Origin of the sequence: Streptomyces sp. NPDC094032, from assembly GCF_040303965.1 — a bacterium.
In the GTDB taxonomy this organism is placed as follows: Bacteria; Actinomycetota; Actinomycetes; order Streptomycetales; family Streptomycetaceae; genus Streptomyces.
The window spans coordinates 56063-112273 of record NZ_JBEOUE010000012.1 but is presented as its reverse complement, the minus strand read 5'-3'; the positions used below and the strand labels follow the sequence as shown (position 1 = coordinate 112273).

The following is a 56211-nucleotide window of genomic DNA, read 5'->3' as shown; positions in this document are numbered from 1 at the left end:
GCGCCGAGGCCGCCGCCCAGGACCGCGAGGGCGGCAACGGCGGCGATCAGCCCCCGCCGGCGCCGCTTCGACGACGCGGGCGCGGCGGGCGATCCGGTGGGTCCGGCGGGTCCGGTGGGTCCTGCGGGTCCCGTCGGTCCCGTGGGGGCGACCGTCGGCGCGAAGTGCAGTCCCGGCGGCCCCGAAGTGACGACAGGCGCCGTCGCCGCCGGGAGCTCCAGGAGCGGGCCGCCCGAGGCGACGAGCTGGGCGAGCTCGGTCCCGTACTCGCCGATGTGCTCGCGGACGGGCACCGGCCACGGCGGCGCCTGCCGTTCGCCGCCGAGGAGTTCGACGAGGGCCTCAGGCGTGGGCCGGGCGGCCGGGTCCGCCGACAGGCACGCGGCGACGACCTCCCGCAGCTCCTCCGGCAGCCGCTCCAGGTCGGCCTCGGCCTGCGAGACGCGGTAGAGGACGGCCGCGACGGGCCCGTCGCCGAAGGGGTCCTCGCCGGTCGCCGCGTAACAGAGCAGCGAGCCGAGGCAGAAGACGTCCGACGCGGCGGTCACCTTCCGCGCCCCGGCCACATGCTCGGGCGACATGAAGGCGGGGGTGCCGACCATGAGGCCGGTCGCGGTCATGGTGGTGGCGCCCTGCGCGCGGGCGATGCCGAAGTCGATCAGGCGCGGGCCGTCGACGGCGAGCATGACGTTGCCCGGCTTGAGGTCGCGGTGCAGCACCCCGGCCGCGTGCAGGTCGGCGAGGGCCCGCGCGACGCGCGCGCCGAGGGCCCGGACGGCGGGGACCGGCAGCGGTCCTGAGCGGCGTACGGCCTGGGAGAGGCTGGGGCCCGCGACGTACGCGGTGGCCAGCCAGGGCAGCTCGGCGTCGGCGTCGCCGCCGACGGGCGCGGCGGCGTGCGCGCTGCGGACCAGACCGGCGACCTTCACCTCGCGGCGGAAGCGGTCCCGGAAGGCGGGGTCGCCCGCGAAGTCGCGCCGTACGGTCTTGACGGCGAAGAACTCGCCGGAGGTGTCGAGCCGGGCCAGAAAGACCTCGCCCATGCCGCCGGCGCCGAGCCGGGCGAGCACCTCGTACGGTCCGATCCGCCGCGGCGACCCCTCGCGCAACGCTCCCAGCACGTTCCCCCACCCCCGTCTTGCCGGTCGACGGCCTGATCATTGCATGAGCATGACGAAGGGCCGGCCCCTTCCGGGGGACCGGCCCTTCACTGGCTCAAGCGGCGACTCAGCCGCTGTACGGCTTGGCGCTGAGGATCTTCACCGTGGCCTTCTTGCCGTTCGGCAGCTCGTACTCCGCGTCGTCGCCGGCCTTCTTGCCGTTGACGCCGATGCCGAGCGGGGACTGCGGCGAGTACGTCTCGATGTCGTCGCTCGCGTACTCGCGGGAGGCGAGCAGGAACGTCATCGTGTCGTCCTCGTCGCCGTCGAAGGCGATCGTCACGACCATGCCCGGCTCGACGATGCCGTCGTCCGCGGGGGCCTCGCCGACCTTGGCGTTCTGCAGGAGCTGCGTGAGCTGCCGGACCCGGAGCTCCTGCTTGCCCTGCTCCTCCTTGGCCGCGTGGTACCCGCCGTTCTCGCGCAGGTCGCCCTCCTCGCGCGCCGCGGCGATCTTGGTCGCGATCTCGGTACGCGCGGGACCAGACAGGTACTCAAGCTCGTCCTTGAGCTTGTTGTACGCCTCCTGGGTGAGCCAGGTGACGTTCTCGCTGGTCTGGGTCACAGGTGCTCCTCGTAGGTACTGGGAATACAAAGCATCGCCCTACACGGAAAGGATGCGCCTTCCCGGGCGGGCGAAACCACGAGCCTAACAATGAGTGGCGAAAAGCGGGAGGACATAAACCACGGCGTTCGCGTCACCCCAGGTCACCGTGGTGACCCGGCCGAGCTCGTCCCGGGCTCCCTACCCACTGCTACCGCGCCGTACACCCCAGAAGCTCGGCGCTGGTCGCCTTGGCGGTCGTACGGATCGAGTAGACGTCGTCGATGCGGCTGCCGGCCTGGTCGACGGGGACGTCCTTGCGGCCGACCTCGGCGCCGTCCTCGGAGCGGGAGCGCATCGTGCAGACGCCCGTCACGTCGGCGTCCTTGCGGATCTCCAGGTGGACCTGGACCTCGCTGTCGCTCACCACGTCGAACTTGATGATCTCGGCGCTGATCTTCGTCCCGCCGACGTAGTGCCAGCCGAACCAGCCGATCATGGCCAGGAACAGGGTGCCCAGCACGGCGCCGGCGATCTTGAGCTTCCGGTCGGCGCGCTCGTCCGCGGAGCGGCCGTAGCGCCCCTCGGGGAGCTGCTCTCGCACCGCGCTCATGATCGTTCCTTTCGCCGCCGGGATCCCCGGCGGGGGTGCCGGAATTTTCCCACCCCCGATTCCGTCACTATAGAGACCTCCCTAGGCGACGAATGACTGAGGATCGAGTCTTGACTACGCAGCTGCGACTGATGGCCGTTCACGCCCACCCCGACGACGAGTCGAGCAAGGGCGCGGCGACGATGGCCAAGTATGTGTCCGAGGGGGTGGAGGTCCTCGTGGTGACCTGCACGGGCGGCGAGCGCGGCTCGATCCTCAACCCGAAGCTCCAGGGCGACCCCTATATCGAGGCGAACATCGACGAGGTCCGCCGCAAGGAGATGGACGAGGCCCGCGAGATCCTCGGCGTCGACCAGGACTGGCTGGGATTCGTCGACTCGGGCCTGCCCGAGGGCGACCCGCTGCCGCCGCTGCCGGAGGGCTGCTTCGCCCTCGCGGACGTGGACCAGGCGGCCGGCGAGCTGGTCCGCCGGATCCGCGGCTTCCGTCCGCAGGTCATCACGACCTACGACGAGAACGGCGGCTACCCGCACCCCGACCACATCATGACCCACAAGATCACGATGGTGGCCTTCGAGGGCGCGAGCGACACCGCGAAGTACCCCGAGGCCGAGTTCGGCGCGCCCCACCAGCCGCAGAAGCTCTACTACAACCAGGGCTTCAACCGCCCGCGCACCGAGGCGCTGCACAACGCGCTCCTGGAGCGCGGCCTGGAGTCGCCGTACGGGGACTGGCTGAAGCGCTGGGACGAGTTCGGCGGCAAGCCGCGCAACCTCACCACCCACGTCCCCTGCGCCGACTTCTTCGAGACCCGCGACAAGGCGCTCATCGCCCACCGCACCCAGATCGACCCCGACGGCGGCTGGTTCCGCGTCCCGATGGAGATCCAGAAGGAGGTCTGGCCGACCGAGGAGTACGAGCTCAGCAAGTCCCTCGTCGCCACTTCCATCCCCGAGCAAGATCTCTTCGCGGGCATCCGCGAGAATGCCTAGCATGAGCGCACACCTGGCAATGACCCAGCTTGTCCCCTTCGCCGCCGAAGAACTGGACAAGAACAAGGTGACCCCCGGCGTCCTCGGGTTCGTCGTCTTCGCCGTCCTGGCGCTGGCCGTCTGGGGCCTGATGAAGTCGATGAACCGCCACATGCACAAGATCGACTTCACCGAATCCCCGGACCCGGCCACGGCGGGCACCGCCGCCCCGTCCACGGGCCCGGCGGACAAGTAACCGCACACCCTCGTACGGGCCCCGGCGTGGCCGGGGCCCGTACGGGTGCTGCCCGGGGCCACCGCTACGGGGTGCCTACGGGGCGTCCACCTCCACCGTCACCCCCATCACCTCCCGCGCATGCCGCCCCGGCACCATGCCCAGGTCCCAGGCCTGCCAGCCCGCGTCGCGCAGGGTGCCGCGCTCCAGGATCAGGGTGTAGGCCTCGGCGCAGTCGTCCAGGCGGGGGTCGCGGCTCGGGTGGCGGGTCGTGGTCAGGGCCGCCAGCTCCTCGCGGGCCGCGTCCGGGTCGGGGAGCAGGGTGCAGCGCAGGAAGCGGGCCCAGTCGGTGCCGCGGTGGTCGCCGTACGCGGCGAAGAGGCGGGCCGCCTCCGCGCACAGCTCCAGGGCCTGCGCCGGGCGGTCGTTGCCGGCGTCCACGATCGCCAGCTCCAGGCAGGTCCAGGCCTCGCCGTGGGCCACCCCGATGCGGTGGAAGTCCGCGCGGGCGTCCATCAGGAGCTGGCGGGCGAAGCCGGAGTTGCGGAGGTTGCCGGTCTGGGCGGCCCGCTGGTCGCGGGTGACCCGGCCCGAATGGTGGCGGGCGCATGCCAAGCCGTAGACGTCCCGCATCCGCGAGAACATCGTCCGCGCCCGCTCCAGCTCCCGTACCGCCTGGTCCCGGTCGCCCCGCTCCTCCAGGGCGTGCCCCAGGTAGTAGAGGGTCCACGCCTCGCCCCGCGCGTCCTCCTGCTCCCGGTGCCGCGCCAGCGCCTGCCGCAGCCCGTCCACCGCGGGCCCCACATCGCCGTCGACCAGCCGGGCCCTGGCCAGCTGGGTCAGCGCCCACGCCTGCCCGCGCCCGTCGTGGGTGCGCCCGTACCGGTCGAGGGCCAGCCGCAGTTCGTCCTCCGCCCGCGCCACCTCGCCGGTCCGCAGGAACACCTGGCCGAGCTGGAAGTGTGCCCAGGCCTCGCCGTGCAGGGACTCGTTCTCCTTGTGCAGCGCCAGTGCCCGGTCCAGCAGCGTCAGGGCCTCCGCCAGGTTCGCCCGGTCGCGCTCCACCGCCGCCAGGGCGTGCAGCGTCCAGCCCCGGTCCGCGGCCAGCGACTCCGGCTCCTGGAGGACCAGCGCCTCCCGTAGCCTGGCCGCCGCCTCCGCCAGGTTGCCCTGGTGGTGCAGGGTGATGCCGAGCGAGCACAGCGCCAGCGCCGCCCCCGCGTCCTGGTGCGCCTCCTGATAGAGGGAGACGACCGAGGTGAGGGTCGTACGGGCCTTGTCCAGCTCACCCAGCTGGCGGGCCGCGATGCCGGTACGCCACTGGACCGAGCGGGACAGGCGCCCCTGGCCCACCGCGTCCGAGAGCTCGTTGATCTCGCCGAGCCGGTACAGGTCGCCGCGCAGCAGGCAGTAGTCGCACAGCGCGCCGAGCAGGTCGAGCACCGTCTGCTGGTCCACGCCCTCCGCGTGCCGCAGCGTCGCCGTGATGAAGCTGGACTCCTCGTCCAGCCAGCGCAGCGCCGCGTCCAGCGACCCGAAGCCGTGCCCGTCGAAGCGGTCGGCCCGCGTCGACATCTTCCCGTCGACCATCCGGATCACCGCGTCCGCCAGCTCCGCGTAGTTGCGGATCAACCGCTCCTGCGCCGCCGCGATCTCCGCCTGGTCCTCCTCCTCGACCAGCCGCGCCGCCGCGAACCCGCGCACCGCGTCGTGCAGCCGGTACCGCTCCCCGCGCACATGGTCGAGCAGCCCCGCCGCGGCGAGCTCCCGCAGCAGCCGCGCCCCCTCCGCGCCCGGCGCGCCGAGCAGCGCCCCCGCGGCGGCCGCCCCCAGCGAGGCCCGCCCCGCCAGCGGCAGCCGGCGCAGCAGCCGCCGCCCGTCCTCGTCGAGCCCCGCCGCGTAACCGGCCGCCAGCGCCCGCTCCACCGGACCGGCGTCCGCACCGGCCGCGCCGAGCAGCCCGACGACCGTGTCCGCCGCGCGCCCGTCGAGCAGCGCCCCCGCCGCCCGCAGCGCCAACGGCAGCCCGCCGCACAGCTCCCGCGCCCGCGCCAGGCCCTCCGCGTCGTACGCCTCCCGGGCGCCCTCCGCCGCGCCCAGCAGCTCCTCCGCGCCCGCCTCGTCCAGCGCCGTCACCGGCAGCACGTGCACCGAGGCGGGTACGTCCGCCCCCAGCTCCAGGGGGGTACGGCAGGTCACCAGGACCAGACTGTCCGAGCGCTCCGGCAGCAGCGTCCGCACCTGCGCCGCGTCCACCGCGTCGTCCAGCACCACCGTCACCGGAAGCCCCGTCAGATGCTGGTGGTACAGCTCAGCGAGCCGCCGTACCTGCTGCTCCGCCGACGCCCGCTCCCGGAACAGCAGCTGCTCGCGCGGCGCGCCCAGCCGGTTCAGCAGGTGCAGCAGCGCCTCCCGGGTGGCGAGCGGCTTCTCGCCGCGCGTCGCGCCGCCCCGCAGGTCCACCACGACCGCCCCGCGGAACTGGTCCCGCAACGCGTGCGCCGCCCGCACCGCCAGGGTCGTACGCCCCGAGCCGGGCGCCCCGTGCAGCATCACCACCGTCGGCCGGGTCGTCGTCGCCGCCCGCCCCGCCTGCACCCACCGGGTGATCTGCGCCAGCTCGGCCCGCCGCCCCGCGAACGGCCCCGCCGGGTCCGGCAGATGCCCGAAGGACTGCTCCAGTACGGTACGCCGCCGGGCCGCCGCGCTGCGGTCCGCGCCCCGCAGCCGCTCGACCACCTTCTGCGGGGGCTGCCCGGCGGTGCCGAGCAACACCCGCTGCTGCTCCAGGAAGGGCCGCACACCCCGTACCTCGAAGGCCGTGAGCCACGCAGTCCGCAGCTGCTCAGCCTCTCCGGGCCGGCCGACCTCCCCGCCCTTGCGGTACGCGCCCGTCCTCAGAGCGGTCGCCGCCGAACCCGCCACCGCCACTACGGCGCCCGCGCCGAGCGCCGTACCGGCGCCGGTCCCCAGCGCCAGATCACCACCGACCGCGGCGACCGCGGCGACGGCCGTCACGAGCAAAGGCACCCCGACAGAGCCGGACGCACCCCCCGCATCGGTATCGGCCCGCAGATACGCCGCGTACTCCTCACCCGCTGCCGCCGCCATGGCGTCCAAGGCGGCCCGGCCACGGGCGAGCAGCGCGTCCCGGTCGACCCGGCCCGCGGAGCGCCGTACCTCCTCCGCCACGGCCCGTTCCCACACCCGCTCGGCCTCGCTCCGGTGGCTGTCCCGCATCCGCGTCCCCCTCCGCCCGCCGGAAGCATCCGGCCCGAACAGTCCGAGTGCAAGTGTCCTGCGGGGCACCCGTCGGCGCGAGGGATCGGAGCGAACGGCCAGTGCCCACAAGGGAATCGGGCCGGCCCCCGAACCACCCGAACGACTGCCCGTCGACCTCCCGTCCGATGGCGTTCATCTGCCGAATACCGCGTCCGGGTGACGCCCCGGAACCAATCCCTCCAGAGGCAGTTGATCAGGTCGCTTCGGTCAACGGAGCAGTTCCGGGCCATCGAGCTCAAGAAGGAAGATCTCGTGATCAAGAAGGTTCTTGCCACCGCTGCGGTTGCCGCCTCCGTCGTGGGCATGGGTGCGTCGACGGCCATGGCTGCCGGCAACGACGGCGGCAGCGCCAACATCATCGGCAACCAGTCGAAGCAGTCCATCGGCAGCAACTCCACCGGTGGCTACATGAGCCCGAACTTCGGCCTCGTCAACGGCGGTGTCCTGCACTGCTTCGACGTGCAGAAGATCGAGGCGCAGGTTCCGATCGGTGCCCTCATCGGTGTTCCGATCGCGGTCCAGGACGTCCTGGGCAACCCGATCTCGAACCAGACCTGCACCCAGAACTCCGTGCAGCAGAAGGGCGACGACGCGCTGTCGCACATCCTGGGCGAGGTCCTCTCCCAGAACGGGAACGTCGGCGGCTGACGCCAGCTTCCCGCGTGAAGCGGCCCCGTTCCTCGCATTCGACCTGCGAGGAACGGGGCCGCTTCCCCATATCGCTGCCCCGTCCACCCCCCACCCACCCGTGGCACACGGACGGGGCTCCGCCGTATCCGCCGCCGATGCGCGCGCATACCGACCCCCGTCACCGGTAGCCCTGGTCGGCAGGGACCTTCGAGGCGGCCCGGCGCTGTGATGTCCCGGCTCCTGGCGAAGCCTGGCGCTACTGCTCCGTACGGCGCAGGAACTGCCAGCCCAGTACAGCCAGGGCGAGCGTCTGCCCGAGAGAAGCGAGCACGAGCAGGGGCTGAACGACGGGAGAGCACCAGAACGCTGTCGTGCAGACCATGGGCAGGACCAGGTACGTGAACAGGTCCACCGCGGTCTGAAGCCGCTTGCGCACGGTGCGGCCCGCAACGTTGCGGTGGTAGACCTCCCAGCCGAACACCGCGCCGTGGGCGGAGGTGAGTTCCTCCAGACGCGGCCCCAGCCGGTCGCGGACGTAGCGGCCGATGGCCGAGATCTTCTCGTCGTTGACCAGGTAGGTCCAGCCCAGGATGAGACAGATCGCTGGCACGGAGAGCAGCAGCCGGAACTGTCCGCTCTGGGCGGTGATCGCCACGACCGCAGTGGCTGCGGCGAGCGTGAAGTAGAGCAGGTTGTCGCGGAACCCTATGCGGGTCTTCTGCTCCTCCTTGAGACGGTCGTACTCGGCCAGCAGGATCTTGCTCTCGGTGACGTCATCCGTGGAGGTCACAGGCACTCCTCTGCTCGAGGTCAGGATCAGCCGACGACCTGGAAGGGCGCCAGGCTGTCGCGCTCGTGCCGTTCGATCCAGCTCTTCCCGTCCGCCGCCACCCCCTCCAGGAGGCGGAACGTGTGGGTGGAGCCGGCCGCGCTGAGGTTGATCTCGGAGATTTCCCGGGAACTCTCGGTCGGCGCCAGTTGATGGGCGTCGGCGTCCTTGACACGGATCTTCCTGGCCGGCCCGTTGGCGAGCAGGAGCTCGAGGTCGTAGCCGACATCGACGTTCTCCGTCACCTGCACGGATGCCAGCGCGTCGAACCGGTAGTTGGTCCGCTGCTCGTTCCTGCGCGTTGCGTCGGAGAAGTTGAACTCGGAGCTGATCTCGCGGATGCCGTCCTGGGTGAACAGGAACAGACGGAAGACGTAGTGCGAGTACCGCCACGGGCCGCCTCGGACCCGGCCTCGTTTGTAGGAAGGAGCAGGGGCCACCAGGATGGTGTGGGTGATCAGGTCGCGCCAGGTGAGCCGGTAGTGTCGGAGTGCCTCATCGACGAACGAAGTCTTGTCGCAAGTGAGCCAGGTCTCCATCTCCAGCTCGCTGGGGCGCGTATCTCTCAGGAACGACTGCCAGCGCTGATAGGCGATCTGTCGCGCCGTCAGTTCTGCCTGGTACTCCTGAGCCTCTCGGTCCAGTCGGTGCTCTTCGCGCCGGACCTCCAGCCATCGGGAAGCGGACACGTGCCCGGACCAGGCCGCACCGAGCAAGGCCAGGAAAGCCCACAGAGCCTGCGGTTGGACGGCACTGGACACCGCGGTGCCGAACGCGGCCAGAGCAGCCGCCCAGAGAACAGCCAGGGCCGCGATGGTCAGTGCCTTCGTCCCGCCTGGAGTCCGGTCCTGGCGGTGCTGATCGAACAGAGTGCCGTTGTTGTAGCGATTTCGGGCGTCCTCGGCGAGGTGTCGGATCAGCCAGTCGACTCGCTCCACACCGATCCGGCTCTCCCGGTAGAGCTCCGCGATCTCGGTGGTGAGGTTGCTGCGGATCTGAACGGTGTGGGCGAGCCAGTCGTCCGAGGCGAACCCGTGGGGTCTGCGAACGCTGAAGTAGTGATCGAACGAATGGCGGACACGCTTGGTGAATCCGTCCTCGGTGGAGGCGGGGTCACGCGGGTGCGGGACGCGCGCCCCGGCCGTGCGGCCGGGCCTGGGCGCCCGGCCCCACCACCGCACGCCGAAGCGGGCCGCAGTCAGTCCCGCGCCGAGTGCCACCGGTAACTCCACGACCGCCTGGACCGGATCCGCGAACAGCGCCAGGGCCCAGAGGAGCGCACTGCTGACGACGAACAGGACCGCCCGGACAGAGAGGGCCGCCTTTGCGGCGGCAGCAGTGCTCGGGCGGGGCGGAACGGCCCGCGCCCCGATGGGGGCGGGTGCGAAATAGGCCCAGACCCGCTGGGCCCGGTTGTTGCCGAAGCGCTCCGCCCTGGCCCGTCCGAGGGTCTCGGCCCACAGATCGTCCTTCAGCCCTCCGGTGAGCATGAGGTCGAGGTGGCGGAGGATCGCGTCGTGCTGGCGGATCGGCAGGTCCTGCAGCTGCTTCAACACGGGGCCGGTCTCGCTGCCGGAGGTGCTGAGTACCGCCAACAGGTCGAAGGTGACGCGCAGGGCTTCCTTCCACTCGTCCTCAGCGTAGGACCGCACGAGCCTGGAGGTGTAGCGCAGCCGCTCGACCTCCTCGGCGCTCAGGTCGTGGTGGGTGCGTGCGCTGAGCATGGCGAGTACCCAATGGAAGCGAACCTCCGCACCGTCGTGGCCACGGACGATCGCATCAGTGATCATTTCTCGGGCTCGACTGGGGACGCCGTCCTCCAGGAGCTGTACGCCGACCCGGTACTTCTCCTGAGGCGTGGCGTCCGGGTGGACGAAGTTGATGGTGGAGTCGTGCACGACCTCGGCTTGGATCCCGATGGTGGAGTTGTACGCGGCCGAGCTGTATGAGGCACCGTCGTCGCGGCTCATCCCAGGTCACCGGCCGAAGCGACCATGGGAGCCAGTGCGGCCACCAGTGCGGGGCAATCCGCGACCAGTCCACGCAGCCTCTTGAGCGTCATGACCGTCCGCTTCGACGATTCAGGGGTGCGTTCCCTCGCCGACCGGAGGGCGGAGTCCAGATCGGTCAGGGCCTCCCGGTAGCTGTCCTCGTCGAGGGCGCCCTCGGTGCGGTGCCATCCCAGCTGGTCGCGGAAACCGTTCAGCTCTGTGATCAGGTCCGTCGGGCCGGGTGCCTTCGAGACCCCGTTCATGTGGACACTGCTGCCCGTGACTGAGCCAGCCATGATGCCGACGGTGCTGTTGTGGACGGTGTTGCTGACGCCACGGTCGAACCGGTCAGCCGAACGGACCCTGTCGTCTCGGGGCATTGCGGCCGCCTCCTCCTGCTCGCCCACCAGTTCCACTGCCAACCGGATGGCGAAAGCCGCCGCGTTCGCCGCGGCCCGAGGCTGCCAGTTGCGGTCCTCCGAACTGTTCTTTGTGCCGTCCGCCCGGTCGCTGATACCCCGGACGATGGCCACCGGCGCTCCGCTGAGATGGCCGGCCTGGGCCACGCCGGCCGCCTCCATCTCGATGGCGAGCGCGTCGTTGTAGTGCTGCCGGATCCACTTCGCCTCGGCCGAGATCCTCGAGTTCTGGACGATCTCGCCGGCGGCGATGGCCCCGAAACGCAGATGAGGTCTGTCCTCGTGGCCAGGTGTGGGGTCCGCCCAGTCGTCCAAACGGGCCAGGTGCGAGGCGAGCTGGCTGATGCCGTGCGGCGCTTCCCACACCCGGGGACGGGCTTTGAGCCCGTCGTCCTCGCTGGTCCCGCCGTGGTAGGCGTACACGTGTGACGCCATCACCACGTCTCCCAGCCTGGTGGCGTCCCACAGCGCGCCGGCGACTCCGACGAACAACACGGCCACCGGCGAGAACTCCTGGATCGCGCGTTCTGCGATCACCGCGGCGGCATGGTTCCCCTTGTTCGTCAGGCCGAGTGCGACGCGGCACGATGTGCCCCGTACGGTGCCCACTTCGAACCGGGTACCACGCTCATGGCGATGTAACTCAAGGTCCGTCAGCCTCCGCCGCACGGCCTGATATTCAAGATTGAGGGCGGTGAGAATCACCACCGGGCCTTTCGGCATCTACTCCTCTTCCCCTCTCGTGTTCTCTTCCGTCGCGGATGGCGCGGGTCGGATCAGCGGTGGGAACAGCACGGTGTTCGGACCGGCCCGGTACAGCCGAGCGGGCCGTCCTCCCGTGCTCCTGCGGTCCGTGCCGACGGGGACGATGAATCCCTTCGCGGCTTGGACCTTCCGATAGAAATTGCGGGTGTCGAGTGTGGTGCCCCAGACGGCCTCGTACACCTGCTGCAGCTCCGCGATGGTGAAGCTCTCCCCGCAGAACGCAGCGGCCAGTGCCGAGAATTCAATCTCGGTGCGCGCGCGTTCGATCCCGTCCGTAGCGATTTGACGGTGATCGAAGGCGAGGGTGGTCTCGCCGGACAGGACGGCTTCTGCGGGTATCCACGCGGCATCAGTGGCATCCGTCCCCGCGACAGGGTCGGGCAACCCCGGCGCGATCGCCAGGTGAGCTACGGAGACGACTCGGCCTCGCGGGTCACGGCCCGAGCTGCCGTATACGGCCAGCTGCTCGAGGTGCACCCAGCCGGAGGTCAGGGCGGTTTCCTCACTCAGTTCGCGGTGGGCGGCGTCCAGGATCTCCTCACCATCGTGACTCAGAAATCCTCCAGGCAGCGCGAGCATGCCCCGGAAGGGCTCTTCGCCCCGCTCCACCAAGAGGACATGCAGACGACTCTCCCGCAGCGTCAGGATCACGAGATCGACCGTCAGCAGGACAGAAGGGGGTGACCATGCGTCATCTTGCATGTCGTGCAAGGTACTTCAGTTACTGTCACTTGCACAAGAAGTGGGCGGTTGGGATCGACGCACCGCTCGGTCCCGTGGCTGTGGCGCGCTAGTTGAATCGATGGCGAAGGGGCGGTCGAAACTCGTTCGTGTGGAGCCGACCGCCACGTGACGGCTCACGTGTGCGCGAGGGTTTCACCGGTCGCGCAAGGTGCTGTGAGAGGCTGGGCTGTATGAACCGGTTGGCTGGTACGACCTCGCCTTATCTGCTTCAGCATGCCGACAATCCGGTCGACTGGTGGCCCTGGGGGCGCGAGGCGTTCGAGGAAGCGAAGCGGCGGGATGTGCCGGTTCTGCTGTCGGTCGGTTACTCCGCGTGCCACTGGTGCCACGTCATGGCCCACGAGTCCTTCGAGGACGAAGGGACGGCCGCGCTGGTCAATGGGCGGTTCGTTGCCGTCAAGGTGGATCGGGAGGAGCGGCCCGATGTCGATGCGGTGTACATGGAGGCTGTGCAGGCCGCGACCGGGCAGGGGGGGTGGCCGATGACCGTGTTTCTTACGCCCGATGCCGAGCCCTTCTACTTCGGTACGTACTTTCCGCCTGAGCCCCGGCATGGCATGCCGTCCTTCGGTGAGGTGCTCGACGGGGTGGCGCAGGCGTGGAGTGAGCGGCGGGGGGAGGTTGCCGAGGTCGCGGCGCGGATCGTGAAGGATCTTGCCGGGCGGTCGCTCGCCTATGGGGGCGACGGTGTGCCCGGGGAGGCCGAGCTCGCTCAGGCGCTGCTCGGGCTCGTGCGCGAGTACGACGCGACGTCCGGGGGGTTCGGCGGTGCGCCCAAGTTCCCGCCGTCGATGGTGCTGGAGTTCCTGCTGCGCCACCATGCCCGTACGGGGGCCGAGGGCGCGCTCCAGATGGCCGCCGACACCTGTGAGGCGATGGCCCGCGGCGGGATCTACGACCAGCTCGGGGGCGGGTTCGCGCGGTACTCCGTCGACCGGGCCTGGGTCGTGCCGCACTTCGAGAAGATGCTGTACGACAACGCGCTGCTCTGCCGGGTGTACGCCCACCTCTGGCGGGCCACCGGCAGCGACCTGGCCCGCCGGGTCGCCCTGGAGACCGCCGACTTCATGGTGCGTGAACTGCGCACCCCCGAGGGCGGGTTCGCGTCCGCGCTCGACGCCGATTCCGATGACGGGAGTGGGCGGCATGTCGAGGGGGCTTTCTATGCCTGGACGCCGGCACAGTTCGCCGAGGTGCTTGGTGAGGACGACGGTGCTTATGCCGCGCGGTACTACGGGGTCACCGAGGACGGGACGTTCGAGCACGGGGCCTCCGTGCTTCAGCTTCCGCTGGATGCCGGGGTCGCGGATGCCGAGAGGATCGGGTCGATCAAGGAGCGGTTGCTCGCCGCCCGGGAGGAGCGGGCCCGGCCGGGGCGGGACGACAAGGTCGTCGCCGCCTGGAACGGGCTCGCCATCGCCGCCCTCGCCGAGACCGGCGCCCTGCTCGACCGCCCCGACCTGGTCGAGCGGGCCACCGAGGCCGCCGATCTGCTGGTCCGGCTGCACCTCGACGACGCCGCCCGCCTGACCCGTACCTCCAAGGACGGGCACGCGGGCGCCAACGCCGGGGTCCTGGAGGACTACGCCGACGTCGCCGAGGGCTTCCTCGCGCTCGCCTCCGTCACCGGCGAGGGCGTCTGGCTGGAGTTCGCCGGGTTCCTGCTGGACATCGTCCTCGACCAGTTCACCGCCGAGGGCGGCGCGCTCTACGACACCGCGCACGACGCCGAGCGGCTGATCCGGCGCCCCCAGGACCCCACCGACAACGCCACCCCCTCCGGCTGGACCGCCGCCGCCGGGGCCCTGCTCTCGTACGCGGCGCACACCGGCTCCGAGGCCCACCGCAGCGCCGCCGAGGGCGCCCTCGGCGTGGTCAAGGCGCTCGGCCCGCGCGCGCCCCGCTTCATCGGCTGGGGTCTGGCCGTCGCCGAGGCCCTGCTCGACGGGCCGCGCGAGATCGCCGTGGTCGGCGCCCGTGACGACGAGGCCTTCCGCGCCCTGTGCCGGACCGCCCTGGACGCCACCACCCCCGGCGCGGTCCTCGCCTTCGGCCCGCCCGACAGCGACGAGTTCCCGCTCCTGAAGGACCGTCCGCTGGTGGGCGGGGCCGCCGCCGCGTACGTCTGCCGGCACTTCGCCTGCGACGCGCCGACGACCGACCCCACCGAGCTGGCCCGCGCGCTGGACCGCTGAGCGTCACTTGCAGAGGAGGGTCGAGCCGCCGACCGGCTTGTAGTCGCCGAGACCGTCGGGGACGTCGCTGGTCGGCTTCGGCTTGGCCTTCGGCAGGGGGCGGTCGGTGCGCAGCGCGCCGAACACCTGGGCCGCCTCGTCGTCGTCCCAGGCGAGGGTCGAGCCGACGTCCTCCATGTCCTCGTTGAAACCGGCGACCGGTACCGTCGCGAACTGCGTCTGCGCCGGGGTGACGTTGCGCAGCCGGCCCGCGAGGGCCACCAGCTCGGCCACCGAGATCCCGCGCTCGGCCTTCGCCTTGCCCCGCAGTGTCGAGGCCAGGGCCCGCAGCGCCTTCGGGTCGCGCGTCAGCCCGTCCCGTACGTTCCTGAGCGTGTTGGCCATGAACAGCTGCTGCTTCTGGATGCGCCCGAAGTCCATCCTGCCGTCCGCGCGCCGCGACCGTACGTACTGGAGTGCCGGGCCGCCCCGCAGCGGCGTCGTGCCGGGGCGCAGATCGATCCCCGTCACCGGGTCCTTGAGGCGGGTCTTCGTACAGACGGGGACGCCCTTGTCGAAGTGGTTCACCGTGTCCATGAAGCGGCGGAAGTCGATCTCCAGATAGCGGTGGACGGGGACCCCTGTCATCGCCTCGACGGTGTCGATCGTGAAGCCCGAACCGCCTTCCGTCCAGGCGTGGTTGATCTTCGCGAGGTGGGCTTCGTGCTCCTCGCCCGTACGGCGGTCCAGATGGCCCGCCGGGAACTCGGTGAGCGAGTCGCGCGGCAGGCTCACCACGCTCACCCGGTCGTTCTTCGCGGAGACGTGGACCAGCATGATCACGTCGGTGCAGGCGCACTCGGCGCTGCCGAGCCGGTACCGCTTCCTCTCCTGGGCGGTCACTCCCGCGCGGACGTCGGTCCCCACCACGAGCAGGTTGAGTCCGTACTTCGGGGACGGCAGGTCGGACGGGGCGAGGGCGAGTGAGCCGGACGCGAGCGCGACCAGAGCCGTGGACAAGAGCAGCAGGCGTCCTGGGCGGGGCAATTTCATGGCGAAACGTTAAATCGGACGCGCTCGCACACAGGTACGCGACGCGACATGGACAGGACGAATCACTCTCCTGCGGACGCTGTGTCATGATGCCCGGAACCACGCCGGAAGGAGCGAATATGACGCCCGAACCCGGGAAATGGGAGCGGATGGCCTTCATTCCGAAGAGCCGATATGTGGCCGACCCGCCGCCGGTCGACCGGGAGCCCTTCCCGCTCTACTCCTCGCTGGCCAGGCAGTGGATGCAGGCCGGTCGGGCCGTGCCGGGGGTGCCGGACCGTGAATGGGAACGGCTCGTCCGTACGCCGATCTGGCCGCGTTGAGCGCCGCCTGCTCGGCGTATTCGCCGCCTGTTCGGCGTATTCAGGAGAAGCAGTGGAGTGAATGGCGGAAGTCCGACGATAAGCCGGTTTCCTTTTCGTGGCAGGTTCGTTGGGGAGTGTGCAGCGGAGAACTGTCTTCGCCGTAGGAAAGGATCCAGACGAAATGAAGTGTAAGAAGGCTGCCGCCGTCGTCGCCGGTCTGATCATGGCCCTGGGTGCCGCCACCCCCGCGATGGCCGACGCCGAGGCCGAGGGCGTTGCCATCGGTTCGCCGGGTGTCCTCTCGGGCAACGTCGTCCAGGCGCCGATCCACGTGCCGATCAACGTCTGCGGCAACAGCGTGAACATCATCGGGATCCTGAACCCGACCGCGTTCAACACCTGCATCAACGCCTGACGTTCGCGTCCGGCGCAGGGAGGCCGGCCCCGGGGAGTGTCCACCACGTTCCCCGGGGCCGGCCTCCGTCGTGTCAGCGGGCGGCGGCCACCGCCTCCGCGCCCGAACGCGGCCGGCCCACCCGGCCGCCGCCGGTCCGCAGCCGCTGCCGTACGCCCTTCACGAGCCGTCCGGCCGTGTAGCCCGCGCCGAACACGAAGCGCATCGAGGGCCCGTACGAGGGTGCCGTGAGCAGTCCGGCGAGGAAGAGGCCCGGCCGGGAGGACTCGAACAGCGCCCCCACCTCGGGCGCCCCGCCGAGCCCCACCCGGCGCAGCCCGTCCCGCAGCTCGGGCGCGAGCACGTCCGCCCGGTCCAGGCTCGGCACGAAGCCGGTCGCCGCGATGACATGGTCGGTCTCCACCACCGAGGCGCCGTCCGGCCCGGCCACGTCGAGCCGCAGCCGGTCGTCGGCGGTCACCGTCGCCGCCGTGACCCGCTGTCCAAGCCGTACGTCCCCGACCGCGCCGAACCGCTCGCGCAGCCACCAGGCACCGGCCGGCCCCAGCGCCGAGTCGAAGATCCGCTCGCGGGTGGCGGCGGGCAGCCGACGGAAGATCCCGGGGGTGTCCGCGTACAGCCGGTTCTGCCAGCCGCAGCCGAGGCCCGTGTGCGGGGCGCGCAGCGACTGCCAGGTGCCGCGGTCCAGGGCCGGCGGCACGGTGTTCCAGTTCAGCCGGTCCGAGCGGGCCAGGATGCGCACGGCGGCGCCCTGCTCGGTGAGGATCGCGGCGGTCTCCAGAGCGGCCTGACCGGCGCCGATCACGGTGACGTCCCGGCCGGCGAAGCCGTCGAGCTCGCCGTGGTGGCTGGAGTGGGTGGCGTACCGGCGGGGCAGTCCGCGCAGCGGGCCGGGGACCTCCATGAAGGGGAGCACGCCGACGGCGAGCGCGACCGTGCGGGCCCGGAAGGTCTCGCCGTCCTCCGCCGTCACCTCGAAGCCCTCGCCGCCGGGGCCCGGCGCGACCCGGGAGATCAGCCGCTCGTCGAGCGCGGGCACCGCCTGGCGGGCGAACCAGTCGCCGTACGCGGCGAAGAAGCCGACCGGGAGCGGCACCCCGTGCTCGGCGCGGATGCCCTGGGTCGCCGCGTAGGCGTCGAGCCCGTACGCGCCCTGAGGGTCGGAGAGGTGGGAGGCCCACGGCTCGGACTTCAGGAACATCGCGGTGGGCATGGCGTGCCAGGACTCCATGGGGCGGCCGAAGACGCGCAGCTTCAGCCCGTGCGCCGCCGCGTGGGCGGCCACGGAGAGACCGTAGGGTCCCGCGCCCACAATCACCAGGTCGTACATCGTGTGTTCCGCCTTCGTCGTGCCGGTAGTCGTGCCGGTCGTGCCGGGTGAGTGAGTGAGGTGTGTCTGGGGGAGTCGGTCCGGCCGGTGGCTCATCGTTGGGTCATCTGGTCGGAGCGGCTGCGGGCCGACGGGGGTGACGACAGATCGGCCGCGCGCCGGGGGCGCCCGGCTCGCAGCGCCCGACGGAGCGTCAGCAGGCCCTTGCGCAGGGCGTGGGAGCACCAGGCCCTGACCATCGCGAGGGCCGGGGCGAGGTCGTCGGTGGCGAACCAGGCCGTCTCGAAGCGCTCGCCGGACCGCCGGGCGGCGCCGGGCTCGGCGGCGTAGCGGCGGCGCGGCGAGGTGAGGCAGGACAGGGCCGCGTAGTTCTCCACGACGAAACGGCGTCCGTACGCGGGGGCGTGCGCCGGGACCGCGCGGCCGGTCAGGTCGAGGTGCATCGCGCGCACCACGTCGAGCCCGTCCCGGTCGGCGAAGAGCCGGAACTGGGCGCCGGGGCGCGGGTTGAAGTCCAGCAGGTGGTAGGCGCCGGTCGCCCGGTCGAGCCGGAAGTCCAGGTCGCACACGCCCCGGTAGCCGAGCGCGGCGAGCAGTTCCCTGGCCATCGTGTCGACGGCCGGGTTCGCGCTCCAGCGGCCGACGGCGGTGAGCCCGGCGCCGTCGGGCCAGGAGCGCTCCTTGCGGCCGGTGGCCCCGGTCGAGCAGCCGCCTCTGGAGTCCACGTACCCGTGGAAGAACCAGTCGAGGTCCCGGCCGGGCGGCAGCAGCTCCTGGAGCAGCAGCCTGCTGCCGGCCTGCGGGGTGCGCGCGTACAGCTCGCGCACCTCGGCCAGCGAGCCGACGATCGTGGTGCTGCGCAGCCCGCCGCCGGCCGGGAGCAGCCACGGCCGGCTCCACTTGGCGATCACCGGGAGCCCCAGCGACCAGGCCATGGCGGCGGCCTCGTCGGCGCTGGTGGGCAGTTCGGTACGGGGGTGGGGGAGCGACAGGGCCCGGCAGGTCTCCGCGAGCTGGGCCTTGTCGGCGACCCGCGCGAGCTGTTCCGGCGACTGGTCGGGGAGCAGGTAGCGGGCGGCGAGTTCGGGGCGGCACTCTGCCAGGGACAGGGCCGTGATGTCGTCGAGGGGCACCAGGACCGCGGGCCGCGCCGAGGAGCCGGGCAGCGTGTCCGCGACGCGCAGGAGCAGCCGGGTGAGCTCGGCCGGGGACGGCTCGGCGGGGCGGACGTGGGCGCCGCGGAGGTAGCGGGAGCGGACGACCGGACTGGAGAGCGACTCGACGACCGCGTGGACGGGGATGCCCGCCCTCCCCAGGGACCGCGCGGCGCCGAGCGTGCCGTGATGAAAGGGGTTCGGGTCGAGCCGCACAAGGACCGCGGGGACGCGGCTGTCAAAACTCGGCACGGCATGTCCTTCGTTCTCGGGTGCCCCAACTGGGGGATGAAGAATCCTCTAATGGACTATTGATCAGATCCAAGCCGAGTTCTCGGTCGGCTCATTAGGAATACTTTCGGAGTATCAGATTGACGGACCATCAAGCGGCGCGAGAGAAGAAGGAGCTGCCATGGCAGACCGAAAGCGACGGGCTACGAGAAGATGGCTGGGGGTGTTCACCGCCGGTCTCCTTGCCTCAGGTTCTGTCGTGCTGTCGTCTCCCGCTCACGCCGCCGAATCCGTAACGACCCGGGACCCCCAACCGACTCTGTCCGGTGCGATGGGCGCCTTCCTGGAGTCGGGCCCGCTCGGGGTGGCCCGCATCTCCCGTCTGGAGCGGTGGCTCGGCGGTCATGAGCTCCGGGTCGGCCACACGTACCTCCCCGGCGACGTCTGGTCGAACATCGAGGGCGCGCCCGGCTTCCTGGACGCCTGGGCGGACTGGCGCAACGAGCGCACCGACCGGCTGTTCGTCCTGAACGTGCCGATGCTGGAGCGCAACGAGGCCGGGGTCTCCGACTACGAGGTGCGCCGCCAGCTGCGGTTGGGCGCCGCCGGGTACTACGACCACCACTTCCGGAAGCTGGCCGAGCGGCTGGTCGACCTGGGGGCGCAGGACACCGTCATCGTCCTCGGCTGGGAGATGAACGGCACGACCTACACCAGCCGGTGTGGGCCGGATCCGACCTCGTGGAAGAAGTACTGGACCCGCATCGTCACGTCGATGCGCTCGGTGCCCGGTCAGACCTTCCGCTTCGACTTCAACCCGAGCCGGGGCAGGGACGCCGTTCCCTGGACGGAGTGCTACCCGGGTGACGACGTGGTCGACATCGTCGGGATGGATTCGTACGACCAGCCCGCCGGTTCGAGTTTCGACCAGCATGTCAGCGAGCCCTACGGGCTTCAGGCGCAGGTCGATTTCGCTGCCCAGCACGGAAAGCAGATCTCCTATCCGGAATGGGGTCTGTTCCGGAACGGAGACAACCCCGAGTACATGCGGCGCATGCTGGAATGGATGAAGCAGCACAAGCCGCTGTATCACACGATCACCGATTACTGCCCGCACGGCGTCTGGCAGTGCGACGACAATCCGAAGTCGTCCCGGGTGTTCCGTCAGATGCTGTACGGGGTCGATCCCCAGGTCCCGACGGACCCGGTCGACCCGACGGAGCCGACCGAGCCGACGGAGCCGACCGACCCCACGTATCCGACGGACCCGGTCGACCCGGTCGACCCGACCCAGCCGACGGAGCCCACGGAGCCCACCGAGCCGACGCATCCCACGGACCCGACCGTTCCGACTGTTCCGACCGTTCCAACGGTGCCTGTGCCGAAGCCGGTCCCGACGGTGCCTGTGCCGAAGCCGGATCCGACGGTGCCTGTGCCGAAGCCGGATCCGACGGTGCCGAAGCCGGAGCCCAAGCCGGATCCGACCGTCCCCGTGCCGAAGCCGGATCCGACGGTGCCGGTGCCCAAGCCTGAACCGAAGCCGGAACCCAAGCCCGAGCCCAAGCCCGAGCCGAAGCCTGAGCCGAAGCCTGAGCCGAAGCCCGAGCCCAAGCCTGAGCCGAAGCCCGACCCCAAGCCCAACTGCTGGACCGTAAACCTCGGTTCATGGGTCGAGAGCTGGATCGGCGGCCCGGTCTGCGTCCCCAGGGACTCCTGGAAGGAGTCCTGGAAGGAGACGGTGAAGGACTCCGTGAAGGACTCCGTGAAGGAATCCGTGACCAACTCCGTGATGGACACCGTGAAGGAGTCGACCAGCTGGACCAACGGCCTCGGCGGCGGTCTGAAGGGTGCCCTGAAGGGGGTCTGGCCCTTCTGACCGGCAGGTGACGGGTCCGCGCGGCGGTGGAGGAGCTCATCCTCCGCCGCCGTTCGGGGTCCGGCCGGGCAGCCGGCCCAGCGCGCGCCCCAGCCACTCCCGCTCCCGCGCCTGCCGGGCCGCCCAGCGCCGCCCCGCCGCCGCGCCCGCGCGCAGCCACAGCAGGGGGGCCGAGGCCCGGCCGCCCAGCATGAGCCGCTGGTTGGGGACCGTCTCGGGGCGCCAGTGGTGCTTGTACGGCTCGGTGCCGCGCAGCATGCTCAGCGTCGCCCGGCCGCTCGCGCTGGTCTCGCGCGCCCCGTGCCGCAGCAGCATCGTCGCCACGTCCACCTTGCGGGCCCGCAGCGCGGGATCGGCACCGTACAGGTAACCGCCCGCGAGCCGCCGCGACATGAGGGTGAGGTCGGCGGCCACCACGTCCCCGGCGAGCCGGAACTCGGTGACCATCGCGTCGCCGCACTCGACCATCGGCCGCACCGCCCGCGCCAGGTGCTGGGCGAACCGCTCGCTGGTGTGCTCGGCGGTCACGCCCCGGCCCTGCCACTGGAGTTGATGGAGCCTCAGCAGCCGTTCGAGCGCGGCCGGGACCTCCGGCGCGGTCACGATGTGCTCGTCGATGCCGAGCGCGTCCAGCTTGCGCAGCTTCGCCCGCACCCGCTGGGCCTTGCCCGACGGGATGCGTTCAAGCAGGGCTTCCATCGGTACGGCGGGCAGCTCCAGGCACAGCGAGTCGGTGAGCCGCCGCCGGGGCCCGCGCCACGCGTCGAAGACCCGCTCGGCCGCCGCGCCGGGCCGCACCTCGCGCAGGTCGATCAGCGCACCGCGCGCGGCACCCGCGAGCGCCTCGGCGAGCGCGGGCGCCGCGTCCGGGCAGCCGTCGTCCAGGAGGACGTCGGTGAAGTCGGTGATGGTGCCGCCGAGCTGGGTGAGCACCGGCAGCGGCCCCGCGGCCCGCATCAGCGGAGCCGCCGCGACCAGGGTGCCGTCCGCGCGCCGGACCAGGACCACCCGCAGCGCGCCGGGACGGCCGTACGAGAGCCACCAGGAGTGCAGCCACGAGTGCGACTGGAACGGTGTCGCCGTCGAGCAACGGGTGTACAGCGCCGCCCACTCGGGGCCGAGCCGGCCGAACCCGGCCTCGTCCCGGCAGACCTCGGCGTACCCGGCGTACCCGGCGTCCAGGGATCTGCCGCTCACACCGCCTCCGGTTCCGGCTGCTGCGCCGCCATGGCGGGACCCGGTACGGCGGCGCCCTGCCGCGAGTGGCGCGCCTCGGCCCGCGCGGCCCGCTTCGGCCGGACCAGCAGCACCAGACCGCCGAGCAGGCCGCCCGCACAGGCGCCGACCAGCGCCGACAGGGGGGCCGACGGGGACACCGGGGTCACCGGCTTGGTCGCCCGGGAGAACTGGACGACCTTCACGCCCGTGTTCGAGGCGACATGGGAACTGTCGAGGACCAGCGCGCGGGCCACGCCGTCGGCCATCGACACGGCCTGCGCGGCCTTCGTCGAGCGGGCCGTGATCGAGATCATCGGCGCGTCCGGCGAGGTCGCCGCCTGCACGCTGGAGCGCAGCGTGTCCGCGGAGACGCCCGCCCACACCTGGGCGTCGCCGGTCACCGCGATGTCGGTGGCGACCCGCCCGTACGCCTGGGCGAAGCCGAGCGCCGAGGCCGGGTCGGACTTCTCCGAGGGGACGACGATCACATAGCTGGTCGCCGCGTACTGGGGAGCCTTCACGGCGCCGTAGCCGCCGCCGAGGACCGCGCCGGCGAGCGCGGCGGCCGGCAGCACCATCCAGCGGGCGGGGGTGAGGAACGGGAGTCGTGGCGGGGTCGTGGTCATGGTGGTCAGCTCTCACTTCACGGGAAGAGGGGTGCCGTGGACGGCCTGGTCGTAGAGGGACAGCAACTGCCGGGCGCTGTGCGCGATGTCGTAGTGGCGGGCGGCCTCGGGGAGCGGCAGCCGCCCGGCGCCGGAGCCCCGCGCCTCGCGCAGGGCGCCGATCAGCTCGGGCACCGACCCGCCGATCCGCCGGGCCCCGGGCGCCGCGCCCGGCGGCAGGTCGTCGACGGCGGGACAGGCCACGTACAGCGCGGGCAGCCCCGCCGCCAGTGCCTCGACGACCGCGAGCCCGAAGGTCTCGTCGGGGGAGGTGGACACGAAGACGTCCATCGCGGCGAGCAGCGACGGCAGATCGGGCTGGCCGCCCGCCGGACGCGCCGGCGGGTCCTCGAACGCCCCGGCCAGCAGCACCCGGTCGGCGGCCCCGCACTCCCGCGCCACCCGCAGCAGCTCGGCCCGCCGCTCGCCCTCGCCGACGAGCAGCAGCCGCGCCTCCGGGACCGAGGCCACCGCCCGTACCAGCCGGTCGAACCGCTTCCCGGCCGTGAGCCGCCCCACCCCGCCCACCACGAACGCGTCGGCGGGCAGGCCGAGCGCCGCCCGTGTCATGGCCCGCGCCCTCGGGTCGTACGCGAAGCGCTCGCTCTCGATGCCGTTCGGCACCACCCGGATACGGGACGGGGCCACCCCCCAGTCGGCCAGCCGGCGGGCGACGCTCGGCGAGACGGCGACCGTGGAGGTGCCGAGGCGTTCGGAGGCCAGGTACAGCGCGCGGGTCCCGGCGGAGAGCGGGCGCCCCTCGATCTGGGCCTCGCCCAGGGAGTGCTCGGTCGCGATGACGGGGCGGACCCCGGCGAGCCGCGCGGCCGCCCGCCCGTACACGCAGGCCCGGTAGAGGTGCGTGTGGACGAGGTCGTAACCGCCCTGCCGGATCAGCCGGGTCAGCCGGGGCAGCGCGCCGAGGTCCCGGTTGCCGGTCATGCCGAGGTGGGTGACGGGGGTGCCGTCGGCCTCGATGCCGTCGGCGACCGCCCCCGGGTTGGTCAGCGTCACCACCCGGCCCCGCACCGGCAGATGGCGCAGCAGCAGCCGCAGCTGCTGCTCGGCGCCGCCGATGCCGAGCCCGGTGATCACGTGCAGCACCTTCAGGTCGGCGCTCACGACAGGACGGCCAGGTCCGGCCCGCTCCGCGCGGGGACCAGGTCGGCGGGACCGGTGCGGCGCAGCGGGTGCAGGAGCCGCTTCGCGGTCAGCCGCCTGGAGGTGTCCGCCTCGCCGACGTGCACCCGGGGCAGGGCGAACACGCTGCTCAGCGGGCCGGGGTCGATGGCGCAGGCATGGCGGTAGCCGGCCTCGCGGACGGCGCGTACGACTCGGGCGTCGACCGTCCCGTACGGGTAGCAGAAGCCGTCCACCGGGTCGCCGGTGATGTCCTCGATCAGCTCCCGGCTGTGCCGGGTCTCGGCGGCGAGGCCCTCGGGGTCGGCGTCCGCCAGGGCGACCAGGTCGACGTGGCGCAGGCCGTGCGAGCCGATCTCCATGCCGGCGGCGGCCGCGCGCCGGATGCCGTCCTCGTCGAGCAGCGGCTTGCGCGGGCCCAGTTCGTCCCAGGCGTTGTCGCCGCCGAGCCGCCCGGGCAGCACGTACACGGTCGCCGTGAAGCCGTGCCGGCGCAGCAGCGGCACCGCCGTGTCGAGGAAGTCGGCGTAGCCGTCGTCGAAGGTCAGCCCGACGAGCCCGCGGGCCCGGCCCTCGGCGGCCGCCGCGAGCAGCTCCCGTACGGACACCCCGCGCAGCCCCCGGTCGCCCAGCCAGTGCAGCTGCCGGGCGAAGCGCACGGGCGAGACGGTCACCTGGTACGGATCATCGGGGCTGTCCGCGATCGAGTGGTACATCGCCACCCACAGAGGGGGCTTCGGCAGCAGTCGACGCAGCACGGCGGCGGGCATGGGGGGTCCTTCGGCAGGCGGATCGGGGCAGGGGCGGAATCTCGGGCGCCTTGGCGGCGCACGCGACGAACAGCAGGAAGACGCCGACGACCACGAGCGCGGCGACGGCGACGGCGAGGACGGGCGGGCCGATCGCCACGGAGCACAGCCAGCCGGCGCCGGTGGCCCAGGCGGCCGCTGTGGCGAGCCGCAGCAGGCCCTCGCCGAGGCGGCGCACGTCGATCGGCACGGACTGGCGGTGCGCGCCGAGCAGCAGCATCACGGCGGAGACGGTGATGCCGAGCGCGTTGGCACCGGCGATGCCGACGGCGCCCCACAGATGGGCGCCGACGGCCCCGGCGAGCGCGGTCGTGGCGAGCCCGGTGGCCATGGCGGCGGCCGGGTACCAGAGCGGGCGGGCGGCCGAGAAGTAGCAGCGGACCAGGGCGCCGACCATGGTCTGGCCGAGCAGCCCGAGCGCGTACACCCGCATGACACCGGCGGTCGCGGCCGTGTCGGAGGCGTCGAACGCGCCGCGCTGGAAGAGCAGGTGGACGATCTGCGGGGCGGCGGCGATCACCGTCGACGCGCCGACCAGGACGACGACCGCGGCGAGCAGCAGATCCCGCTCCACCCGGCGGCGGGCCGCCTCCGCCTCGCCGGCCGCGAGGGCGCGGGCGACGACGGGGAAGCTGACCGTGCACAGCATCAGGGAGAGGATCATCGGCATCTGCGCGACCTTCTGCGCGTAGTTCAGATGCGAGATGGCGCCGGCCGGGAGCGGCGAGGCGAGGAAGCGCTCGACGAGGATCTGCGACTGGCGGGTGAGCGCGAAGACGATGACCGGCGCGATCATCCCGAGCACGAGCAGCCGCCCGTCGCCGGCCGGCACCGGCACCGGCTCCTCCTTCGGCACCGGCCGGGTGCGCAGCTCCCGCAGCAGCGAGGGCGCCTGGACCAGCACCATCAGGACGCCGCCGACGGCGACCCCGGCGGCGGCGGCCCGGACGCCGAAGGGCTCGCGCAGGACCAGGATCGTGCCGATGATGCCGACGTTGTACGCCACGTAGATCGCGGCCGGCGGCAGGAACGAGCCGTGCGCGCGCAGGGCGGCCGAGCAGTACCCGGTGAGCGCGAAGGAGAGCACGCAGGTCGCCGTCAGACGGGTGCAGTCGACGGCGAGCCGCGGGTCCGGGAGGCCCGGCGCCAGCGCGGATACGAGCAGCGGGGCGGTTGCGACGAGCAGCGCGGCGACGGCGGCGACGGTCAGCACGAGCCGGGGCAGCGTGGCGCGTACGAGGGCCCGGACCGGGTCCCCGAAGAGGCTGCCCGAGCGGCGGGCCAGGGCGCGCGAGAACGCGGGCACCAGGATCAGCGCCATCGCGTCCTCGATGAGCAGCGTCGACGCGAACTCCGGCACGGTCCACGCCACGAGGAAGGCGTCGGTCTCGGCCCCCGCCCCGAAGTACCGGGCCAGGATCTGGTCCCGTACGAGCCCGAGCACGGCCCCGACGGCCGTGAGCGCCGCCGTCACGAAGGCGGCGCGGAGCAGGAACCGGCCGGAGGAGCCCGAGGAGCCCGAGGAGCCCGGCGGGGCCTTGCGCAGGGCGTGGCGGCCGGTGCCCGTCGGCGGGCGGTCGGGGGCGGACCGGGGCGACCAGCCGTGCTCGCCGTCCGCCCCCGGCACCGGCCGGGCGGCGGGTTCGAGGGGCCGGGCCCCGCCGGCCAGCGGGCGGCCGCCCAGGAGGGCGGGCCGGCCGTCGGGTTCCGCCGCCGGAGCGGGCTCGTGTCCGGTCCGGCGTACGGTCCGGGCGCCGGCCTGCGCCCGGTGCGCGGGCCCGGCCGCGCGAGGCGCCCGCCCGCTCCCGGCCCCGGCCCGCGCCGGCGGCGCCCCGGCCAGCGTCCGCGCACCGTGCCCACGCGCCGGCGCACCGCCCGCGTGCCGTCGAGCCTCGACGGGACCGTCCGGCGGCAGCCCGCAGAGCAGATCGAGGGTGTCCTCGACCGAACCACCGGCCGCCCAGGGGTCGGCGAGCCCGGCACCGGAGCGACGGGGCGCCACGGGCCCTCCGGCGAGCCCCGCCGCACCGCCGGGCGCGGCCGGACCCCCCGCGGGTCCGGCCGCGTCGGCCGGGGGCAGGCCGCACAGCGCGTCGCCCGCCGGGGCGTCCGCCCACGGGTCGGTGAGCCCGGGATCGGAGCCGCCGGGCGCCACCGGACCCCCCGCGGGTCCGCTCGCGTACGACGGGCCCGACGCCCCGCCCGGGAGGCGACCCCCCGCGGGCGCGCCGTGGTCCCGCGCGCCGGTGACGGGGGCGGGCGGGACCGGGGAGGTGTCCGTCGGGTCCGGAGGGGCGGACCAGGGGTCACGCACGGGGCGCCTCCGCCAGGGACCACCACGCGGCCAGGCCGAGGACGACCGACATCAGGACCGTCGAGGGGCCGCCGATGTCCGCGTAGAAGAAGTCGATGAGCTGCCAGGCCAGCAGGCCGACGGCGACCAGGGCGCGGTCCGCGCCGAGGCGGCGCCGCCGCAGGGCCATGACCAGGAGCGCGGCCCAGCCGCCCGCCAGGGCGAGCAGACCGATCAGGCCCTGCTCGCTCAGGATCAGCAGGTACATGTTGTGCGGGGAGAGCAGCGGCTGGCGCTGGAAGACGGCGCCCGCGCCCGCCGTGTCGCTGCCGGAGGACAGCGCCAGCGAGGCGTTCGAATCGCGGTACGCGGGGAAGCCCTTCAGGCCCACGCCCGTCAGCGGCTCGCTCTGCCACATCCGGCCCGCCGCCGCCCACATCGTGTACCGGTCGGTCACCGACTGGTCGGGCGCCGCCGCGACCTGGGTGATGCTGGTGACCCGCTCCTTCACCATCTCGGAGCCGATGCCGAGCCCGCCCACCAGGACCACGCCCAGCGCGCCCGCGGCGAGCGCCACCCGCCCGGCCCGCCGCAGGCCCGACAGGAGCAGCTGGGCGGCGACGGTCAGCACGGTCGCGATCCAGGCGCCCCGGCTGAAGGAGAGGACGAGCGGCAGGAAGAGCAGCCCGGCGCAGACCAGCGCCGCCGTACGGGCCCGGCCCGCCGTCCCGCCCAGCGCGAGCCCGGTCGCGATGACCAGGGCGTACGCGACGACCGTCGCCATGCCCATCACGTCGGTCGCCCCGAAGGTGCCGACCGCGCGGATGTCCGCGCCCTGGTAGGAGGCGCCGGTGCCGGTCAGGAACTGCACGACGCCCACCCCGCCCTCCAGGAGGCCGAGGCCGACCAGCGCCCACGCCACCACGGCGAAGTCCCGCCGGTCGCGGATCATCAGGAGCACGGCCGCCGGGACGAGCACGAAGATCTGTACGTAGCGGGCGACGCCCGGCAGGCTGGCGCCCGGGTCGTGGGAGGTGATCGCCGCCAGGCAGACGCCGAACACCGGCAGCCCGAGCACGACGGCCGCCGCCCGGCTCAGCGGCCGCGCCCCCGAACGCACCACCCGCACCAGGCAGATCAGCACGAGCAGCCCCGACGCGGCGTCGGCGACCGTGCCCGTACCGCCCGTTCCGCCCTGCGCGCCGCCCCCGCCGCCCGGCACGAGCAGCAGGGCGATCACGGCGAGCACCGGCGACAGGGACCCGGCCCTGCGCGCCCACTCCCGTACCCCGAGGCCGGCCGGGCCGGTCCCCGGCAGCGAAACGGCCGTCGCCATCGTCAGCTCCCCGTCGGTCGCACGAGCCCGGCCGCCGTGCGCAGCAGGATGCACACGTCCTGCCAGAGCGACCAGTGGTCGATGTAGTGGTTGTCGAAGCGGCAGCGGTCCTCGATCGAGGTGTCGCCGCGCAGCCCGTGCACCTGGGCGAGCCCGGTGAGCCCCACCGGCATCCGGTGCCGGGCCGCGTACCCGGCGTGCACCCGGCTGAACTGGGCCACGAAGTACGGCCGTTCGGGCCGCGGCCCGACCAGGCTCATGTCGCCGCGCAGCACGTTCCACAACTGCGGCAGCTCGTCCAGCGAGGTCTTGCGCAGGAAGTGCCCGGCGGCGCTCATCCGGTGGTCGTGGGCGACGCTCCACCGGGTCGCCGACTCCGTCTCGTCGGACGGGCGCAGCGTACGGAACTTGAGCAGCGTGAACAGGCGCCCGTTCTGGCCCACCCGCTCCTGCCGGAACAGCACCCCGGGCCCGTCCGCGAGCCGCACCGCCAGCGCGCAGACGACGAGCACCGGCAGCGCGACCGCGAGCGCGGGCCCGGCGAGCGCCACGTCCAGGGCCCGCTTCGCGGTCAGCCCGCGCCGCTCGGCGATCGGCACCAGGCGGTGGCTGCCGTACCCCCACAGGTGGTCGCCCATCGCGCCGGGCCGCGGCTCGCCGCCGACCCGCCAGGTGGTGCAACCGTAGTGCTGGAAGAGGGTCACGAGCCCGTCGTCCTCGGTGAGGAAGACGGCGTCGCGGACGGTGTTCTGGATGACCGCCCGGTGGATCTCCTCGGGCGTGGTGAGCACCGGGAGCCCCCGCTCGCCGTCCGGCCGCCCGGCCACCAGGCCCACCGGCCGGATGCCGTACTCGGGGTGCTGCCCGAGCGCCGCCGCGAACCGCCGCGCCGCGCCGGGCGCGCCGACCACGAGCGCCGAGCGCGGATGCGCCCGGACCGCCCGCCGCCGCCGCGCGTGCACGAGTCCGCGCAGCGTGACCACGGCCGCGAGGTGCGTCCCGTACGCGCCGCACAGCCGCAGCGGGCCGATCGCGAGACCCGGGGCGTACGCGGCGACCGCGGCGGCCGTCACGCACCAGGCGACACCGGCCCGGGAGGCCAGCGCGGGCAGGTCGTCGAGGGCCCCGGCGAGCACGGCGCCGGGCCGGTACAGACCGGCCCGGCCGTCCAGCAGGACGACGATGCCGACGACCAGCAGCGAGAGCTCCCAGCGCCGGTGCGCGACGGACAGCACGCCGACCGCGAGCAGGACGGCGACGGCGTCGGCCGCCGTCAGCGGCACGACGGAGAACCGCGTCCGGGCCGGACGCCGTGGCGGCAGCGCCAGCCGGTTGGAGGCGCCGCGCGGCGACGCCAGGGAGGCGAGGCCCGTGAAGGAGCCCACCGAGGGCCACGGGCCCGGTGAGGAAGGGACGCTGGTGCTTTCGGTAGTCACTGCGCAATCGGCTCTCTGTGCTCCGTGCACCGCACTCCGGCCAGTTCGCGGTAGAGCTCCGCGACGGCCGCGCCGGTGCGCCGCACATCGAATCTGCTGAGTACGTGCTCGCGGGCCTCGCGGCCCATCGAGCGCCGCAGCCCGGGCTCGCCCAGCAGGCGGCCGAGCGCGGCGGCGAGGGCGGCCGGGTCCCCGGGCGGGACCAGACACAGCTCCTCATGACCGGGCGGCAGGCTCTCGCGCGCGCCGTCGACGTCGCCGACGACCACCGGCCGTCCGCTCGCCATCGCCTCCAGGGGCGCGAGCGCCATGCCCTCCCAGCGGGAGGGCAGCACGACGAGATCGGCGGCCCGGTACCAGGGCGCGGTGTCGGGCACGGCGCCCGCGAAGCGCACCGAGGGCCCGGCGGCGGCCCGCAGCCGCTCCCCGTCGGGCCCCTCGCCGACCAGGACGAGCCGGGCGTCCGGCACGGCGGCGAGCACCGCCGGCCAGGCGGCGAGCAGCACGTCCTGCCCCTTCTGCCGGCAGAGCCGCCCCACGCAGACGACGAGCGGCCCGGCCGCCCCGCCGTCGGACGGCGCCGCCTCGGGGGGCGGCGCGAAGTGCTCGGCGTCCACCCCGTTGTGGATCACCGACCACGGCGCCCGCACCCCGGCGGCCTCGCCGGTACGCCGCTCGGCCTCGCTGACGCAGACGATCCGGGCCGTCCAGCGGGCGGCCCAGCGCTCCCAGCGCCGGGCGAGCGCCGCGGTCCGCCCCTCGACCGCCTCGAAGGACCAGGCGTGCGGCTGATACACCGTCGGAACCCGTCCCCGCAGGGCGAGTCGGGCGCACAGCCCGGCCTTGGCGCTGTGCGCGTGGACGAGTGCGGGGCGGACGGTACGGATCAGCCGCCGCAGCTCCCGGGTCTCCCGCAGGCTCGCCGGGCCCGGGTCCCGGCCCGCCCGCCACGCGTACGTGTCGGCGCCCTCGGCCCGTACGGCGTCGGCGAGTTCGGTGCCGGGCGGGCAGGCCACGGCGACCCGCAGCCCGTCCGCCACCTGGGCGCGGACCAGGTCGGTGACGACCCTGGCGACCCCGCCGTCACCCGGCTGGACCGCGTGCAGCACGTCAGCTCCGGGCGACCGCCCGCCGGACGTCCGCCTGGAGGAAGAGCGCGCCGAGCCAGACGGTGTCCGTCCGGCTGCCGACGCGGATGTGGAAACGATCGGCCCCATGGCGCAGCGCCCCCCGCAGATCGAAGACGTCGGAGTCGTACCCCAGGGTGTTCTGATGAGCGGGCAGTCGTTCCATCCGACTTGTTCCCGATTCCGTGATGCTGGAGTTCATCACGTCGTCCGCGGAATTCGCGGAATCGGAGAGCGTGCTCCGCGTGACGGTCTTAGCCCGTTCGGATTCCACCGCGAGGTAATCCCCGGAAGTCCCCCGGTCGCCGTCATAGGCGACAAGACCGAGCAGGCCGCCCGCCCCCTGGGGAATACGGTCCTTGCCGAGCGCGAGCTGCATTGCGAGCTCGCGGTTCTTCGGGCCGACCGTTTCGAAGCCGTCCCATACGGCCAGTCGGCGCAGTGGCTCGTCGGCTTTCTCGTACGCGGCGACCAGGGTCCAGCCACCCCATCCGCCGACGGCCGAACGGCCCATCGCGACGTTGACCTGGGCGACGGTCCACAGGCCCGAACGGGACGAGCGGACCAGCTCGGTGACGTCGGCGGAGGCCTGGAAGGCGTCGGCGCCGTCGCCGGTGCGGTGACCGGTGGTGGTGTCGGCGAGCAGCGCCTTGTACGAGCCGCCGGGCTCGGCGATCAGCACCCGCCCGTTGTCCTTGGGCGGCTTCTGCTCGCCGACGCGCAGGTTGCCGCCCCAGTACAGGCGGGCCCAGCTGACCCGGGCCCCGTCGGGGACGCGCAGCTCCGCGCTGCTGGAGTTGTAGGTGTTGGCGTCGTCGTCGATGTCCACGTACCCCAACGTGGCGTTGTCGTTGACGGACTCGGTGCCCAGGGTGCCCCTGGCCGAGGCGTTGGCGGCCCGGACGAGGCCGCCGTGCTGGACGGCCTGGTACCGGGGGGCGAAGGGGAGCCGGGCGGCTTCCGTCGGCTTGGGGGCGACGGCGGAGGCGGCCGGGAGCGCGGCGGAGAGGGCCGCGCACGACACGGCGCAGAGCACGCTCCGGCGTACGGCATGAACCGCTGAATTCCGCATACAGGTTCTCCGCTTTGATGAGAGAAGGAAGGGAAGACCCGCGTAGACCGGGAGAGAGGAAGGTGTCGTCCGCGCAAAATGCAAGAACGCGTGACGGGACCGGAAGCAACGTTCGGGAACGTTATAACCCCCACGGCGGGCGATAGTAAGCATTAGATGCTCACAAACGCTAACTTCCGTATCCTTCAGGCCGGTTCCTCGTTGAGCGTGTTGCCCCTTTTCAGGTCCGGTCACTCGAATGACCCTCCTATGGCCCAAAGATCGGTTGAACGTCACCCGTTCGGGAGAGCAACCGATGAATTGCCGGGGCGTTGTTGAAGGAGCCGGGCCGAACCGTCCGCGCCGACCTCGCAGCCCGCGCTGTTTCCGTCGCTTCCCATCGATCGAGGAGATCCTCTTCATGTCCCGTATCGCGAAGGCCGTCGTCCTGTCCCTCGGTGCCGCCGCCGCCGTCGCCGGCACCGCCGGTGTCGCCTCCGCCGACGCCGGTGCCGAGGCCGCGGCCGTGGGCTCCCCGGGTGTCGCGTCCGGCAACGTCGTGCAGATCCCGGTCCACGTGCCGGTCAACCTCTGCGGCAACACCCTCAACGTGATCGGCCTGCTGAACCCGACCTTCGGCAACACCTGCATCAACGCCTGATCTCGCACGCCGGATCGTTTGTCCTTCCGAGGCCGGCGCGCCACCCCCGCCAGGGGTGGCGCGCCGGCCTTTCGCCGTCTGCCCACTGGGTCGTGACCCGTTCGGACGCACGCCTGTGCGCCGCCGAGTGCAACGGCGTACGCCCCGGGGAGGGGCAGGCCGGGGGCGGGATTCACTCGAACGGAGACGTGGCGCTCAGTAGTTCTGTGGTTGCGGACGGCTATACCCGCAGGCACGTGACCCCGGATCCGGACGGTCCGCCCGGCCGACACTCCGGGCGCGCACGGCTGTTCGTATGTCATTCCATCGGCAAAGCACACCGGCCCGCATCATTCGGGTGCAGTGTCGAGAAATCCCTTCTCCCGGAGTTTCCGGGGAGCGCACGTCTCGTTACAGAGGGCAGAACGACGTACGGGAATCACCCAAGAGGCCTGTACGGCAAGCGAGTTGCTTGCGCCGACACGTGTACGCCAGAAGGAAGGACCCTCATTCATGAAGCCCACCAAGGTTGCCGCGGTCATCGCCGGTTCTGTGATGGCCCTGGGTGTCGCCGCGCCCGCGATGGCCGCGGACTCGATGGTGCCCACCAGCCTGGACGGTGGCCTCGGATCGCTGACCAGCGACGGTCTCAAGTCGGACGCGCTCAGCAGCACCACGGACGGCTCGCCCGTCGCGAAGGTGACCGAGACCGCGGGTCAGCTGAACCAGGCCGGCAAGGGCGCGGGCTCCCTGCTCGGCGGTCTCCCGCTCGGTGGCTGACGTCCTGACGTCCTGACGGACTGTCAACGCCCCTTGTGGCGACCGGCCCTGGCGGACCTTCCCCGCCAGGGCTTTCCTCTGCTCTCTCCGTGAGTCCGATTGAATGATTTTCGGATCATGTGTCGCGTGGGGTCGATCGTGCGCCTTATCCGGTCCTTACGCTCTCGCCATCCCCACGCAGTCGGACGGCGGGGAACACGGGCCGGTCGGAGCGAGGGGGGATCCTCGCCGGTCTCTCCCTTTCCCAGAGGAAGAGCGGTATGCGATCCATCATCACCAGGAAAATGCTCACGGCCGCCGCGGCGACGGGCATCCTCTCGCTGACCGGCGGCTTCGCCCTCGCGGCGAACTCCGCCTTCGCGGCGGGGGATTCACCCGGATCCGGCCCGGGGAACCACGCCCGGATGCCGGCCGCCGCCGACGCCTGCGGCGACCACGCGCAGCTCGGGTCCCTGGGGGCCGCCATCAGCGAACTGTGCGCCAAGGCGGTCCACTCCGCCGCCGACGACCCCGACGGCTACGGGGACGACGACTCGGGGGGCTACGGGGACGAGGGGAACCCGCCCGGCGACCACCCGAACCCGCCCGGGGATCACCCCACGCCGCCCGGGGACCACCCGACCCCGCCCGGGGACCACCCCACGCCGCCCGGAGACCACCCGACCCCGCCGGGAGACCACCCGACCCCGCCCGGTGGCGAGACCCCGCCGCCCACCAACCCCGACGAGCCGGGGGAGTGCGAGGACGGGCACCCGGGGCCGGACTGTGGTCCGGGGCCCGGGACTCCGCCGCCGACCAACCCCGACGAGCCCGGTGGGCCGGGGGAGTGCGAGGACGGTCACCCCGGTCCGGACTGCGGTCCGGGTCCCGGGACCCCGCCGCCCACCAACCCCGACGAGCCCGGCTGTGAGGAAGGCGAGAGCGGGCCCTGGTGCGAGCCGGGTGGGGAGACGCCGCCGCCGACCAACCCGGACGAGCCGGGGTGCGAGGAGGGCGACACCGGGCCGGGCTGTCATGAGCCCGGCGGGGAGACGCCGCCGCCCACCAACCCGGACGAGCCGGGGTGCGAGGACGGCCAGAGCGGGCCGGACTGCGTCCCCGGGGGCGGGACCACCCCGCCGCCCACCCACCCGACCCCGCCCGGTGGCGAGACCCCGCCGCCCACCAACCCGGACGAGCCGGGCTGCGACGACGAGACCGGGCCGGACTGCGGTCCCGGTGGTGAGACCACGCCGCCTCCCGGGCACCCCGGCGGTCACCCCCACCTCCCCGACACCGGCAGCGACTCCGCCGCTCTCATGGGAGCCGCCGCCATCAGCGCCGCGCTCCTCGTCGGCGGCAGCGTGATGTACCTGCGCGGCGGCCGGCTGGTCCGCGGCCGCCACTGAACCCCACGCTGACGCTTCGTCAACCCGGGTCCTCGCCGCTCACCGGTGAGGACCCCCGGCGTTGCTGCACTCAGGGGAATTGCGTCACGTTCCCCGCCCGGAACTCGTTTGCAGGACATGAATCTGCGATCTCACGCCGGCCTGGGTCTCCTGGCCACCGCCCTCGCGTCCGCGGCCCTGGCGACCCCCGCCGTCGCCGACGCCCCCGTGGTGGTGCCGCTCCAGGGCCTTGAGCCGGTGATCCCGATGGACGCCCCCACCATCGCCACCGGCGTCCCCACGCCGGTGCCGGGTGCGCCCACCGGCTTCCACGAGGGCGTCGGCAGCCTGCCGGACCTCACCCTGCCCCGTATCCCGCTCGACAGCACCCTGTCGCGGACCGACATCGCCGCCCCGCTGCCCGAGCTCCTCAGGGACAGCGAGCCCGGCACGGCCGAGCTCACCAGCCCCCGCGCGGAGATGAAGGCCGTCACCCCCGGTGCCACCGTGGGCAACGCGCTGCGCACCCCGCAGGCCGGCGGGATCCTGCCGGGGCTCACGGCGCCCGAGGTCGGCGTCCTCGCCCCCGCGCTGAACGGCGCGCTGGACCCGCAGCTGGGCCTGGCACCGTAGCCGGCCGGACGGCGCTCTTTTGTACGACCATTGATCCGGCGGGTGAAGACACGATTCTTCCCGCCACCCGAGGGATCTCTGCTCGTTGCAGATGAAGGCTTGTCGCATGGCCGCGGCCCGCAGGTCCCGGTCCGCCCCGCCGTATCCGACGGCGGGCGTTCGGGTGATCTGCGGGCCATCTCTTCCGATGAGTTTCCATTCGGCGCAATGGCCGTGACCCGCACGGCATTTCGGCGTTGAAGAAACGCGTGACCGTGATTCTCGCGGTCGCTTTCCACGTTCAAGGAGTTCTTGATGTCTCGCATCGCGAAGGCTGCCGCTGTTCTCGCCGGCACGGGTGCCGTTGCCCTCAGCGGAGCCGGCCTGGCCGTCGCCGACTCCGGCGCCGAGGCGGTCGCCGCCCACTCTCCCGGCGTCGCCTCCGGCAACGTCGTGCAGGTCCCGGTCCACGTGCCGGTCAACCTCTGCGGCAACAGCGTCAGCATCATCGGCCTGCTGAACCCGACCTTCGGCAACCAGTGCGCGAACGTCGACGGTCACCACGGTGAGGGCGGCTACGGCGGCTGAGTCCCGGCCACGACAGCGTCCCCCCGGCCCGACGGGCCGGGGGGACGCTGTCACGCGTAGCGGTAGTCGGCGCTGTGGTCGAGCAGCTCCGCCGGGGTGACGTTCCACGGGCCGAGCCGCTCGTTCAGCGAGACCACCCGCCGGTACTGCGGATCGCCCAGCGGCGGCGGGTCCTTCGGCAGATAGCCCGCCCCCGGGTTGCGCTGCTGCCAGCGCGACCAGAGCAGGTCGACGAAGGCGTGGTGCAGCCAGAACACCGGGTCGTTGACCGAGGCCCCGCCCAGCATCATCCCGCCGACCCACCGGTGCACCCGGTTGTGCAGGCGGAAGCGCTCGTTGCCCTGGCCGCCGGCCCAGCCCTCCATCCGGTTGCGGAAGCCGGACGCGCTGGTCGAGTTCCACGGCGACACGTCGTACGCCCGCTCGCCCATGACCTCCTCCACGTGCGCGGCCGTCGGCAGCGTGATCGGGTCGCGCGGGCGCCCGAAGTCCCGGGTGAGGAAGTTGCCCTCGGTCATGTTCTGCTTGACCGTCCAGCGGCCGCCCGCGTACGCGAACGGGCCGGTCGTCACCTGGAGGTCGCCCCGGCGCCCGTTGCCGCCCATGAAGTCGTCGCTCCACAGGGACGCGGCCGCCGTGCCGTCCCGGGTCCAGTCCCAGTACGGGACGGTCACGGCCGGGTCGATCCGGCGCAGCGCCCGCTCGAACTCCAGCAGGAACCTGCGGTGCCAGGGCAGGAAGCTGGGGCACATGTGCGCCTCGCGCCGCTTGCCCTCGCCGTCGGCGACGTAGTGGTCGATATGGGCGCGGACGAAGTCGTCGTACGTCCCGGTCCGCTTGAGTTCGAGGACGGCGGAGACGAACCGCTTCCGCTCGGCGCTCGTCAGATCGCTCTGGTTCTTACGCGTGTACGCCACGCGGGCTCCCTCCCGGGTGCGTGCCGTGGGCGGCGGCGAGGCGGGACAACCGGGCGGAGCCCAGCACGTCCACGGCCGTACGGACGGCCGCCAGCGGCGTCGGACAGGACTCGTAGTGGTCGATCGGGGTGACAAAGCCGCCGTCGGCGCAGCGCATCAGATGGAGCGGCCGGCCGTCGACGAGGGCCTGGGGCTCGCCGTCCGGTCCCGGACCGCCCTGGATGCGCCGTCCGGCGTACATCTCGTCGAAGACGTCGCCGGGGGGCCGGTCCGGCCCCTTCGTCCCGATCCGGGCCAGCGCGCCGCCTGTGAAAGCGGTGACGGCCAGCGCGAAGAGGGACCGCAGGGCGGTACGGCGCGGGACGGTCATGAGCGATCTCCTGAGGTCGGCTGATGCCCCCTGGGCACAACGATGTAGACCGCGCTTCGTTGCGCCCGAAATGCCGACGGACGGAATGTCGGCCGAATGAGTGAATTCGGCTGAGGGTGACGGGTGTTCGTCCCCTAGCATCCCGATCCATGACCACTTCCAATGTCCTGCCGACGGAGCACAGCGCCCATACGATGGGCACGCTCACCGTCATCTCGTGGACCCTCGGGCCCACCGACGACATGCCCGCCACTCCCTTTCTGATGGTGTATTCGCTCGGTGACGGCGAGCACGGCCGGGAGGCCGGCGAGGCGGAGCTGCGGGCGACCCTGGAGGGCATGGGCGTGCCGATCGGCGGCATCGTCGTCGACGCGGGCCAGGAGCGCGGGATCGGCGCGCACCTGCTCGTCGAGGCGGAGCGGGCCGTGCTGACCCTGCCGTTCATGAACGCGCAGTGCCCGGTGGCGCCGGACTGGCAGGCGGCGGCGTACGAGACCGGTCATGTCATCGTGAAGGTCCCGGTCGTGCCGTGGCCGGGCGCGGAGCCGGGCGCGCCGGTGGCGGAGGAGATCCTGAAGGCGTTCATCTCCTCCGACGAGATCGTGAAGAACTCGGGCCACATCGCGGTGCCGGTGAGCCGGATCCAGGGCTGAGCGGGCAGGGGGCGGCGGCATGGCGACGGTGAACGTACGGGGCGCGGTACCGGGACAGCGGCAGCGGGAGGGCGAGCGGACGGGCGGAGCGGGGACCGGCACGAGCCGGGCCTTCGCCTGGATGTTGATGGTGACGGGCGCGGCGGGCGTGCTGTCCGGCTGGGTCATCACGATCGACAAGTTCAAGCTCCTGGAGGACCCGGGCTTCCAGCCGGGGTGCAGCCTCAACCCGGTCGTCTCGTGCGGCAACATCATGAAGAGCGAGCAGGCCGCGGTGTTCGGTTTCCCGAACCCGATGCTGGGGCTCGTCACGTACGCCGTGGTCGCCGCCGTGGGCGCCGGGATCCTGGCCGGCGCCCGCTACCGCGGCTGGTTCTGGCTCGGGCTCAACGCCGGGATGCTCTTCGGGGTCGGCTTCTGCACCTGGCTGATGTACCAGTCGCTGTACGAGATCAACTCGCTGTGCCTGTGGTGCTGCCTGGCCTGGTGCGCCACGATCACCATGTTCTGGTACGTGACCGCGCACAACGTGCGGCAGGGGACGCTGCCCGCGCCGGCCGTCGTGAAGGGCTTCCTCGGGGATTTCACCTTCGCGCTGCCGGTGCTGCACATCGGGGTCATCGGGATGCTGATCCTGACCCGCTGGTGGGAGTTCTGGACCAGCTGACGTGCGAGCTTCCTCCTGCTGGCCGCGAGTGGCGCTGACGGTGCTGCTCGCGGCCGCCTTCGTGTTCCTGCTGCCGTACGGGCGGCTCGCGCCGGGTGGCCGGCCGGCCGGGGAGCTGGCGGCGCCGCCCGAGCCGCCGAGGCCGCTGCCCGGGGTGCCGTCCGGCTTCTTCACCGGCTCCGACGAGGCCGGGGTGCGGCGGATCGCCGGGGTGGAGCGGTGGCTCGGCGGGGAGCCGCTGGGCGTCGGGCACACCTATCTGCCGGGCGACCGCTGGTCCAACATCGAGGGGCATCCGGCGCTGTTCGAGCCGTGGGCGCACTGGAAGGAGGAGCGGCCGGGGCGCCTGTTCGTGCTGAACGTGCCGCTGCTCGACCGCAGCGAGGCGGAGCTCGCCGACGGGGAGGTGCGGCAGGGGCTGCGGCGCGGGGCGGCCGGGGCGTACGACGGGCACTTCAGGACGCTGGGGGAGCGGCTGGTGCGCCATCGGCTCGGGGACGCGGTCCTGGTGCTGGGGTGGGAGATGAACGGGACCACGTACAGCCATCGCTGCGGGCCCGACCCGGAGGCCTGGAAGGCGTACTGGCGGCGGGTGGTGGGGGTGCTGCGCGAGGTGCCGGGGCAGCGCTTCCGCTTCGACTTCACGCCGAGCCGGGGGCTGGACGCCATCGCTTGGCCGCGCTGCTATCCGGGCGACGCGTACGTCGACGTGATCGGCATGGACGCGTACGACCAGCCGGCCGGGCTCTCCTTCGAGGAGCAGGTCACCGAGGCGTACGGGCTCGCGCACCACGCCGCCTTCGCCGCGGCGCACGGCAAGCCGGTCTCGTTCCCGGAGTGGGGGCTCTTCCGCAACGGGGACAACCCGGCGTACGTGCGGGGGATGCTCGACTGGTTCGCGCGGCACCGGCCGGTGTACCAGACCTTCACCGACTACTGCCCGCACGGGGTGTGGGGCTGTGCGGAGAACCCGGCGTCGGGCGAGGTGCTCAGGGCCGCGCTGGGCGGGGCGGCCGGAGGGTCAGTCCGTCCTTGAGGGTGTCGACGGTCCGGTCGAGGAGCTCGACCAGGTCGTCGCGCCCGCCGTGTTCGGCCCAGTGCAGGGTGGCCTCGCGCAGGGCGCCGAGGACGGCCGCGGTGAAGACCCGTACCTCCAGGTCGTCGGGGTCGCGGCCGGTGCGCTCGGCGACGGCCCGGGAGAGCCGGCGGGCGCTCTCGGCGGTGGTCTCGGTGAGCCGGGCGCGGACGGCGGGGATCTCCACCATCAGGCGGGCCCGCAGCCGGGTCTCGGCCGGCTCGTGGACGAGGGCGGCCGAGACGGCGTCGACGACGACGGCCCGCAGCGACTCCAGGGGCTCCTCGCCGGCCGGGCGGGCGAGGAGCCGGGCTTCGAGGAGGGCGTCCTGCTCGTCGGTGAGGAGGATGTCCTCCTTCACCGGGAAGTAGCGCACGACGGTGGAGGGGGAGACCTCGGCCGCCGCCGCGATCTGCTCGATGGTGGTGGCCTCGTACCCCTGCTCGGTGACGAGCCGGAAGGTGGCGCGGCGGATCGCGGCGCGGGTCCTGAGCTTCTTGCGCTCGCGCAGGCCTGGGCGGTCGGGGGTGACGGGCATGGCCGTCATTGTGCCTGGTCAGGCCGGTGGGGCTGGTCAGGCTGTCGGGCTGGTCAGGAGTGCTGGTACGCGACCAGCGAGATGCCCACGTAGTGGACGATGAACGCGGCGAGGGTGAGGGAGTGGAAGACCTCGTGGAAGCCGAACCAGCGGGGTGACGGGTTCGGGCGCTTGATGCCGTAGATGACGCCGCCCGCGCTGTAGAGCAGACCGCCGACGATCACCAGGACGAGGACGGCGATGCCGCCGGTGCGCATGAAGTCGGGCAGGAAGAAGACGGCGGCCCAGCCCATCGCGATGTAGCAGGGCGTGTACAGCCAGCGGGGGGCGCCGACCCAGAAGACCCGGAAGGCGATGCCCGCGGCCGCCGCCGCCCAGACCGCCCACATGAGCGGGCGCCCGGTGGAGTCCGGGAGGAGCAGCAGGGTCAGCGGGGTGTACGTGCCCGCGATGATCAGGAAGATGTTGGCGTGGTCGAGGCGCCGCAGCACCGCCTCGCCGCGCGGGCCCCAGTTGCCCCGGTGGTACAGGGCGCTGATGCCGAAGAGCAGGCAGGCGGTGAGGACGTAGATCCCGCAGGCGATCCGGGCCCTCGGCGAGTCCGAGAGGGCGACCAGGACGAGGCCCGCGACGATCACCGCGGGGAACATCCCGGCGTGCAGCCAGCCCCTGAGTCTCGGCTTGAGCGGGAGCGGCGTGAGTTCCGGCGTGGCTGCAGTCATGGCACCGAATGCTACCTACGCCTCCGTAGGTACCGGATATGAGAGCCGACGTCCGAGTGGCGATGCTCACGTGTGAGGCCCTCTGGACATATGGGCGGTAGCATCGGATGATCAAATGAGTGCGGTCGGCACCGGATGAGCGCCTACGACGCATCCGGGTCGCAGCCCCCAAGGGGCATACATCTTAAAAACCCCTCAACAAGGAGCAATCGTGGCGCGCGACAACGCGGCTCCCTCCACCGTCCCCACCCAGCACAAGGAACTGATCTCGTGGGTCAACGAGATCGCCGAGATCACTCAGCCCGACCGGATCGTCTGGTGCGACGGTTCCGAGGCCGAGTACGAGCGCCTGTGCGAGGAGCTCGTCTCCAAGGGGACCTTCAAGAAGCTGGACCCGGTCAAGCGGCCCAACTCGTACTACGCGGCCTCCGACCCGACCGACGTCGCGCGCGTCGAGGACCGGACCTTCATCTGCTCCGAGAAGGAGGAGGACGCGGGCCCGACCAACCACTGGAAGGCCCCGGCCGAGATGAAGGACATCTTCGCCGGTGAGAAGGGCATCTTCCGCGGCTCCATGAAGGGCCGGACGATGTACGTCGTCCCGTTCTGCATGGGCCCCGTCGGCTCCCCGCTCTCCGCCATCGGCGTCGAGATCACCGACTCCGCGTACGTCGCGGTCTCCATGCGCACGATGACCCGCATGGGACAGGCCGTCCTCGACGAGCTCGGCACCGACGGCTTCTTCGTGAAGGCCGTCCACACCCTCGGCGCCCCGCTCGCCGAGGGCGAGGCCGACGTTCCGTGGCCGTGCAACTCCACCAAGTACATCTCGCACTTCCCCGAGACCCGCGAGATCTGGTCCTTCGGCTCGGGCTACGGCGGCAACGCCCTGCTCGGCAAGAAGTGCTACGCGCTGCGCATCGCGTCCGTCATGGCGCGTGACGAGGGCTGGCTGGCCGAGCACATGCTCATCCTCAAGCTGACCCCGCCGCAGGGCGAGGCGAAGTACGTGGCCGCCGCCTTCCCGTCCGCCTGCGGCAAGACCAACCTCGCCATGCTGGAGCCCACGATCTCCGGCTGGACCGTCGAGACCATCGGCGACGACATCGCCTGGATGCGCTTCGGCGCGGACGGCCGCCTCTACGCGATCAACCCCGAGGCCGGCTTCTTCGGCGTCGCGCCCGGCACCGGCGAGCACACCAACGCCAACGCCATGAAGACGATGTGGGGCAACTCCGTCTTCACCAACGTCGCGCTCACCGACGACAACGACGTCTGGTGGGAGGGCATGACCGAGGAGGCGCCCGCCCACCTGACCGACTGGAAGGGCAACGACTGGACGCCGGAGTCCGAGACCCCGGCCGCCCACCCGAACGCCCGCTTCACCGTCCCGGCCGGGCAGTGCCCGATCATCGCGCCGGAGTGGGAGGACCCGAAGGGCGTGCCGATCTCGGCGATCCTCTTCGGCGGCCGCCGCGCCACCGCCGTCCCGCTGGTGACCGAGGCCTTCTCCTGGCAGCACGGCGTCTTCCTCGGCGCCAACGTGGCCTCCGAGAAGACCGCCGCCGCCGAGGGCAAGGTCGGCGAGCTGCGCCGCGACCCGTTCGCCATGCTGCCGTTCTGCGGCTACAACATGGGCGACTACATGGCGCATTGGGTCAAGGTCGGTGCCGACAAGGACCAGGCGAAGCTGCCGAAGATCTACTACGTGAACTGGTTCCGCAAGAACGACGCGGGCAAGTTCGTGTGGCCCGGCTTCGGCGAGAACAGCCGCGTCCTGAAGTGGATCGTCGAGCGTCTTGAGGGCAAGGCCGAGGGCGTCGAGACCCCCATCGGCGTCCTGCCGACCCGGGAGTCCCTGGACACCGAAGGACTGGACCTGCCCGAGGCCGACCTGGACTTCCTGCTCACCGTCGACAAGGACGTCTGGCGCGAGGAGGCCGCCCTGGTCCCCGCGCACCTGGAGACCTTCGGGGAGCACACCCCGAAGGAGCTGTGGGACGAGTACCGCGCGCTGGTCGAGCGCCTGGGCTGATCCCGTAACGGCACACCGAAGACTCGTGGTGGGTTGCCCCGAACTACCGCCCTGACCAGTGGGGTCACGACGGCCCACCACGACGCATCCGGCCCCCGGAGCCCCCTCACGGCTACGGGGGCCGGCGCATGCCCGGACCCGGCCTAGCGGCCCCGGTCCTCCAGATAGCGGGTGTGGGTCTCCTGGCGCCGGGCCTCCGCCTCGTGCAGGGCGTCGGCGATCGTCTCCGCCTCCCCGTGCAGCGCCGCCAGCTGCCGCTCCAGATGCCGCTCCGGCGGCTCCTTGCCCGGCACGGCCCGGGTCCACCACCGACTGCGTACGAACGCGTCGACGGCCTCCGGGACGTCCTGGCGCACCGCCCGGCCCAGGATCCGCAGGTGCTCGGGGTCGCTCACCCAGCCCGGTTCCAGCAGGGCGCCCAGCAGGGTGTCCAGCTCCGTCAGGCGCCCGTGCGCGGCCGGCGGGAGCTCCACCTCGGCCAGGTAGCCGCGCAGCGTCGCCAGGTCCGCCCGCAGCGCGTCCAGCTGCTCCGCCGGGTCCGCGAAGGCGGGCGCCGCCGGGCGCTCCGGCGGGGCGATCAGCGCCCCCGCGCCGTACAGACCCGCGACGACAAGCGGCCACAGCGGGCCCGCCGTACCGGTCAGGGCGAGGCCGAGACCGGCCAGGCCGCACACGCAGCCGGTGAGGTTCTTGCGGGACTCGGCGTACCGCAGCAGACGGTCACTGATAGCCACGGATCTCCTCGAAGGCTCCGTCGAGCGAGCCATGGGTCGCGTCGAAGAGGCGGCCGCCGGTGAGCTCGGCGACATGGGCGAGCGCGGACCGGTCGGAGTCGCCGAAGAGGACCGGGAAGACCGGGGTGCGCTTCTGGGCGGGGGTGAGCGAGGCGTGGAAGGTGTCGAAGGCCACCGCCGGGAAGCCGTCGGTGTTCTCGCCGTCCGTCATCAGCACGATCGAGGTGAAGGCGCCGTCCGACGCGTCGGCGCCGAGCCGCGTGTACGCCTCCTCCAGACTGGAGTAGATCGCCGTGCCGCCCGAGGCCGACAGGCGGCCCGCGTCGGCGCGGAGCGCGTCGAGCGCGCCCTTCGGGGCGGCCGGGTCGACCGTGCGGGTGGTGACCTCGGAGCGCTTCACCGACGAGCCGAACGGCATCAGCGTGACCTCCTCGCGGTCCCGGAAGTCCCCGGTCAGCTCCGTGAGCGCCGACTTGAGCCGGTCGAGCCGCTCGCCCTCCATCGAGCCGGAGGTGTCCAGGACGTAGACCGTACGCGAGGGGCGGCGCAGCGTGTTGTCGTACGCGTCGAGCAGCCCGTCGGCGACGGAACGGCTGCCGGGGAAGGGCAGTTCGCGGCGCGGGTCGGTCGCGAGCCGGGGCGCCGGGGCCACCCCGGGGACGACCGGGCGGCGCAGGGTGCGCTCGGTGATCAGGCGCTGGACGGCCGGGGTGCGCAGCCCCGCGGCGAGCCTGCGGGCCGCGTCCTTGGCCTCCGGGCGGGCGGCGGTGAGCGAGGTCAGCGGGTAGTCCGCCGTCACGACCCCGTCGGCGGGGCGGATCACGGTGAGCCCGCCGGGCATCGACAGCAGCACCGACTCGTAGTTGACCAGCGCGTCGACGTCGGCGCGGCGGGCGTAGGCGGTGGCGAGCCAGCCGGAGGAGCCGGAGGTCAGCTTCTGCCCGGCGAAGAACTCCTTCAGCTTCGGGGTGGCCGCCTTCACGTCCTTCTCGGTGAGCGCGGACTGCGCGCCGGACAGGCCGGACGCCACCGAAACCAGCGCGGAGAAGCCGGAGTTGGAGCGCAGCGGGTCCGTCATGCCGTACGTGAGCTTCTTGTCGGCGACGGCCCGGTGGATCTGCGCCCAGGTGACCTTCTTCGGATCCCAGCCGAGCCGGGCGACGGCGGCGGGCCGCACCCCGAGGGCGACCGGGGAGGTCATGACCGGGGTCTCGCCGGTGATCCGCCGGGCGGTGTCCGGGCGCAGCCGCAGGTAGTCGTTGGACGACAGCCAGACCGCGTCGAACTCCTTGTCCGCCTCGCCGGACGCGATCCGCCCGACGGCGTCGAGGGTCCCGGCGTAGGTGGGGCGTACGGTGACGCCGGTCGCCTTGCGGACCTCCTCCAGGACGGGGGCCATGTCGGCGAGTTCGGAGGAGGCGAGGATACGGAGGGTGCCGGGGCGGTAGGTGTGGTTGTCGGTGCCGTCGGGGGAGTCGCCGACTCCGCAGCCGGTCGCCGACAGCGCGAGGGCGAGCGCGACGAGGGCGGCGCGTACGGCTCTCATCCGCGGCCCCCTTCGAGGATCCCCGGGCCGCCGGACGGCTCGCGGGTGCGTTCCAAGTGGGCGCTCGCCGTTTCGAGTTCGGCGGTGAGGGCGTCGACGGTCTGGGCCATCGACTCGGTCGCGCGGATCTTGTACGTGTCGATCGCGTCGAGCGTCGTGTAGATCTGCTGGAACGCGGTGCGCACGGTCTCCAGGCCCACGGCGGGCTCCGCGGCCAGTTGCTGGATGTCGCCGGACTGGCCCGCGAGAGCGGTCGCGTTGCCCTGGATGAGGGTCTCGGTCGTCTCGCGCAGCGCCTTCACCTGCTCGGTGACCTTCTTCTGGTGCTCCAGCGCGGAGGCCAGCATCACCGCGATCCGCAGCGCGGTGACGGTCGTCGTCGCCGCCCGCTCCACGCCCTTGATCAGCTCGTCGTTGTTGCGGCGCACCACGTCCATCGCCAGATAGCCCTGGGCGCAGACGGCGAGCTGGGTCAGCAGGTCCTGGTGCTTCTGGCGGACCGGGAAGAGCACGTCGGCGCGGAGCGCGTCCGCCTGCGCGGGGTCGTCGGTCCGCGCGACCCGCTCCTCGACGGCCCCGTCCAGGGCCTCGGTGAGCACCGCGTACTCCTGGAGGCGGCCCATGGTCTCCCACAGCCGGGCCCGCTCGGTCTGCAATGCCGCGTTGTCGCGGCGCAGTTCGTCCTGGCCGCTCTTCAGGGAGGCGAGGATCCGGTCGAGGGTGGCCTTCGAGGAGGCGTACTTCGCGATGTGGTCGCGCACCCGGTTCCCGCCGGGCAGCTTGGACAGCAGGCTGCGGACGCCCTTGGCGGGGGTGTCGCGCGGGTCCAGGTCCTCGACGGTGCGCCGCAGCGCGACGAGCGAGTCGCCGACCCGGGCCTGGGGGTCGCCGCCGTCGGTGCCGAGCGAGCGGACCGTGCGGTCCAGCATCCGGTTGGACTGCTGGGCGGCGGTGCGCAGTTCGCCGCCGCCGAGCGCCGTGATCTCCCCGATCCGGCCGGCGAACTCGGGGGAGCGGGCGTCGAGTCCGGCGAGCGAGCCGACGTACTCGTCGGCGCGCCGGGCCATCTCGGTGCGGACGTCGTCGTCGACCGGGACGAGGGTCTTGGCCTGCTCGGCGCGGACCGGCGGGACCGGTTCGGGCGGGGTGAGGACGAGCGGGCTGTCCGGGCTCGTGGGTGTGGTCATGCGGTGTCCCCCTGGTCGCGGGCCCGCAGCGCCATCCGGTGCAGCACCTCGGAGGTGGGCACGGGCGCCTGGCGGACCCCGGTGAGCTTCTGGTCGAGATAGCCGGTGAGTCCGGCGGTGGCGGCGGTGAACTCGGCCGGGGCGCCCTGCGGGCGGAAGCCGTGGCGGACCGCGAGCCGGCGCAGCTCCGGGTCGGTGGAGAGGAGCTCGCCGAGGGTCCGGCCGGCCTCGGTGAGCGGGACGAGCGTGTGGTCGCTGCTGACGGTGGTGTCCGGGTAGAGGACGACGAGGTCGCCCAGATCCGCCTTGGCGATCAACTGGGAGGCGACCTGCGACTCGTAGACGAGGACCAGCGGGTTGCCGACGCCGCTGACGAAGTCCCGGAAGGGCGCGTCGGAGCTGGACTGCTGGGCGCCCTGCACCTGGATCAGCTTGCGGAGCAGCGGGGCCGTGCGGTCCACGGCGGCCTTGTCCCCGGCGACCCGGCCGCCGTCGGCGACGTAGCTCGCGGCGGCCAGGTAGAGCGCGCCGGAGTTGGAGGACAGGGGGTCGGTGGAGGTGACGAACACGGTGCCGCTCAGCTCGGCGTGCCCGGCGGAGCCCTTGAGCTGCTGCCAGGTCCGGTCGGCGCGGGCGGCGGCGAGATAGGCCTCCATGCGCAGGGTGCCGGTGTGGCCGCCGGGGCCGAGCGTGGCGAGCCCGTTGCCGGCGAGCACCGTGGCGGCGGCGCTGTGCGCGACGACGACCAGCGGCGAGTAGAAGGGCCGCAGCGGGGTGCCGGTCGCCTTCGTCCTGGCCTTGATCTCGTCGGCGGGCGCCTTGGCGGACGGGAACGCGAAGTCGTAGCCCTTGAGGGGCAGTCGCTCCATGTCCCAGGACCCGGAGGTCTCCGTCCGTACGGTGAGGCCCTTGGCGGCAAGGGCCTTCACGACCTCGGGATCGGCGAAGAACTCCGCCTTCTCCGACCCGATCACTCCTCGCACGGTCTTCGTTGCCGTGCTCTTGTCGTCCTGGTCGCCGCCGGTCACGAGGACCGCGGCCACGCCGCCCAGGAGCAGGACGGCGAGGACGATTCCCAGAATGCGTCTCACGCGGGCAGAGTGCTCGCGGAAACCCACATTCCAGGGGGAGTTGGGTGTACGGGGGGTGAAGGCGCGATCCCGGTGTGGAACCGGACGGGGGGCGTCCGGGGGGCGGGTCGGGAGCGTCGGGGGCCGGGGGCTCGGGTCAGGTGCTGCCCCGGTGGGTGGCGCCCGGTCCGCGCGGTGTCGTGGCCGCGCGGACCGGGGCCGTCAGGGGGCGCCGACCAGGGATTCCCCGGTGAGCGCCGCGGTGTGCGCGTCCATGCGCTCGGCGGCGAGGATCGCGGCGGCCGTGTCGGCCCGGGAGGCGGCGACGACCAGGGCGCGGCCCGCGAGGGCGTGGGCCCTGCGGTGCAGCGCCTCGGCGGGGGAGCCGCTCAGGCCGGCGTGGCGCGCGGGGGGCGCGCCGCGGAGCCTGGCGACCTGCCGGGCGATGAGCTCGCCCGCGTCGCCGTCGCCGAGCTCGTCGGTGACGGCGAGCAGGGCGGCGAGGTGTCCGGCGAGCTGGATGTCCAGCTCCTCCTCGCGGGAGCGGTGCGGGTACGCGGTCCGGTCGTCGTCGGCCATCCGGTGGACCGACTTGGTGCGGATCGGTTCGTACATGGGACGGCCTCCTGAGTGCTCTGGAGGCATCCTAGCTTAGATTCGATCTAAATTTGTGTGCTGTCCGGATCGGGTTGCTAGTGCTGGCTGTAGCCGTCCAGGAACGTGCCGATCCGGGTCACCGCGTCCGCCAGGTCCGCCGCGGTGGGCAGGGTGACGATCCGGAAGTGGTCCGGCTCGTGCCAGTTGAAGCCCGTCCCGTGCACGACCATGATCTTCTCGGCCCGCAGCAGGTCCAGGACCATCTGCCGGTCGTCCTTGATCTTGTAGACGTTCGGGTCGAGCCGTGGGAAGAGGTACAGCGCGCCCTTCGGCTTCACGCACGTCACGCCCGGGATCCGGGTCAGCAGCTCGTACGCCGTGTCCCGCTGTTCGAGCAGCCGCCCGCCCGGCAGCACCAGGTCCTCGATCGACTGGCGGCCCTGGAGCGCTGCGGCCACCGCGTGCTGGGCCGGCATGTTGGCGCACAGGCGCATGTTGGCCAGGATCGTCAGGCCCTCGATGTACGAGGACGCGTGCGCCTTCGGGCCGCAGACCGCGAGCCAGCCGGAGCGGAAGCCCGCCACCCGGTAGTTCTTGCTCATCCCGTTGAAGGTGAGGACCAGCAGGTCGGGGGCGATGGCGGCGGTCGGGGTGTGGGTGGCGCCGTCGTAGAGGATCTTGTCGTAGATCTCGTCCGAGCAGACCACGAGGTTGTGACGCCGGGCGATCTCCGTGAGCGAGCGGAGCATCTCGTCGTCGTAGACGGCGCCGGTCGGATTGTTCGGGTTGATGATCACGATCGCCTTGGTGCGGTCGGTGATCTTGCGCTCGATGTCGGCCAGGTCCGGCATCCAGTCCGCCTGCTCGTCGCAGCGGTAGTGCACGGCCGTACCGCCCGCGAGGGAGACCGAGGCCGTCCACAGCGGGTAGTCCGGGGCCGGGACCAGCACCTCGTCGCCGTCGTCGAGCAGCGCCTGCATCGACATCTGGATCAGCTCGGAGACGCCGTTGCCGAGGTATATGTCCTCGACGGAGAGCGGGATGCCCTTGGTCTCGTAGTGGCTCATGATCGCGCGCCGCGCGGACAGCAGGCCCTTCGCGTCGCCGTAGCCGTGCGCGTCGGCGAGGTTGCGCAGCACGTCCTCGAGGATGGCCGGCGGGCACTCGAAGCCGAAGGCGGCCGGGTTGCCGGTGTTGAGCTTGAGGATGCGGTGTCCCGCGGCCTCCAGTCGCATGGCCTCTTCGAGAACCGGGCCCCGGATCTCGTAACAGACGTTGGACAGCTTCGTGGACTGGATCACCTGCATGACGAGAGCTTACGGCGGGGCCCGTCGGCGCGCCGCGTGTTCTGTGCCACGTCGGGGACGGGTCGGATGTTCGGGTGGATGTGACCCACGTCGCTCTCGCACTGGCGTGCTCCCTACAATCCCGGTTCGTGAGCCAGTACGACACGGGGGCCGACGACGGCCCGAGACGCCGCCGCCGGCATGCCTCCGAGCGTCGGGGGGCCGGTCCGCTCCTGATGGCCGGGGGTGGCGCCGTCGTCGCCCTCGGTGCGCTGGCGGCCGTCCTGGCCTCCGCCTTCGATTCCGGGACCCCCGGCCCCGGCGCCCCTTCGGGGGGTGCGGGGCGGGAGGGGATGCCGACGCTGATCCAGCCGGATCCGGGGGAGAGCGTGGGGGCGGGGGACGGTGGGGCGGCTCCGGCCCGTACGGGTGCGGCGGCGGAGTCGGCGGCCCCGTCCGCGTCTGTGTCTGGGTCCGCCTCCGCCTCGGCGTCCGCTTCCGCTTCTGCCGGCGGGGTCGCGCCCGCCGTGACAACCACCACTCCCGCCGGGGAACGGCCCGGAAAGTCGGGCTCCGCGCCCGGGATCAAGAAGAAGCCGCAGTAGGGCGGGCGGGACCGCAGGATAGGTTGGTCCGTCATGTGGGTTTTCAGCACCGCCGGCTGCCGGTGGCTCGGCGCGGCCGGATCGCTCGCCGTCACCGTCGGCGGCTGGGCGGCCGGCACCCTGCCGGTACGCGGCGGCTGGGGCCTGTGGGAGCCACGCGGCTCCGCACTGACCGTGGCCGGGGCCGTTCTCGCGTACCTCGGACTGACCCTGCTGATCGTCGCCTGGTGGCAGTACGGGCGGCTGCTGCTCGCCGGCGCCCGTGAGCGCGTCGGCGTCACGCTGTGCTGGTGGGCGGGGCCGCTGCTGCTCGCGCCGCCGCTCTACAGCGCCGACGTGTACAGCTACATCGCCCAGGGCGCGATGGTCCTCGAAGGACACGACGTGTACGGGGGCGGGCCCTCCGTCCTCGCCCCCGGCGAGCTCGGCTGGGACGCCGCCGCGAGCGTCGGCGGGCACTGGACGGACACGCCCGCGCCGTACGGGCCGGTCTTCCTCGTCCTGGCCCAGGCGGTCGTGAAGCTGACCGGTGGGGCGGTCGTGCCCGCCGTCCTCGGCATGCGGATCGTCGCGGTCGGCGCGCTCGCCCTCATCGTCTGGGCCGTCCGGGGCCTCTCCGACGGGCGCCCCGGGGCGCTCTGGCTCGCCGCGCTCAATCCGCTGCTCCTCATCCATGTCGTGGCCGGCATGCACAACGACGGGCTGATGATCGGCCTCATGCTGGGCGGCGTGCTGCTCGCCGTGCGGGGGCGGTGGGTGGCCGGCAGCGTGCTCGTCGGGCTCGCCGTCATGGTGAAGTCGCCGGCGGCGGTGGCGCTGCTGTTCGTGGGGATCGTGGTCGCGCGGCAGTGCGGTGGGGGTGTGCGGGGGGTTCTGAAGGGGCTGCTGCCGGGGGTCGTGGCGGCGGGGGTCGCCGTGCTCGCGACCCTTTCGGCGGGGACCGGCTTCGGCTGGCTCCGCACGCAGAGCGTGGCGGGGACGATCCACACGGCGCTCTCCGTCACGAGTGACCTCGGGCTGGGGCTTGGGCTGCTCGTCGGGGACGATCCGGAGCCGGTGAAGGCGGTCGTCCAGAAGCTGGGGCTTGTGGTGGCGGTCGGGGTCATCTTGGCGCTGGGGTGGCGGGTGTGGCGGGGGCGGGTCGATCCGGTGCTGGGGCTGGGGGTGTCGCTGCTGGTGCTGGTGGGGCTGTCGCCGATGGTGCAGCCCTGGTATGTGCTGTGGGGGGTTTGTGTGGTGGCGGTGCGGTGGGAGGGGGTGTGGGGGTGGTACCTGGCGGTGGTGTGTGCGGGGCTGGCCTATGAGACGGCGCCGTCTGGGCATACGCCGGGGTATGGGTTTGCGCTGATGGGGGTCGTGCTGATCGGGGGGCTCGTCGCGCTCCACCGCCGTGTGGGCAATCGTCCCGCAGGGCGGGACGGGTGGGCACACGGGACGGCGCCCTTGCGCGCGCCTGCGCACCCTGTACCTGCTCCACGACGGCGCCGTAGTCGAACTGAACGTACAGGCACTGGAGCCTAGGCCCGGCAGGGGGCGCCGTTCCGTTGTGCCCACCCGTTCCGCCCCAGCGGAACGATTGCCCACAACGGGGGGGCGGGGGTGGGCGGCGTGCCCGCCCGCGGCGCGGGGCGGGCGGGGCGGCGGGCGGCGGCGGGGTCGCGGCTGTGTCAGGTTCGGCGGATTGCGCGGCCGGCTAGGGCGGTTGTGCGGGTGCCGTTTTCGATGACGAAGTGGCCGTTGATCAGGACGTGGGGGATGCCGCTTGGGAGGGTTCGGGGAGCTTCGTACGTGGAGCCTGCTGCGATTGTTGTGGGGTCGAAGAGGACCAGGTCCGCTCGGTAGCCCTCGCGGATCAGGCCCCGGTCGGGGAGGCGGAGGCGGGCGGCTGGGCGGGAGGTGAGGTGGGCGACGCACTCCTCCAGGGAGAGGACGGACTCCTCGCGGACGTAGCGGCCCAGGTATTCAGGGAAGGTGCCGTACGCGCGGGGGTGCGGCTTGGCGCCCTGGAGGATGCCGTCGGAGCCGCCCGTGTGGACCCGGTGCCGCATGATCGCGCGGACGTTCTCCTCATGGCCCACGTGCTGGAGGATCGTCGTGCCCAGGCGGTCGTCGAGGAGGAGTCGGCGGGCGGTGGGCCAGTCGGGTACGCGGTGGCCGATGTGGGGGGCGAGAGCCGGGTTCGTCGTGCCCGAGATTTCGATCGTGTGCCAGTCGACCGGGACGCCGTGACAGCCGTCCGAGCCGATCTCCTCCAGGTGGTGCCGGATGCGTTCGGCGGTCGTGTCGTCGCGCAACCGGGCGAGGAGCGCCTCGGGACCGCCCTCGTGGGCCCAGCTCGGGAGCACGGCGACCAGGGTCGTACAGCCGGGGGTGTACGGGTAGGTGTCGAGGGAGATGTCCGAGCCGGATGCCAGGGCCTTGTCCAGGAGGGCCAGGAGGTCCGGGGCCCGGCCCTTGTTCACGCCGAAGTTCATCGTGGCGTGGGCCAGGTGCAGGGCGCAGCCCGCGTCCCGGGTGAGCCGCACCATCTCCTCGTACGCTTCAAGCGCGCCCGCCCCGTAGGAGCGGTGGTGCGGGCAGTAGTAGCCGTCGTACCCGGCGACCACCCGGCACAGTTCGGTGAGCTCGGCATCGGGCGCGTACATCCCCGGTGTGTACGTGAGGCCGGAGGACATGCCGACCGCGCCCTGCTCCATGCCCTCGGCGACGAGCCGCCGCATGTGGTTCAGCTCGGCCTCCGTGGCGGGGCGGTCCTCCCAGCCCACGGCGTACATCCGGACCGTGCCCTGGGGGATCAGGTACGCCGCGTTGACGGCGATGCCCCGGTCGAGGCGGTCCAGGTACTCGCCCACCGTGCGCCAGTCGAAGTCGATGTCCGAGCCGTCGCCGTTCCAGCCGGTGATGGTCCGGCGGACCTCGGCGAGGGTGCGGTCGTCGACCGGGGCGTACGACAGGCCGTCCTGGCCCAGCACTTCGAGGGTCACGCCCTGCGCGGCCTTCGCGCTGTGGTCCGGGTCCCGCAGCAGGGCCAGGTCGCTGTGGGCGTGCATGTCGATGAAGCCGGGCGACAGGACGAGGCCGTCGGCGTCCACGACGCGGCGGGCGGTGGGGCGCTGGCAGCCGGCCGCCGCGCCCTCCTTGACGATCGCGGCGATCCGGCCGTCGGCGAGGGCCACGTCGGCGCGGTACGAGGGCGCGCCGCTGCCGTCGACGACCTCGGCGTCACGGAAGACGAGATCCATGGCGGGCTCCTCTAGAAGAAGGTGCGGATGTAGTCGACGACCGTTCCGTCCGCCTCGACGAGCGGGATCAGCTGCCACTTGTCGAAGGAGGTGCAGGGGTGGGACAGGCCCATGCCGACCCAGTCGCCGACCTCCAGGTCGGCGCCCGGCTCGGTGCGGAGCCAGGCGTGCTGGTCGGAGAGGCCGGTGACGGTGATGCCGTCGGCGGGGCGGACCTCGCCCGTGCGGGCGTCGCGGACCACCTGCGCCTCGGGCAGGTGCAGGTCGTGGGCGGCGTCGCGCTTGCCCGCGTTGGTGAAGGCCTGGGCGGGCGTGGGGCGGGAGACGACCTGGGACCAGAGGCGGAACGCGGGCTCCAGCGCGCCCTCCTCGGGGATCCGGTTGAAGGGGGTGAGGGTGCGGTAGTGGCCGGAGTCGTGGCTGACGTACGCGCCGGAGCGCAGCAGCTTCAGGACGGGCAGGGAGAGCGCGGGGAGCTCGGCGAAGACCTCGGCGACGGTGTCGAACCAGGCGCTGCCGCCCGCGCTGACGACGATCTCCCCGGCGGCCGGGTCGAACAGGCCCGCCTTGTCGAAGTCGGCCGCCAGCGCGGTGAGCCGGTGCAGCCAGGCGCGGACCTTCTCCTCGTCGGCCCCGGGGACCTCGCCCTCGTAGCCGGCGACGCCGACGAGCCGGAGGGTGGTGGTGGCCGCGACGGCGGAGGCGACGGCGGCGCAGTCGGCCCCGGTACGGGCGCCGGTGCGGGCGGTCTCGCCGGCGCCGAGCTCGATGACGACGTCCAGCGGGCGGGTGGCCCCGGCGGCGCGCAGGGCCTCGTCCATCAGCTCGACGCCGCGGGGCGAGTCGACGTAGCAGACGAAGCGGAAGTCCGGGTCGGCGTCGAGTTCGGCGGCGAGCCAGCGCAGGGCGACGGGGTCGACGAGCTCGTTGGCGAGGAAGATCCGGTCGACGCCGTGGGCGCGGTAGACGCGGGCCTGGTGGGGGACGGCGGCGGTGATGCCCCAGGCGCCGTGCGCGAGCTGGCGGTCGAAGAGCTGCGGGGCCATGGAGGTCTTGCCGTGCGGGGCGAAGGCGAGGCCGTGGCGTTCCGCGTACGTCTCCAGGAGGCGGAGGTTGTGCTCGACGGACTCGGCGGAGAGGGCGAGGACGGGGGTGGTGAAGCCGCCGGTGAAGAGGTTGCGGCGCTGGGCTGCCAGCTCGCCGACGGTCAGGCCCTCGGCGTCCGGGGGCAGGGCCTTGAAGCGGTGGTCGACGACCTCGTTCGCCAGGTCCGGCATGGGTCCTCCTCCTTGAGGGTTCCTGCGCGGGGTGCGGTGTGGTTGCAGCATGTGCAACGACCGTTGCGCGTATCGCTTATGGCTGTCTAACATCCGGGCCAACGCCGGGTCAATGGACCCGAGCCGAACCGCCCCCCCGCCGCACAGCGTGAAGGAGCCCGAAGGTGACCGGAACCCCGCCTCCCGTGGACGGTGCGCCGGACGTCGTCTGCCTCGGCGAGTCCATGGTCACCTTCCTGCCCGACCGGGCCGGGCGCCTCGCCGACGTGCCCTCGTTCGCCCGGGGGATCGGCGGGGCCGAGTCCAATGTGGCGTGCGCGCTCGCCGCCGCCGGGCATCGGGCGAAGTGGGTCGGGCGGGTGGGGCGGGATGGGTTTGGTGACCATCTGGTCTCGGCGATCGGTGCGTACGGGGTGGACGTGTCGGCCGTGGGGCGCGATGCGCGGCGGCCTACCGGGGTCTACTTCCGGACCGCGACCGATCGGGCGAGTGACGAGCACGAGGTCGTGTACTACCGGGCCGGGTCGGCGGCGTCCGCGATGTCGGTGGAGACCGTGCCGTATGCCTCTGTCGGGGGCGGGCGGATGCTGCATCTGTCCGGGATCACCGCCGCGTTGTCCGAGTCGTGTCTGGCGCTTGTGCGTGCGTTGACCGCGCCGCGGGTCGGGCGGCCGCTCGTCTCCTTCGACGTCAACTTCCGGCCTGGGCTGTGGGGGGACGTGGTGGAGGGCGGGAGGGTGCTGCTTGAGCTGGCTCGGGGGGCGGATGTGGTTTTTGTGGGGGCGGATGAGGCTGAGGCGGCGTGGGGGGTGGGGGAGGTGGAGGCGGTTCGGGCGTTGTTGCCTGAGCCTTCGGTGCTTGTGGTGAAGCGGGGTGGGGAGGGGGCGGTGCTGTTCGAGCGCTGCGCGGGCTCCTTCCCCACCCCGCCCCTTCCCGAACCGGGGGCTCCGCCCCCGGACCCCCGCGCCTCAAACGCCGGCGGGGCTGGATTTGGCCCGGCTGGGACGGGGGCAGGCGGCGGGGCTGGATTTGGCGGGTCTGGGATTGGCCCGGCCACGGCTGGAACAGGCGGCGGGGCTGGATTTGGCCCGGCTGGGACTGGAGCGGGCGGCCGGGCTGGAGTGGGCGTCGGCGGGGCTGGATTTGGCGGGGCTGGGGTTGGCCCGGCCGCGGCCGGAGCGGGTGGCGGTGCGACCGGCGTCCCTGGTTGCGACACCGTCGTCTTCGTCCCTGCCCCCCGCGTCGACGTCGTCGCGCCCGTCGGTGCCGGGGACGCCTTCGCCGCCGGGTTTCTCTCCGGGACCTTGCGCGGGCTCGGGGCCGTCGGGCGGTTGCGGCATGGGCATCTGATGGCCGCCGCCGCGCTCACCGTGCCCGGGGACCTCGCCGTGCCCGCCCGGCGCGCCCATGCCGACCGGCTCGCCGGACTCGACGACGCGGCCTGGGGGAGACTGCACCTCGGCCCCGGCTGGACGGGGGACGACCAGGAGGTACGTACGCCATGAGCCAGACCGTCGACCGCGCGCTCAGCATCCTGCCGTTGCTCGCGCAGGGGCCCGCCGACCTCGGGCAGGTCGCCGACCGGCTCGGCGTGCACAAGTCCACTGCGCTGCGCCTGCTGCGCACCCTCCACGAGCACGGTCTCGTCTACCGGCAGCAGGACCAGCGCTACCGCCTCGGCGCCCGGCTCTTCGCGCTCGCCCAGGAAGCCGTCGAGAACCTCGACATCCGGGAGATCGCCCACCCCCATCTCGCCGCCCTCAACGAGCAGATCGGGCACACGATCCACCTCGCCGTCCACGAGGAGGGCGAGGTGCTCTACATCGACAAGGTCGAGAGCCGCTACCCCGTACGCATGTACTCGCGCATCGGCAAGCCCGTCGCGATCACCGTCGCCGCCGTCGCCA

General features: G+C 72.7%; 52 protein-coding genes (2 of these 52 only partly in view). 20 read left to right on the top strand and 32 right to left on the bottom strand.

The window, feature by feature from the left end:
- From ABTZ54_RS18820 to ABTZ54_RS18810, 3 genes are all read right to left on the bottom strand, one after another.
- Nucleotides 1–1121 carry the start of a protein kinase domain-containing protein gene (locus ABTZ54_RS18820; protein WP_351664464.1) on the bottom strand. 1327 nt of this gene lie to the left of the window's left edge, so only the first 1121 of its 2448 coding nucleotides appear in the window; the start codon lies at nucleotides 1119–1121; its stop codon lies off the left edge, out of view.
- A 106-nt stretch (nucleotides 1122–1227) separates the two neighbouring features.
- Nucleotides 1228–1725 (bottom strand): transcription elongation factor GreA, encoded by a 498-nt coding sequence (gene greA, locus ABTZ54_RS18815; protein WP_351664462.1) that lies wholly within the window; start codon nucleotides 1723–1725, stop codon nucleotides 1228–1230.
- A 190-nt stretch (nucleotides 1726–1915) separates the two neighbouring features.
- A complete protein-coding gene (locus ABTZ54_RS18810) occupies nucleotides 1916–2317 on the bottom strand; it encodes a DUF4307 domain-containing protein (protein ID WP_351664460.1) in 402 nt (133 codons plus the stop codon).
- Between the two features lie 110 nt (nucleotides 2318–2427).
- Between ABTZ54_RS18810 and mca the strand changes: the two genes are divergently transcribed.
- Nucleotides 2428–3309 (top strand): mycothiol conjugate amidase Mca, encoded by an 882-nt coding sequence (gene mca / locus ABTZ54_RS18805; protein WP_351664458.1) that lies wholly within the window; start codon nucleotides 2428–2430, stop codon nucleotides 3307–3309.
- On the top strand, nucleotides 3302–3544 hold the full coding sequence (locus tag ABTZ54_RS18800) for a hypothetical protein (protein WP_502997271.1): 243 nt from the start codon (nucleotides 3302–3304) through the stop codon (nucleotides 3542–3544). The genes mca and ABTZ54_RS18800 overlap by 8 nt, the downstream gene beginning before the upstream one ends.
- Nucleotides 3545–3619: 75 nt before the next feature.
- On the opposite strand, the gene ABTZ54_RS18795 is transcribed toward ABTZ54_RS18800, so the two are convergent.
- Nucleotides 3620–6763 (bottom strand): tetratricopeptide repeat protein, encoded by a 3144-nt coding sequence (locus ABTZ54_RS18795; protein ID WP_351664454.1) that lies wholly within the window; start codon nucleotides 6761–6763, stop codon nucleotides 3620–3622.
- A gap of 294 nt (nucleotides 6764–7057) precedes the next feature.
- Here ABTZ54_RS18795 and ABTZ54_RS18790 point away from each other — a divergent pair, with 294 nt between their 5' ends.
- Complete coding sequence (locus ABTZ54_RS18790) at nucleotides 7058–7453, top strand: rodlin (protein ID WP_351664452.1); 396 nt, start codon at nucleotides 7058–7060, stop codon at nucleotides 7451–7453.
- Nucleotides 7454–7691: 238 nt separating this feature from the next.
- Here the strand turns inward: ABTZ54_RS18790 and ABTZ54_RS18785 are convergent, their stop codons facing one another.
- The 4 genes from ABTZ54_RS18785 to ABTZ54_RS18770 are packed head-to-tail and all read right to left on the bottom strand — an operon-like array spanning nucleotide 7692 to nucleotide 12141.
- Nucleotides 7692–8225 (bottom strand): hypothetical protein, encoded by a 534-nt coding sequence (locus tag ABTZ54_RS18785; RefSeq protein ID WP_351664450.1) that lies wholly within the window; start codon nucleotides 8223–8225, stop codon nucleotides 7692–7694.
- A gap of 26 nt (nucleotides 8226–8251) precedes the next feature.
- Nucleotides 8252–10234 (bottom strand): hypothetical protein, encoded by a 1983-nt coding sequence (locus tag ABTZ54_RS18780; RefSeq protein ID WP_351664448.1) that lies wholly within the window; start codon nucleotides 10232–10234, stop codon nucleotides 8252–8254.
- The gene (locus ABTZ54_RS18775) at nucleotides 10231–11397 is read right to left on the bottom strand and encodes a 5'-methylthioadenosine/S-adenosylhomocysteine nucleosidase family protein (RefSeq protein ID WP_351664446.1); all 1167 of its coding nucleotides are present in this window, start codon (nucleotides 11395–11397) and stop codon (nucleotides 10231–10233) included. Before ABTZ54_RS18775 ends, ABTZ54_RS18780 begins: the two co-directional genes overlap by 4 nt.
- On the bottom strand, nucleotides 11398–12141 hold the full coding sequence (locus ABTZ54_RS18770) for an NUDIX hydrolase (RefSeq protein ID WP_351664444.1): 744 nt from the start codon (nucleotides 12139–12141) through the stop codon (nucleotides 11398–11400). It lies immediately after the preceding gene.
- Between the two features lie 212 nt (nucleotides 12142–12353).
- On the opposite strand from ABTZ54_RS18770, the gene ABTZ54_RS18765 reads away from it, so the two are divergent.
- Nucleotides 12354–14378: a thioredoxin domain-containing protein gene (locus ABTZ54_RS18765; RefSeq protein WP_351664442.1), complete on the top strand. Its 2025-nt coding sequence runs from the start codon at nucleotides 12354–12356 to the stop codon at nucleotides 14376–14378.
- A gap of 3 nt (nucleotides 14379–14381) precedes the next feature.
- Here the strand turns inward: ABTZ54_RS18765 and ABTZ54_RS18760 are convergent, their stop codons facing one another.
- Entirely contained in the window at nucleotides 14382–15410 is a 1029-nt protein-coding gene (locus tag ABTZ54_RS18760) for an LCP family protein (protein WP_351664440.1), read from the bottom strand.
- A gap of 119 nt (nucleotides 15411–15529) precedes the next feature.
- Between ABTZ54_RS18760 and ABTZ54_RS18755 the strand changes: the two genes are divergently transcribed.
- Entirely contained in the window at nucleotides 15530–15733 is a 204-nt protein-coding gene (locus ABTZ54_RS18755) for a hypothetical protein (RefSeq protein ID WP_329423450.1), read from the top strand.
- A gap of 163 nt (nucleotides 15734–15896) precedes the next feature.
- Complete coding sequence (locus ABTZ54_RS18750) at nucleotides 15897–16130, top strand: chaplin (RefSeq protein ID WP_351664438.1); 234 nt, start codon at nucleotides 15897–15899, stop codon at nucleotides 16128–16130.
- Between the two features lie 73 nt (nucleotides 16131–16203).
- Here the strand turns inward: ABTZ54_RS18750 and ABTZ54_RS18745 are convergent, their stop codons facing one another.
- Nucleotides 16204–17460 carry an FAD-dependent oxidoreductase gene (locus ABTZ54_RS18745; protein WP_351664436.1) on the bottom strand — a complete coding sequence of 419 codons (1257 nt, stop codon included), beginning with the start codon at nucleotides 17458–17460 and terminating at the stop codon, nucleotides 16204–16206.
- Nucleotides 17461–17552: 92 nt separating this feature from the next.
- The gene (locus ABTZ54_RS18740) at nucleotides 17553–18866 is read right to left on the bottom strand and encodes a carboxylate--amine ligase (protein WP_351664434.1); all 1314 of its coding nucleotides are present in this window, start codon (nucleotides 18864–18866) and stop codon (nucleotides 17553–17555) included.
- A 310-nt stretch (nucleotides 18867–19176) separates the two neighbouring features.
- Here ABTZ54_RS18740 and ABTZ54_RS35720 point away from each other — a divergent pair, with 310 nt between their 5' ends.
- Nucleotides 19177–20721, top strand: coding sequence for a glycoside hydrolase family 26 protein (locus tag ABTZ54_RS35720; protein ID WP_502997270.1), 1545 nt, complete (start codon nucleotides 19177–19179; stop codon nucleotides 20719–20721).
- A 36-nt stretch (nucleotides 20722–20757) separates the two neighbouring features.
- On the opposite strand, the gene ABTZ54_RS18730 is transcribed toward ABTZ54_RS35720, so the two are convergent.
- From ABTZ54_RS18730 to ABTZ54_RS18690, 9 genes are all read right to left on the bottom strand, one after another.
- Complete coding sequence (locus ABTZ54_RS18730) at nucleotides 20758–21918, bottom strand: GNAT family N-acetyltransferase (RefSeq protein ID WP_502997269.1); 1161 nt, start codon at nucleotides 21916–21918, stop codon at nucleotides 20758–20760.
- Nucleotides 21915–22565 (bottom strand): YveK family protein, encoded by a 651-nt coding sequence (locus ABTZ54_RS18725; protein ID WP_351664432.1) that lies wholly within the window; start codon nucleotides 22563–22565, stop codon nucleotides 21915–21917. The genes ABTZ54_RS18730 and ABTZ54_RS18725 overlap by 4 nt, the downstream gene beginning before the upstream one ends.
- 12 nt (nucleotides 22566–22577) lie before the next feature.
- Complete coding sequence (locus ABTZ54_RS18720; RefSeq protein WP_351664682.1) at nucleotides 22578–23714, bottom strand: glycosyltransferase; 1137 nt, start codon at nucleotides 23712–23714, stop codon at nucleotides 22578–22580.
- A gap of 8 nt (nucleotides 23715–23722) precedes the next feature.
- Entirely contained in the window at nucleotides 23723–24514 is a 792-nt protein-coding gene (locus ABTZ54_RS18715; RefSeq protein WP_351664430.1) for a polysaccharide deacetylase family protein, read from the bottom strand.
- A complete protein-coding gene (gene murJ / locus ABTZ54_RS18710) occupies nucleotides 24429–26180 on the bottom strand; it encodes a murein biosynthesis integral membrane protein MurJ (RefSeq protein WP_502997275.1) in 1752 nt (583 codons plus the stop codon). Before murJ ends, ABTZ54_RS18715 begins: the two co-directional genes overlap by 86 nt.
- Nucleotides 26181–26859: 679 nt before the next feature.
- Entirely contained in the window at nucleotides 26860–28182 is a 1323-nt protein-coding gene (locus ABTZ54_RS18705; RefSeq protein WP_351664428.1) for an O-antigen ligase family protein, read from the bottom strand.
- Nucleotides 28183–28184: 2 nt separating this feature from the next.
- Nucleotides 28185–29618 carry a sugar transferase gene (locus ABTZ54_RS18700; protein WP_351664426.1) on the bottom strand — a complete coding sequence of 478 codons (1434 nt, stop codon included), beginning with the start codon at nucleotides 29616–29618 and terminating at the stop codon, nucleotides 28185–28187.
- Nucleotides 29615–30727 carry a glycosyltransferase gene (locus ABTZ54_RS18695; protein ID WP_351664424.1) on the bottom strand — a complete coding sequence of 371 codons (1113 nt, stop codon included), beginning with the start codon at nucleotides 30725–30727 and terminating at the stop codon, nucleotides 29615–29617. Before ABTZ54_RS18695 ends, ABTZ54_RS18700 begins: the two co-directional genes overlap by 4 nt.
- A gap of 1 nt (nucleotide 30728) precedes the next feature.
- Nucleotides 30729–31817 carry a DUF3344 domain-containing protein gene (locus ABTZ54_RS18690; RefSeq protein ID WP_351664422.1) on the bottom strand — a complete coding sequence of 363 codons (1089 nt, stop codon included), beginning with the start codon at nucleotides 31815–31817 and terminating at the stop codon, nucleotides 30729–30731.
- 400 nt (nucleotides 31818–32217) lie between these two features.
- On the opposite strand from ABTZ54_RS18690, the gene ABTZ54_RS18685 reads away from it, so the two are divergent.
- From ABTZ54_RS18685 to ABTZ54_RS18665, 5 genes are all read left to right on the top strand, one after another.
- Nucleotides 32218–32457 carry a chaplin gene (locus ABTZ54_RS18685; protein WP_351664420.1) on the top strand — a complete coding sequence of 80 codons (240 nt, stop codon included), beginning with the start codon at nucleotides 32218–32220 and terminating at the stop codon, nucleotides 32455–32457.
- 492 nt (nucleotides 32458–32949) lie between these two features.
- Complete coding sequence (locus ABTZ54_RS18680; RefSeq protein WP_351664418.1) at nucleotides 32950–33216, top strand: hypothetical protein; 267 nt, start codon at nucleotides 32950–32952, stop codon at nucleotides 33214–33216.
- Between the two features lie 260 nt (nucleotides 33217–33476).
- A complete protein-coding gene (locus ABTZ54_RS18675) occupies nucleotides 33477–34604 on the top strand; it encodes an LPXTG cell wall anchor domain-containing protein (RefSeq protein ID WP_351664416.1) in 1128 nt (375 codons plus the stop codon).
- A gap of 117 nt (nucleotides 34605–34721) precedes the next feature.
- Nucleotides 34722–35216 (top strand): hypothetical protein, encoded by a 495-nt coding sequence (locus tag ABTZ54_RS18670; RefSeq protein WP_351664415.1) that lies wholly within the window; start codon nucleotides 34722–34724, stop codon nucleotides 35214–35216.
- A 294-nt stretch (nucleotides 35217–35510) separates the two neighbouring features.
- A complete protein-coding gene (locus tag ABTZ54_RS18665; protein WP_351664413.1) occupies nucleotides 35511–35783 on the top strand; it encodes a chaplin in 273 nt (90 codons plus the stop codon).
- Nucleotides 35784–35833: 50 nt separating this feature from the next.
- On the opposite strand, the gene ABTZ54_RS18660 is transcribed toward ABTZ54_RS18665, so the two are convergent.
- Nucleotides 35834–36700: a tyrosinase family protein gene (locus ABTZ54_RS18660; RefSeq protein ID WP_351664411.1), complete on the bottom strand. Its 867-nt coding sequence runs from the start codon at nucleotides 36698–36700 to the stop codon at nucleotides 35834–35836.
- Complete coding sequence (locus tag ABTZ54_RS18655) at nucleotides 36684–37070, bottom strand: tyrosinase family oxidase copper chaperone (RefSeq protein WP_351664409.1); 387 nt, start codon at nucleotides 37068–37070, stop codon at nucleotides 36684–36686. Before ABTZ54_RS18655 ends, ABTZ54_RS18660 begins: the two co-directional genes overlap by 17 nt.
- 149 nt (nucleotides 37071–37219) lie before the next feature.
- On the opposite strand from ABTZ54_RS18655, the gene ABTZ54_RS18650 reads away from it, so the two are divergent.
- From ABTZ54_RS18650 to ABTZ54_RS18640, 3 genes are read left to right on the top strand one after another with little or no spacing between them, the layout of a single operon-like run.
- The gene (locus ABTZ54_RS18650) at nucleotides 37220–37723 is read left to right on the top strand and encodes a DUF5949 family protein (protein ID WP_351664407.1); all 504 of its coding nucleotides are present in this window, start codon (nucleotides 37220–37222) and stop codon (nucleotides 37721–37723) included.
- A gap of 19 nt (nucleotides 37724–37742) precedes the next feature.
- Nucleotides 37743–38390, top strand: coding sequence for a vitamin K epoxide reductase family protein (locus tag ABTZ54_RS18645; protein ID WP_351664405.1), 648 nt, complete (start codon nucleotides 37743–37745; stop codon nucleotides 38388–38390).
- A 1-nt stretch (nucleotide 38391) separates the two neighbouring features.
- Entirely contained in the window at nucleotides 38392–39426 is a 1035-nt protein-coding gene (locus ABTZ54_RS18640; RefSeq protein ID WP_351664403.1) for a glycoside hydrolase family 26 protein, read from the top strand.
- Here ABTZ54_RS18640 and ABTZ54_RS18635 read toward each other — a convergent pair.
- Both ABTZ54_RS18635 and trhA read right to left on the bottom strand, forming a co-directional pair.
- Entirely contained in the window at nucleotides 39380–40012 is a 633-nt protein-coding gene (locus tag ABTZ54_RS18635; protein WP_351664401.1) for a TetR/AcrR family transcriptional regulator, read from the bottom strand. The two genes, ABTZ54_RS18640 and ABTZ54_RS18635, sit on opposite strands and share 47 nt — an antisense overlap.
- Before the next feature lie 44 nt (nucleotides 40013–40056).
- Nucleotides 40057–40725 carry a PAQR family membrane homeostasis protein TrhA gene (trhA, locus tag ABTZ54_RS18630; protein WP_351664399.1) on the bottom strand — a complete coding sequence of 223 codons (669 nt, stop codon included), beginning with the start codon at nucleotides 40723–40725 and terminating at the stop codon, nucleotides 40057–40059.
- Nucleotides 40726–40936: 211 nt separating this feature from the next.
- Between trhA and ABTZ54_RS18625 the strand changes: the two genes are divergently transcribed.
- Nucleotides 40937–42760, top strand: coding sequence for a phosphoenolpyruvate carboxykinase (GTP) (locus tag ABTZ54_RS18625; RefSeq protein ID WP_351664397.1), 1824 nt, complete (start codon nucleotides 40937–40939; stop codon nucleotides 42758–42760).
- Nucleotides 42761–42903: 143 nt separating this feature from the next.
- On the opposite strand, the gene ABTZ54_RS18620 is transcribed toward ABTZ54_RS18625, so the two are convergent.
- From ABTZ54_RS18620 to ABTZ54_RS18595, 6 genes are all read right to left on the bottom strand, one after another.
- Entirely contained in the window at nucleotides 42904–43527 is a 624-nt protein-coding gene (locus ABTZ54_RS18620) for a hypothetical protein (RefSeq protein WP_502997268.1), read from the bottom strand.
- Complete coding sequence (locus ABTZ54_RS18615) at nucleotides 43481–45040, bottom strand: substrate-binding and vWA domain-containing protein (RefSeq protein ID WP_351664394.1); 1560 nt, start codon at nucleotides 45038–45040, stop codon at nucleotides 43481–43483. The genes ABTZ54_RS18620 and ABTZ54_RS18615 overlap by 47 nt, the downstream gene beginning before the upstream one ends.
- A complete protein-coding gene (locus ABTZ54_RS18610; protein ID WP_351664392.1) occupies nucleotides 45037–46227 on the bottom strand; it encodes a toxic anion resistance protein in 1191 nt (396 codons plus the stop codon). Before ABTZ54_RS18610 ends, ABTZ54_RS18615 begins: the two co-directional genes overlap by 4 nt.
- The gene (locus ABTZ54_RS18605; RefSeq protein WP_351664390.1) at nucleotides 46224–47345 is read right to left on the bottom strand and encodes a hypothetical protein; all 1122 of its coding nucleotides are present in this window, start codon (nucleotides 47343–47345) and stop codon (nucleotides 46224–46226) included. The genes ABTZ54_RS18610 and ABTZ54_RS18605 overlap by 4 nt, the downstream gene beginning before the upstream one ends.
- Nucleotides 47346–47519: 174 nt before the next feature.
- On the bottom strand, nucleotides 47520–47912 hold the full coding sequence (locus tag ABTZ54_RS18600) for an SCO4983 family protein (RefSeq protein WP_351664388.1): 393 nt from the start codon (nucleotides 47910–47912) through the stop codon (nucleotides 47520–47522).
- Between the two features lie 77 nt (nucleotides 47913–47989).
- Complete coding sequence (locus ABTZ54_RS18595; protein WP_351664386.1) at nucleotides 47990–49201, bottom strand: pyridoxal phosphate-dependent aminotransferase; 1212 nt, start codon at nucleotides 49199–49201, stop codon at nucleotides 47990–47992.
- 128 nt (nucleotides 49202–49329) lie between these two features.
- On the opposite strand from ABTZ54_RS18595, the gene ABTZ54_RS18590 reads away from it, so the two are divergent.
- Both ABTZ54_RS18590 and mptB read left to right on the top strand, forming a co-directional pair.
- A complete protein-coding gene (locus ABTZ54_RS18590; RefSeq protein ID WP_351664384.1) occupies nucleotides 49330–49785 on the top strand; it encodes a hypothetical protein in 456 nt (151 codons plus the stop codon).
- A 33-nt stretch (nucleotides 49786–49818) separates the two neighbouring features.
- A complete protein-coding gene (gene mptB / locus ABTZ54_RS18585; protein WP_351664382.1) occupies nucleotides 49819–51306 on the top strand; it encodes a polyprenol phosphomannose-dependent alpha 1,6 mannosyltransferase MptB in 1488 nt (495 codons plus the stop codon).
- Between the two features lie 146 nt (nucleotides 51307–51452).
- Here the strand turns inward: mptB and ABTZ54_RS18580 are convergent, their stop codons facing one another.
- Both ABTZ54_RS18580 and ABTZ54_RS18575 read right to left on the bottom strand, forming a co-directional pair.
- The gene (locus ABTZ54_RS18580) at nucleotides 51453–53027 is read right to left on the bottom strand and encodes an N-acyl-D-amino-acid deacylase family protein (RefSeq protein WP_351664380.1); all 1575 of its coding nucleotides are present in this window, start codon (nucleotides 53025–53027) and stop codon (nucleotides 51453–51455) included.
- Nucleotides 53028–53038: 11 nt separating this feature from the next.
- A complete protein-coding gene (locus ABTZ54_RS18575; protein WP_351664378.1) occupies nucleotides 53039–54304 on the bottom strand; it encodes an amino acid deaminase in 1266 nt (421 codons plus the stop codon).
- A 164-nt stretch (nucleotides 54305–54468) separates the two neighbouring features.
- Here ABTZ54_RS18575 and ABTZ54_RS18570 point away from each other — a divergent pair, with 164 nt between their 5' ends.
- Entirely contained in the window at nucleotides 54469–55809 is a 1341-nt protein-coding gene (locus tag ABTZ54_RS18570) for a sugar kinase (RefSeq protein ID WP_502997267.1), read from the top strand.
- On the top strand, nucleotides 55806–56211 hold the 5' portion of the coding sequence (locus ABTZ54_RS18565; protein WP_351664376.1) for an IclR family transcriptional regulator. 353 nt of this gene lie beyond the right edge of the window; only the first 406 of its 759 coding nucleotides appear in the window; its start codon is at nucleotides 55806–55808; its stop codon lies off the right edge, out of view. Before ABTZ54_RS18570 ends, ABTZ54_RS18565 begins: the two co-directional genes overlap by 4 nt.

Coding starts and splice junctions, on each gene's coding strand:
- ABTZ54_RS18810 (WP_351664460.1), bottom strand. CDS start 2,317: ATGAGCGCGGTGCGAGAGCAGCTCCCCGAGGGGCGCTACGGCCGCTCC.
- ABTZ54_RS18800 (WP_502997271.1), top strand. CDS start 3,302: ATGCCTAGCATGAGCGCACACCTGGCAATGACCCAGCTTGTCCCCTTC.
- ABTZ54_RS18795 (WP_351664454.1), bottom strand. CDS start 6,763: ATGCGGGACAGCCACCGGAGCGAGGCCGAGCGGGTGTGGGAACGGGCC.
- ABTZ54_RS18780 (WP_351664448.1), bottom strand. CDS start 10,234: ATGAGCCGCGACGACGGTGCCTCATACAGCTCGGCCGCGTACAACTCC.
- ABTZ54_RS18775 (WP_351664446.1), bottom strand. CDS start 11,397: ATGCCGAAAGGCCCGGTGGTGATTCTCACCGCCCTCAATCTTGAATAT.
- ABTZ54_RS18770 (WP_351664444.1), bottom strand. CDS start 12,141: ATGCAAGATGACGCATGGTCACCCCCTTCTGTCCTGCTGACGGTCGAT.
- ABTZ54_RS18765 (WP_351664442.1), top strand. CDS start 12,354: ATGAACCGGTTGGCTGGTACGACCTCGCCTTATCTGCTTCAGCATGCC.
- ABTZ54_RS18760 (WP_351664440.1), bottom strand. CDS start 15,410: ATGAAATTGCCCCGCCCAGGACGCCTGCTGCTCTTGTCCACGGCTCTG.
- ABTZ54_RS18755 (WP_329423450.1), top strand. CDS start 15,530: ATGACGCCCGAACCCGGGAAATGGGAGCGGATGGCCTTCATTCCGAAG.
- ABTZ54_RS18750 (WP_351664438.1), top strand. CDS start 15,897: ATGAAGTGTAAGAAGGCTGCCGCCGTCGTCGCCGGTCTGATCATGGCC.
- ABTZ54_RS18745 (WP_351664436.1), bottom strand. CDS start 17,460: ATGTACGACCTGGTGATTGTGGGCGCGGGACCCTACGGTCTCTCCGTG.
- ABTZ54_RS35720 (WP_502997270.1), top strand. CDS start 19,177: ATGGGCGCCTTCCTGGAGTCGGGCCCGCTCGGGGTGGCCCGCATCTCC.
- ABTZ54_RS18725 (WP_351664432.1), bottom strand. CDS start 22,565: ATGACCACGACCCCGCCACGACTCCCGTTCCTCACCCCCGCCCGCTGG.
- ABTZ54_RS18715 (WP_351664430.1), bottom strand. CDS start 24,514: ATGCCCGCCGCCGTGCTGCGTCGACTGCTGCCGAAGCCCCCTCTGTGG.
- ABTZ54_RS18705 (WP_351664428.1), bottom strand. CDS start 28,182: ATGGCGACGGCCGTTTCGCTGCCGGGGACCGGCCCGGCCGGCCTCGGG.
- ABTZ54_RS18690 (WP_351664422.1), bottom strand. CDS start 31,817: ATGCGGAATTCAGCGGTTCATGCCGTACGCCGGAGCGTGCTCTGCGCC.
- ABTZ54_RS18685 (WP_351664420.1), top strand. CDS start 32,218: ATGTCCCGTATCGCGAAGGCCGTCGTCCTGTCCCTCGGTGCCGCCGCC.
- ABTZ54_RS18680 (WP_351664418.1), top strand. CDS start 32,950: ATGAAGCCCACCAAGGTTGCCGCGGTCATCGCCGGTTCTGTGATGGCC.
- ABTZ54_RS18675 (WP_351664416.1), top strand. CDS start 33,477: ATGCGATCCATCATCACCAGGAAAATGCTCACGGCCGCCGCGGCGACG.
- ABTZ54_RS18670 (WP_351664415.1), top strand. CDS start 34,722: ATGAATCTGCGATCTCACGCCGGCCTGGGTCTCCTGGCCACCGCCCTC.
- ABTZ54_RS18665 (WP_351664413.1), top strand. CDS start 35,511: ATGTCTCGCATCGCGAAGGCTGCCGCTGTTCTCGCCGGCACGGGTGCC.
- ABTZ54_RS18655 (WP_351664409.1), bottom strand. CDS start 37,070: ATGACCGTCCCGCGCCGTACCGCCCTGCGGTCCCTCTTCGCGCTGGCC.
- ABTZ54_RS18650 (WP_351664407.1), top strand. CDS start 37,220: ATGACCACTTCCAATGTCCTGCCGACGGAGCACAGCGCCCATACGATG.
- ABTZ54_RS18645 (WP_351664405.1), top strand. CDS start 37,743: ATGGCGACGGTGAACGTACGGGGCGCGGTACCGGGACAGCGGCAGCGG.
- ABTZ54_RS18635 (WP_351664401.1), bottom strand. CDS start 40,012: ATGACGGCCATGCCCGTCACCCCCGACCGCCCAGGCCTGCGCGAGCGC.
- trhA (WP_351664399.1), bottom strand. CDS start 40,725: ATGACTGCAGCCACGCCGGAACTCACGCCGCTCCCGCTCAAGCCGAGA.
- ABTZ54_RS18620 (WP_502997268.1), bottom strand. CDS start 43,527: ATGGCTCGCTCGACGGAGCCTTCGAGGAGATCCGTGGCTATCAGTGAC.
- ABTZ54_RS18615 (WP_351664394.1), bottom strand. CDS start 45,040: ATGAGAGCCGTACGCGCCGCCCTCGTCGCGCTCGCCCTCGCGCTGTCG.
- ABTZ54_RS18610 (WP_351664392.1), bottom strand. CDS start 46,227: ATGACCACACCCACGAGCCCGGACAGCCCGCTCGTCCTCACCCCGCCC.
- ABTZ54_RS18600 (WP_351664388.1), bottom strand. CDS start 47,912: ATGTACGAACCGATCCGCACCAAGTCGGTCCACCGGATGGCCGACGAC.
- ABTZ54_RS18595 (WP_351664386.1), bottom strand. CDS start 49,201: ATGCAGGTGATCCAGTCCACGAAGCTGTCCAACGTCTGTTACGAGATC.
- mptB (WP_351664382.1), top strand. CDS start 49,819: ATGTGGGTTTTCAGCACCGCCGGCTGCCGGTGGCTCGGCGCGGCCGGA.
- ABTZ54_RS18580 (WP_351664380.1), bottom strand. CDS start 53,027: ATGGATCTCGTCTTCCGTGACGCCGAGGTCGTCGACGGCAGCGGCGCG.
- ABTZ54_RS18575 (WP_351664378.1), bottom strand. CDS start 54,304: ATGCCGGACCTGGCGAACGAGGTCGTCGACCACCGCTTCAAGGCCCTG.